This is a genomic window from Corynebacterium sp. HMSC059E07 (assembly GCF_001814395.1).
Taxonomy (GTDB): Bacteria; Actinomycetota; Actinomycetes; order Mycobacteriales; family Mycobacteriaceae; genus Corynebacterium; species Corynebacterium hesseae.
The window spans coordinates 1-51,980 of sequence record NZ_KV816298.1 but is presented as its reverse complement, the minus strand read 5'-3'; the positions used below and the strand labels follow the sequence as shown (position 1 = coordinate 51,980).

The following is a 51,980-nucleotide window of genomic DNA, read 5'->3' as shown; positions in this document are numbered from 1 at the left end:
GCGGACTCGCGGTACCAACTACCCCAAATCGACATCATTTCCGCATCTTCCTTACAACTTCCGTCATCGCCCGAAGGCAGGAATCCCCATGAGAATAACAATTCTTTACTCACAATTGATCCCCCCACCTAAATTTGGAACTTTCGTATACTCTTCTCGGGTTCTATGGCTTGAAGAGTGCATGAAAGGGAAAATAGGTGTATACCATTACTCGGCACTGTGGAACTCAACCACCCGATCAGCAAAGGTTCACTCCCCCCGACCCGTCGGTGGTAACGATGTACGATTCCGCGATTTTGTCGAGCAGTTTCAGGTACTCGTTTGAGCTTTCACGCAGGCACCAATGTCGGGCGATGACGTGCGTTTCGGTGCAGGCTACCAGCAGGAATTTCTTGTGAAAGTAGGTGCCGTCGATAAAGAGCTGGTCATAGACACGATAGGGATCTGCTGCTGTTGGCACGATGATAAACCACAGCAGCTTAAACCACCGGGTCAAAGTCCGCCTTGTTATCCCAAGGCGTTTGGCCAAGTGGTCTGCGGATTCCCCAGAAAGGACCCAGTCAATAAAGATTTTAAAATGCCGAATCTCACTGGTGTGCGCGGGTGTTAATCGATGAAAACGTTGCACTGAGGGCATAGCCGGCCTTGGGGTCCTGCCGCAGTTTTGTTGTTCTTAACCAGAAAGTGGCCGCACATATCGCACGACAGCCGATTCCTATTAGCCATATGAATTGGCATTACCGCACCAGCAGCAGTCCTCCCACCACAGGTCTATGGCTATCCGATGTCGATTTCACCGATCAGGCTGTTGGAACCGATTCAAAATCAAGATCACCGTATTATCCCAGGCTGCCTTGGGAATCCGTATCGGTTTATCCACACGAAAAGTCCCTTAAGCCGTTAATTCTCAGAAGCCGATTTCTGCGAAGCAGCAAACTGGCTTCACCACGTATAGAACTCCAAGATGTTTCCGTCTGGATCCGAAATGTAGGCGGAATAAGAACCCCATGGCATTTTCTTGGGTGAGGCAGAAGTCTCGCGATAGGAATCTGGAAGTTGACTCCAGTACTCGTCGACGTCCTCAACAGAGAATTGGATTACTGCTCCGCCGGGGGTTGCCGGACTAGTGTTAGTGGCTGAAGCAAAAACTGAAGAATCGAATACGCCAATTACGCTGTCATCAAACGACACTTCAAAATATCCTTCTTCAGCAGACAATGGCTTTGCTTCGGAGTTTGGAAGTTGATGGTAGAACTCCCATGAGGCTTCGATATTGCGGGTCAAGATGGTCAAATGATCGAATCGCATGATTGGCATAACCTTTCTCGCTGGGCCAAAGATTAGTCGCGATTATTCCAAATGCCCTTTGCCCGTGTGCGGTATTAGAAATCGAGGCTATTGGATTCTTCATGCGGTGGCTTGGAGCCTTCAAGCAAAGGAACCAAAGCAAAGGCACCATTTGCGGGGCCCAGGATGGAAAACCCCAGGTGATTGCATGCGGAGTTTCGCATAAGGTGCCAGTACTTTGGTTCCTTTGCGGCTGGGGGGCACTCGAGCTGGGCACCTCATCGAACGCCCATGGTCAACCGCCCCTACTCGAACTCGGGGGCCTCGAAACCGTCTTCCTTGAGCCACTCCACGTGCGGCGGGGTGTTCATGCCCCACTCGGTGCGGGCGAGCAGGAAAGCCTCTTTCACCTCGTCCTCGCCATAGCCGCCATCGCGCAGGAACTGGCGGAAGCCGCGGGGGCCAGGTTCTTTGATCCACAACCAGACGTAGTCTTCCAGGGTGTGGTCGCCCAAGATGTCTTCCATGCCTTCTGGCAACAGCTCACGCCCGGCGCGCACGCGCTCCTCCAAGTCAGCGTCGAAGAAGTCGTAGAGGTAATCCAGGCCGTCTTCCAGCTGGGCGTACTCATAGGCGTCCATTGATTCGCTCCTCTCGCCACCATTCTTAGTCACGGATCAGCGCTCCCCTCAACTGTGTTTCTTTGCGCCGAGGGACATCCGGTCGACGTCGGCAAGCACTTCGTCCACAATCATCGGGTTGAATTCCCTATCGCGGCGCAGGCGCAGCAACTCTTGTTGGGCGCCGGCGAGGGCTGTTCGCCGTGCCGCGAGGGCCACCTCACGGGCCTCGATGGCCATGCGCAGACGAGTTGTAGCGTCCTCACCGTCCTCGTCCTCACCGAGGCGGTCCTCAAACCATTGGGCAATATTTGCCGCAATGTCGGGGTCCAGTTCCTCATACTTCGCGCGCATCGCAGCGATACCGGCTTTACGCGCGCGGGAGGTAATAGTCGCGCGCATCTTATCCGTGGCTGCCTGCGAATACGTAGTGAGGTCGAGCTGACGCATAAGCCACGGCAGCAACAGGCCGGGAATCACCATGGTCATGAGCAGCACCACGAGGGCGATAACGGTCAACTCGTTGTAGAAGCTCAAACCACTTGGAACAGACAGAACCAGCGCAAGAGTCACCAAACCGCGCATGCCGGACCACGTCATAAGCAGCACTTCTTGCAGGCGCAGCGGCGCCAGGCGTGGCTTCCCGCGGCGCCTATTAATGAGATAGAAGGCGTACATCCACACCAAGCGCACGAGGAAGGCAACAACGGACAGGATGACGCCGATGATGACCGCGTGCCAGAGGTCCGCACCCGCGGCGTCGATGGCGCTGAACACGGTCAGGCCGATGAGGCCGAAAGCCACGCCCGTGAAAAGCAGCTCGACGGTCTCCCAGAATGACTGGCCGGAGAGGCGGTCCTCCGCTTGAATCGGTGCGCGGGAGTGCAGTTCCACCGCGGCAATCACCACCGCGATGACACCGGAGGCACCGAGTTCCTCCGCGGCGATGTACACGGCAAAAGGAATCACCCACGTCAAGGCATTGCGAGCGACAACCTCGTGAACCGCGCCGACGAACCACGAAGACACGCGCCCCACGACGAGCCCGAGGATGGCGGCTACAGCCGCGGAGTAGAGGAACCGCGTCACCGCCTCCCCGGCGTGCATCTCACCCGAACTCGTCACGGCTTCCAAGGCGAGGTGGAAGGCCACAATAGACGCGGCATCATTGAACAGGCCTTCGGTCTGCAGCACGGAAATGATGCGTCGCGGGATACCGGCAGGTTCTGCCACGGCCTCGACGGCCACCGGATCCGGCGGGGCAATCGCGGCGCCGATAAGGATGGCGGCAGCTAGCCCCAAGCCTGGCATGAATGCGCGAGCGGTGAATCCCACCGCAAGGGTCGTAGCCACCACGAGCAGCACGGACAGAGCCAGGATGGTCATCCACTGCTCACGAATAACACCCCACGATGTTCTCCTTGCCAGCGCCCACAGCAATGGCGGCAAGAAGATCGGAAGAATGAGGTCGGCGGGTACGGCGAACTCGAATGTGCCATTCGAAAAAGTGGCGTATACCGAAACCGCCACCGCCGTGAGGATGGTCAGAAGCGCTGGCCAGGGAAGCCCGATCTTGTCCCCCACCGCCATGACAATGACGGTCAACAGCATCAGGCCAATAAGGACAAATAAAACTTCCATACGCGCTTCTTTCCCCGTTTAAGTTTTTCTGTTCTCAGACTACCGTTGTGCGGCCGGCGAGGGAGAGCAGTTACACAGCGCCATCCCAGACGAAGGCCTCCCGCGATAGCTTCTCCGGCTGAAACTGTTGGCACAGCTCCTGTACGGAAGAGGCCTCATACCCTAAGGAGTGGGCCAAGAGCTTGACGACGTCCCCCGCATCCCTATCGTGCCCCTCGAGCAGCTGACGCAGGGTCACCGCCCCATCGCGCTTGGACAAACGCACACCCTCAGCGTTGAGCACGAGCGGCACGTGAACGAACTCCGGCTCCGGATAGCCCAGCTTGTGCGCCAAGTATGCCTGACGCGGGGCAGAAGACAGCAAGTCATCGCCGCGCACGATCTGATCGACGCCTTGGAAGGCATCGTCGACAACAACCGCCAGGTTATAGGCCCAGTCCATGCCCCGGTTCGGATCCGCCGGGGGCTGGCCGCCGCGGCGCAGGATGAAGTCATCCACTTCCCCGGTGTACTCGCCGGCGAGGGCGTCGTGGATGGTGAAGGAGGAGGCGTCGGCACGCAAGCGTATGGCTGGCACGCGGTTCTGAGCGGCGAGTTCGGCGCGTTTGGCGGCCCGCTGATCGTCGCTAAGCGCACGGCACGTCCCCGGGTACTGCCCAGGGATGGCATGCGGCGCGCGGGAGGCTTCCTGGATATCTTTGCGCGAGCAATAGCACTCGTAGGTAGGAAGCTGCGCCAAGGCCTCCTCATAAGCCGCGTAGCGATCCTGCTGGTAGATGACTTCCCCGTCCCAGTCCAGGCCGAGCGCAGCGAGGTCCTCCAGCTGGCGCTGCGCCGCCTCCCGCGAGGAGCGCTGCGTGTCAATGTCCTCCACGCGCACAAGGAAGCGGCGCCCGCTACTCCGGGCGTAGAGCCAGGCCAGCAACGCCGTACGCAGGTTACCCAGGTGAAGATCGCCGGACGGGCTCGGGGCGTAGCGTCCGACGGGGCTAAGAGAATCCATGGCCACCAGTCTACGAGGAGCCCCGCGCGCGCCGAAGTCCTCTACTAGACTCTCCCCCATGGCTTCTGATGCGACGTATCCCCTGCTTGATTCTGCCGACGCCAAAAAAATGCTCGCCTATGCGCGCGCCCAGGCTCCGGGGCTTTCTCTCCCTACCGATGAGTCCGCCCACATTGATGAGCAGATTAACCGAGTACTCGCAGATGATACTTTCCTAGGCAGCCTGGAAGATGCCGTTCCCGCCGCCCTCTACTTGGAGGCCCGGGAGACCCTCCGCGTGGCCGCCGGCACCATCAAGAACGTCGACGATTCCTTCACCATTGCCGCACTCGGCGCGCTGACCGGACAACCATCGCTGGTGGCCGCAGGCTATACCCGCGTCGCCCGCGCATGGCTGGATCACAACGACACCGAGGAAGCAGAGAAGTTCGCCGCCAAGGCAGCCGCGGCTGGCGATGACACGGCGTTGAATGAGATTGCCGCCGCCCGCATCGCAGCAAGCCACAAGGACTTCTCCGAGTCCGCCCCCGCCAGCGTGGATGCTTCAGCCGACGCCAATAGCCCATCCTCGAGCTTCGGCAACAACGTCTCGCTGGCCGAGCTCCAAGAGCGCCTAGAATCCGCCAAGAGCGGCGAAGCGAAAGCACACGCTGCTGAATTCGTGGCTATCAACGACGCCGTGACCGCGGGAGAATTCGACGGAGCAGGGGCCACGATGGGTGACATCCTCCGCACCATCCTCGAATCCGCCGTGGGCGCGCTGTGGGCATCAGGCTCTGCCGCCGACTGCGAGCGCGTTGCTGCGCATTCCTTCACCATCCTGTCCAACGCGCGCGCGGATGAGGAATACCAGCAGCTTCCGGCACCGATGCTGGCCCGCTTTTACAGCGATGCTGCACAGCACTCCGCTGCGGATATGGAGCAACGCGTGGCCTGCTTCGCCGCTGCTGCCCGCGAGTATCAGCGCTACGGAGACCTCGACGGCGAGCTCCGTTCGATCCTCAAGACCGTGACCCTCGACGTGCAACACCGTGCCCCTGAGGAAGCCTATGACATCCTGGCCTCCCGCTACGTGGATTCACTCAAGCTCCAGAGCCTGCCCGTGTCCGCTAAGTGGACCGTCCTGTACTCCGAGAGCCTGCGCTCGCAGGCGCAGGACATGTATAAATCCACCCAGGTTCTGCTCGACTTCTTAGAGCGCCATCCCGCCGCCGAAGCCACGACGCCCTCTGAGCACAACGCCATGGCGGAAGTTGCTGAGCTTCTGGGTGATCGCTACACCTCCGCCGACGCGGCCGAGCCTGCGCGCAAGATGTACCACTTTGCGTTCAACCTCTTTGAGGCAGCCGGAAATTCCCGCGCGCTCGAGGAGTTACGCAAGAAGGCCTAAGCCCCGCGATGCACGAGGCCTAGCCTCATCGCGCCTGGCCGCCGAACCACTGCCGGTTCGCCGGCAGCCACAGCAGCACAATGACCGCCGCCGAAGCGATCGACGCGGGCATGACCGAACTTGCCGGGATGAGCAGCACCACGATGGCGCTGATAACGGTCAACGCAATCCGCGCGGATTGCTGTGCATGCAGCACATAGGTGGTGAGACCACACACCAAGAGAACCAGCGCGCCGAGCACTACTCCCAGCTCGGTGGAAAGCTGGTCCGTGCGGGTTACCGCCGCCGGACTGTTTTCAAAGGCAATGAGCCGGCAGATGTTGTAGACGGTGTAGCTCGTGATGAAGACCTCCAGCACCGCTGCGATCTTCAACGGCCACGGGGCCCATTGCGCCTTCATATCGGCCGCGCGGCGGGCCTGGCGGACGGTGTCGCTGACCTGCCCATAGCGATAGTCCGGCGCGGGTGCGGCAGGCGAGCCTGGCTGTGGGGTTCCTGGGGACTGCGGGTTGCCGAAGGTCATGACACATCCTCAGCAAAGACACCGCGTTGACTCAGCAACCAGCGAATGGGATCCAGCACGCGATAGGGCGCAATGCCGCTGCGGGCTAGCTGGCGGCCCGTCGGGGCCTCACCCAACGCCGAGGTCACGAAGAAACTACCGCCACTCGGCGCTGCCGAATAGATCTTGTTGATGAGGTCGTTGGCACCCAGGAAGCGCAACAGCGATTCGGCTTCGAGGTGAACCATCCAGCGGTCCGAATCGCGGAAATTCCACCCGGTATCCCGGCGGAAGGCGGAGCCGCGGTTGGCCATGAGCTTCTTCCAGCGCACGTCATCGACTTGTTCCAGCTTCTGCACCGTGTCGAACTTCGAGATGGTCACGGCCAGCGGCGGCGGAGTATCCGTGTCGAGCAACGCCAGTAGGTTATCCAGGACCCGCAAGGAATCCGCACCGAGCTCACCAATATTGGGGATCAGCCCATGGATAAAATCCTGAATCTGTTGCACGCGCAGCGGGTCAAAGAGGAAGATCACCAAATCTGCGTGGGAGAAGAACGCAAGATTCTCGCGGTCGGCTTCGTTCTCCGGCGGGTTCTCCAGGTCCTCGCCCGCAACGTCGCGGAAGACCAAGTAATTCATGCGCTCACGGCCCTGCTCATCGGGCCACTTGCCGAGCTCAAAAATCAGCGGATCGCGCTGGTAAGCGTCGGTAGCCACCGCGCTCGGCGTGGGGTCCATGGCCCGCATCTCCTCAAAGAGCGGCTTTTCATAAACCTCGGCGTAGCGCTCGCGGGTGGATTCATCCGCCGCTTGCACGGAGCGGTTGTGTTTGTGCGCCAGCTGCTTGAGCTGCTTAATCATCACCGCGGTGTACAGCGACTTACCGGAGTTACGCGCGCCCGCCATGGCAACGCAATGCGTCACGGCGTCGGTCCATCCCTGCGGCAGCTCCCGGTTGGTGTAAGGGCTCACCGTCACACCGTCCTCGAGCGGTTTAAAGGTCCATGGGCAACGTGCCTGGCTCATTAGTTCCTCTCCTTCAGCATGGCGGTGACGCGGTCAGTCAATTCCGAAAGCTCAGTGTTGGCGCCGGATTCGAGCTGCTTGACGACGTCCCCGTCGATCACCGCATACGCCACACGAGCCGGAGTCTCGTTGATGCGCGCGAGCTCGAGCTCCTGGCGGCCGATGGCGCTGGTGATGAGCACAACGGTGGGCACCTGGGTCTCCAGCATGGAGGCCACGGGAGAATCGGTGACGTAGATGACCAGCGAGGACGTTGAGGTGAGAGTCGGCAAGCGCCACGGCCGCTGGCCTACGCGCTCCGCTCCACTATCAATCACACCCGCGATGAAACGGGTGAGCTCATCCACCTTATGGGTCTCGATGCTGTCCTGCCCGTCAGTGGCGCGGAAGTGCCGGAAAGCATCGGAGAGCGCATCGATGTACTTAGCGGCCGCTTCAATGATCTTCGGAGTGACGTTGACCTGCATGGAGGCAGAGCCATCGATGACCACGGTGACATCATCGAGGCCAGCGACATCCAGCTCCGCGCGGCGCATCTTGGAACGCACCTCGCGGGCGGAATCTGTGATTCCGGCGCCCTCGGTCGTGCCGAATGCTTCCAAGAGGTAGCTCCCAGATTCCGGGGTGACCTCGGCGAGGCGTTCGGCGGAGTCCTCGGCGGCGTCGATAAGCACGCGCGGGAACGTCACCGAATCACCGGCGTTGCTTACCGTCAGGCGCACCTCGCTGCGCAGGCCGAAAGTCCCATTCCGCTTGGGGCGCACGACGATGGTGGCGCGCTCAGGCAGGGAGTGCACCATGATGGAGAGGTCGTGGACGCGCACGGCATCGACGCCTTCTCCCATAATCGCCAGCTCCATCGAGGCGCCGCCAGTTCCCATCTCGAAGGCTTCAACGCGCAAGATGCCGTCTGAGCCGATGCGGCGGGACTCCCCGTCCCGCAGTGTGTATTTAGCCATGACGTTTCTTCCCTTCTCTTACCTTCCGTGGAATCCCGTGTTTCGACCGTGTTCGCCTAGTCCTCCGTGAACTGCTCCACGGTGCTGCCACGCTGTATGCTGCGCAAAATGCGATGGGGCGGGTTGCTGCTGCGCACGCGCCGAGCGCTCCGCGAGCAACTGTGTCGTGCGGTCCAGCACCATGGCGACGCGCCCCGTGGCATAGCGCTCGCAATGCTCCGGCACGAATGTTCCCGCAAAGTGCATTGCGGTGAGGTGCGCGATGTGCTCGAGCTCGCGGTCCTCCCAGGGCCGCAGCGCATCCTCTGCCAGGAGGTTGAAGTCCCGCGGGAAATAGAACACCCAAGAGGCAACTATTGCGGACATCAGTAACTTGTCCAGCCCCTCACCCAACGAATTTTTGTCGAGGTAAGCCAACTGGATGGAGCGTCCGCGGTTGGTATCAAGGTGCTCGATCCACCAGCGCGGATCGAATTCCTTGAGCCTATGCCATTCCTCGGCGCTGAGCCCAGGAACGTTGGCGTTGCCACCCGATGCCGCTGCCGGCTGCGGATGTGCTTCTTCAGCTGCTGGTGCGGCTTCTGCACTTGGCGAAGGCGCCGTTTCTACTGTCGTGGCGAAAGGGTTCTCCTGCGACGTACTCGGCGCGGGGGTATCGAGGGGATTCGGCGGAATACCCGCAGGGCCATGACCCGGGGCCGCAAAAGGCGAGGCGTCTGGGATAGGCGCTCCAAAATCAGCTGGGTCTTCGCCCCAGGAGTCGTCGAAGCTGAGTGCTGCACTCTTCTTAGGCTTGCTGGCTGTTGCAGCGCTCTCTTCCAATTCCTGTGCTGCACCCGTGCGCTGCTCGGCCTGCTCGTGCTGCGACTCCGGGGCCACGGCCTCAGTTTCTTCCGCAGCACGTGCTTCGTACGCGCTGACATCGGGCAGGGCCTCATCAAGTGCAAACACGACTGGATTGCCGGGGATCGCGGTTTCCTTAAGACGCTGCTTCTCGCTAGGCGGTACCACAAGCATGGTGGACGTACTCAGCGGAAACTCATTGATGGCGGCGGCCTTCTCAAAAGTGGAGAACCCGAAACCATCTTCCCCCACCTCGCGGGCGGTGGCGGCGATCCACAGCGCTGCCTGATTATCAGGCGCCACGAGAATGACCAGGCCATTGCGGGAATTCAAAACCGTCGCCATGGCGGTGACCAGCGCACGATTGAAGCTTGGGTTCGGGTTCGGGGTCACGGCTTTGAACGGTGCGGGCAGCTTCTCTGGATAGCGGAATTCGCCATCCAGAAACTCCTCCAGCAACACATCCGAGTGCAGCGGACCGCGCGCCGAGATCTTGACCGGAATCTGGACTTTGTCCACCTCGTAGATGGAAAACGGCGCTGGGATATCGGGAGAAAACAGGACCGTCGCCGGCGCCGGCGGAGTGCCCGTGCGCGAAATGGACGTGTAAGTGAAGACGTTTCCGCCACGGCCTGTCGCATCGAGGCCTGCGGGGACGGAGACCATAGTGACCCACTTTTCCGCCTCAGGAGTGAGAGCAAAAACCGCGGTGCGACGAACCAGCTCCGCACGCTGCTGGGCGGAAGGGAAATCCGGTATCGTCGTGCCGTTGTTGAGCGAAGTCGGCACGAAGGACACCAGCTCAGCCAGCTCCTCCTGGGTAATATCGCCGGCCTTCTGGCCCACTCCCCAACCACCGGCACGGCCATTGGCGCGGGAAAAAGATGCATAGCTAAAGGCACCGCCCATAACTACTGGCCTCCTTGGAAGTACTGGTCTTGAGAATAATCCTGGCCATAGTTGTGCTGGTCATAAGCGTTGGGCTCATATCCTTGTTGGCCGTACTGCGGGTCATAGCTGGGAGCTTGGTTCTGCACGGGTGGGGGCAGCATCAATTTGTAAGACACATCGCCTTCCACCACCACGGCTTTATCCAATGCACTCAACGTGGAGGAGGCATCGCTGTAGCTCTCCGAGAAACTACTAAAGACGTCCTCACCGCCGAAGCTGTCGAAAGAGGTATCGACCTGGCTATCAAAGCCCTCGACGGCGAACAGACGGATGAAACCCCTACGTTGAATTCGCTCGCCTACTGACACCGTGAAATCTGGGTACTGCCCGCGCATCGGGCCCAGTCCTTGAGCCACGTGTGTGGTGCTCTGCAGGTTGGTCTCCACAATGCCGAGTGCTTCGCCGTCTTCGGGGAAGAGCGGCAGGCGGTCAGCACGGTAGACCACCTGGCAGGAGAACTGGCGCTTGTCGCCGTTGCCCAAGCTCCAGAGGAACACCCCGATCTGGCCCTGAGCGTAATCAACCTCAAAGTCATAGGTCACTGGGCGCAAGCCCTCGTACTGAATCACGCGTTCATCGCCCTCAGTGCGTTTGCCCGCGAAGACTGCATAAGGCTTCAGGCGCACGGTATCGCCGTGCTGATCGAGGTGCAGGCGGATTCCTCCTTGAAGGTCGTAATCCTCCTCGCGGATCTGATCGTGCTCGCGATTAGTGGAGTACTCCACTGCCGTCGCGCCCTTCGGCCAATCAAATGTAATGAGCTGGCTGTCCACGCGCTCGATGAGACGGAACTGGTCATCCTCAATGGACTGCACGCGCTGCAGCACTTTGGATTCGCCCACCCAGGCATCCGCGTCGTTAAAGTTCACCGGGGTGATATAGACCTCGTACCAATCCGGCGGCCACGGCACCGTGGTGGTTTGGAAAGAGCCCGGTTCAGACACTCCACGGGTCTCACTGATGGCGCTCGATAGCGCACTTTCGACGTACGTCTTTGGCACCGCGGACGTGCGAAGGTCCGCCTGCGGGGCGTTGGGTGTCAGATAGATCTTTACCTCGCCGGTCTTGGGCGAGTACCAATCAACTTCGATGCTGTCTTGTCCGTATTCGCTGCGGCGCTCACAGCGTGAGAGCTCCAGCTTCTCCAGCTCGCTGGCAAGTTTCACGGAGCGCTGGACGGCGACTTCGTCCTGGCTCTGCTCGGTAGCGCCGTGGAACTCCGCTTGGCCTAGCAACGAGATGACGACGGTCTGCCCGGCTTCCTGCACCGGAATGGTGGCCTTGCGCCCACTGCTATCCACGTCTTGTTCGAAGCGCGGGGAGAGCTTTTCCTTCTCGCTGTCCCGGCAGGCATAAACCATGGCGCTCGAGTGCCCCGGTAACAGGTCCCAGGACACCTGGATGGCTCCCTTGATGGTGGATACCTGGACGTTCACCGGTGGGAAGACCACGCCCGTGTCTCCCATGAATACCGGTTGGCTATTGATGAGCTCGCGAAGATCCCGGCCCTTGTACGCCCACACCGCGTAGTGGCGCAGACCTGCCTCGCCCGGGGTGTGATCACGGTAGGCAGTTCCTTTTGTGTAAACGAGGGTGTCACCGGCATCCGGGGAGGCCACCATTTCTGAATCATCGGCCACAACCCGGTAGAACACCACCTCATCCGGCGAGTGCTCAAGCTCGGGCCACCACAGGCGCACCGGATGGCGAAGGTCGTTGTCCTCCGGCTCCGGTTCTGGTTCGATGCCATAGCCAAAGTCCTCGTGAGAATCCTGCGCCAGCGCGTCCTCTTGCGGCACCTCAACTTCAAATTCGATGCCGGGAGCTTCCCAGTTCGGGTCTTGGCGGAACTGATACTCCGCCTTAATCCCAAAGCCCGGGATAGTGATGTAGTCCTCTTCGTTGACCTGGGTCTTCTGCTCTTCCTCGGCCTGCAGTGCCTCCCACTCGGCAAAGAAATCATGCGGCTGTGCCGCTGGCTGTGCCGGATCTGGTTGAGGCGCGGGGCCTACCTGCGCCACGCCACGAGCTGCGGTACTAGCTGCAGCGGCACGTTGTGCCTGTTCCCGCTGGCGGGCTTGTTCTTCGGCTCGCGCTGCCTTTTCCTGTGCCGCACGTTCCTGCGCGGCACGTTCTTCCTGGGCCACTGCGGCGTTGCGCGCCTGTGCGCTCAGCTCTGGGTGGGCCACCTCTTCGCCGTTATACGCGGCGGCAATTTGTTCGGCGAACTGCCTAAACGGCGCCGATACGGCCGCGCGCACATCATCGGCGTTCACGCGCTTGAGCTGGTGCAGGGACTTAAGCTCGCTCAGCGGCATATCCGTGATCGAAGGTTTCGGGTTGTGTGTCATCAACGTTCCTTAAGGAGGTCTCGTCAGAAAGTTTCGTCGAGGTCTGAGAGGTCCGGTGCCTCCGGCCGACCAAACGGCGGCTGCGTAGTCGGCCCTTGGTTATCTCCCTGCACCGGCGATTTAAAGCCCATGTGGTCCATGTCATCCAGGTCGTCGAGTGAAAAATCCGCAGGATTCACAAAGGACGGGGCATTCGACGCCGCGTCGGGAATCAGGTACTTGAAGTCAGTGATCTTTCCGTACTGCACCACCGTCACAGAGCGCGAAAGCTGGCTGGTCAGCGCGGTCTGGCTGTCTACCTCGACGATGCGCGTGCGGGAGCCATCGATTTCGGTATACCCTTCAGCGCCACCGGCGCTGGTAAGCGCATTCGGGCTAAAGGCCTGGAGGGCTCCCTTTTCCTGGTTCATGCCGTCGAGGAACTCGGCGGTGCTCTGAACGCGACTGCCGCCTTCCTCGCGGAAGGTCACGCGGCTGAGGTATTGCTGCAAGCTGCGGGTCATGCGCGGATCCGTGATGACCTTCTGCCATTCCTGCTGCTTGTGATCGCGGTCCTGCATGTAGGGGTGGTCAAGGCTGCGGGACAGGTTATCCAACGCAGTGCTGGAGCCGAGGCCAGCCATTCCCCACATCTCATTGAGGGCCACAGCCGAGTGGCCGGTGCGGTTGCGCTCAAAGGTGTCATTCATGTCATCGAGCAGTGACTTAAGCGAACGGTGTGCCCACTCCGTTTGGAAAATATGGGAGCGGATTTCATCCGTCATGCGCACAGCATCGTCACGGTTGAGCACGGCCTGGGCAATGCGGGCATTCTCCGGAAGACCCGACTGCGGCGTCCGCAGGTGATCGCTCGACGTTTCCTTACGCCCAAAGGGCGCGTAAATCGCGCGGCCCAACAGCGCCGACCAGCTCAGGAACTGGTTATAAGCGTTGGAGATGCGCGAGATCTCCGCAGAGGCCGTGGCCAGATTCTGGGCGGCGATCTCTTGGTTGCGGTTCAACAGCTTGCGCCGCTGCACGTAGTCGAAGATCTCACGCTGTGCCTTGGTAAAGACCGCCCAAGAACACACGAGGAAAATAAGGACAGCCACGATGATGCCCACGACGTACCACGGCCAGTCGAACCACTGCAGGTACTCACCCAGCGGCAAGTCCGGGTTATAGCGGCCAGCCACCATGTAGGTCATCAGGGCAAGCACCACGAAGAGGACGATCCACATCGTGCGCAGCTTCCGGGTCAGTGCTTTGTTCTCCGCGTTGAAATCACGCGCCTGGAAACTATTGGCCAGTTCTTGCAGCTCGCGCGCCTTGGCGTGCGCGTCGCGGTACTTCTGCTGGGCGTGCCCCAGCTTATCCCAGAGGCCCTGGCCTACCTTCCACGCGAAGGTGGTGCTGTTCTTCGCTCGCCAGGAGGCAAACTCGTGCTTCTTGCGGCTGACCGCTTCATTGCGGGTCTGCTGGCTGGTGTACTCGATGTCGGCGGCAAAACGCTCAGCGCCTACCGGATCGAAAGGCGCGACGGTTGCTTGGGACTCGTGCGTATAGCCCAACGTGCTGGTCATGAGCGGATGGAAGCCCTCAAAAGAAGCGCTGACATCCTGCACGGACTGGCCACCGTACTGCACGATGTACATGTTGCCCTGGTTATTGCGCAGGCCCTTGGTATCGATGCTGTCGCGCCAGGAACCGTCGACAAGCCCCAGTGCGTAGTCGTGGTAGGCCTCCCACGTGCGCGAGAGCTGCGGTTCCTGGCCCAAGGAAAAGTGCTGCTCCCGGGCAACTCGCATGGTGTGCTCACTGGCTTGACGCAGCTCGTCGACGCTCGTTGCGCCGCTACCCTTGCCGGAGTGCCCGGCCAAGACAACCTCCACGCTGGAGTCTTGGCCATAGAGCATCTTCTGCAGGAAGGTAGCGGCGTTCTTGTTCATCGCACCGCGCTGGCCCTCGACCCAATCCTGCGGCTTGCCCACCACAGTAGACCAGTACAGACGCAGATTATCCTTCAGCGCCGCCCAGCCGCTGACCTTGTGAGATTGCAGCTCCTCATAAGCGGTCGGAGCGCTCACCAACGGGGAAATCTCCTGGTTGATGAACATCTGAGCGCACTGATCCGTCAGCTGTTCCGGATTGGCGTAGTGCACGGCGCGCGAAATGTTATTGACCTGCGGCTGCGGCAAGCGCTGACTGGGATCGAAAACGGCCTTCCTGACCTTGTCCTCGATATCACTGGCATCGATGGTGCGGTGGAAGGCGCGCACCAGACGGAAGCGCTGCCGGTCGCCTGTTTCGATGACGCGATGAGTTTCTGGATCCAACACGGCCGGTTCGGGCATCCCGCGCCATAAACCAAAGATGCTGGCTACGGCCGGGGCTGCGAACTGGGCAAGCTCGAAGCCATCTGCGGTGCGCTTGATCGGGCGAATGCGCGAGGAGGCTGGGGTCCCGCCCTCTTCTGGAGAGAGCACGAGGTTGCTCCAGCCCTGCAGCGGCGCGATGTCCACGCTCTCGCGCGGAAGGGCTGACAACAACAGGCGCACGCGCAGGTTGGAGGCCTGAATCAGGCGCTGGTCGACGGCCCCGACCCACTCCGTGAGCTTGTCGACGTCCTGCGGTTGTTCCGCATCCATCGGGTCAATCGTGGCGAGGAGGACGTCCCCGCTGAAGCTGCGGAGGGCCTCGTCGAGCGTCGACAAGCGCGCCGTGCCCTCCTCCGTAAAGGAGCGCACAACAGCTCCGCTCGTGGGGTGGGCATAGTCGATCCAGAGGAAGTCCTGCAGCAGGCCGACCGCACGCAAGTCACAAAGGCGGGAGCGGATGTCATCCGCGGTGGCGCCGTGTCCGAAAATAATTACGTTCGTCATTAGAAGGTGTCATCCAGGTCGTTGAGGTTGAATTCCGGAGCGAGGTCCTGGCCAAAGCCAGAATCGGAGCTGCGCACCTGCGGGGCAGGCTGGGCGACGGGGTTCTCCGCCACCGTCTTGGCCTGATTCAGGTAGTTGCGGATGACCGGGACCATTTCGATGACGTCCAGTGCTAGGTCACGGTAGTACGGCGTATGCGAGGCGACCTCGCGGGAGCGTACCTCCGCAAAGGGCTTTTCCTTACGTCCCTGTCCCGGCAAGGAGTTGGTGTGGCCCGGCACAAAGTGGTCCGCACCGCGGGCGAACTTATCCAGCTCCTCCACGAAGGATTCATAGCGGTCTTGGATGGAGGTACCCATAACACCGCGGTTCGGGGCTTCGCCGGAAGCCAAGAACTGCGCTAGGCGGTGGACCACCGGGTGGGTGGCTGCACCGGAGTGGGCGAAGTCTAGGCCGTCGTCGAAAAGCCCGCGCAACAGCTGGTACGGGTAGAGCGAGGAAGCGAATCCGTAGCGTCCAGTTTCCTGCACCTTGGCGTAGGCGATGAAGATGGACTCCAGAACCGAAGGCATCCAGTCGGACTTCTTGATCATGCGGCGCGGCGAGATAAGCAGCGGATCCGGGAAATCAACCCAACCATTCACGCCACCATCCGTGTCATCGAAGATGTGGGCCGCCGCATTGGCTGCATCGGCGTTGGAGATGTAAACGCGGCCGGTAATGCGTCCGATGATCCAGCCGGCCACCATGGCCTGGCGCTCCGTCTTCGTCAGCGGCAGGGCTGCTGGCAGCGGGCGGGTGCGGCGCTCCGACCACCAGGAACCGTCGAAACTGTCCTGCTTCTCGATGTCCTTGGCGATGTAGTTAAACATGGACGAGAAGACGATCGGCGAGTAGTTGGGGTAGGAACCGAAGATCTCGATGTGCTGCACATGGTCCGACATGTTCAGCGAGTTGCGCAGAGCCACCGTGGAAGGCCCGTCAATCTCCGGGCGGCTGAGCACCGACTCCAGCTGGGAGGCGATGCCGGTCTCCGCAGAGCCCAGCTCCGCAAACGGGATATCGGAGAAGGAGTAGGTGTACTGCACGGACTTGCCGTGGATGCGCTGAACCATGTCATCGTTAACAGCGGCCAAAGGGCGGGCATAGCTCAGGGCCAGCTGGAAAGCCTCGACGAACCGGCGCTGACGCTGCGCGTGCTCGACCTCGTTGATATCCGGGGTAAGAGTGAGGTAGCGGCGCAGATCCACCGAGTTGAACTTCTGGAACTCATAATCACGGCGATTAATCCACTGGCGCGAGCGCTCCAGCAAATCAGTTGGGCGAATCTTGGCGCGGTAGTGCGCGCGCTGGGATTCGCGGGATTCACCACTTTGCGGATGGCGCGAGAGGTACTTGGACACCCAGCCAGCACGGTTGGAGTAAGCATCATTGGTGCGCTTCTGCGGAGCCAGGGTGTCATTCGGCGCCTGGGCTGCATCAAGCGATTCCCACTCACCGCGGATGACCGCACGCACCGCAAAAGGATAAGCCTGCTCGTAGTTAGTGACATCCGAGGTGGACTGCTGGCCCTGGATGGTACGCAGCATCTGGTCCCGGTAGTCCGAGATGAAGCTGTTGACGTCGGTCAGCATGATTTCGTTCTCGGCACCCTTGAAGCGGGTTTCCACGACCTCATCGAGCTCCGTCGGCCACGAGTTGACCTCGTCAGTGCGGACGTCAGCCAACTTGTTGGTCTCCGGGCGCTTCGACACGGCCTTCTCCAGCACCGCGTGGGCATCTCCCAGCTCGCGCTTGAGGTGGAAGAGGTTCTCATCGGCGTAGTCCTGCAGGACATCCTTGAGCAGGTGAGCAATGGCCATGAGCGCGTAGCTGTAGAACTGGTTGAAATACAGGCCCATCAGAGCGTTAACCGTAGGAGTCGGGTCCGTCATCTGGCCCTTGCCGGTCAACGGGCTGAGGATAGGGTCCGCGCCTTCTGGCTTCGCCAGCACGCGGGTGTTCTGGTAGTAGCCGGAGTATTCGGAGAGGCGCGGCAGGAGGCGGTCGGAGTTGGTGAGCACGTCCGTGATCTTGGAGAGCATCTCGCGCACATAGGGCACGCCCACCGCAGCGAGCTCCGACTCTACGGTGGCGAGGACACCATCGCTGAAGAAGTTGGCGTAGCGGTAAACAATGTCATAGGCGGCATTGTTCAGAACAGATGCGATGGCCTGTTCATTGCGAGGATCGGCCATGTTTCCCTCGAACTCTTCACGCCATTCGTTGACGTTACGGCCCTGGCCCACCGGAATGAAGTTCTGCAGGTGCTTCGTAGCACTATCCGCGGCCTGCTGGGCCTGGCCACCAAAGACGCTGTTGAGCCAATTCCACACGCTGCCGCTATCAATCTGGCCGCCTTGTGCCCAGGAGGGATCAAGCGTCATAGAGCTAAAGGCCTTGGGCAGACGCTCCTCCAGCTTCTTAGCAATCTGCATCTCGCCGGCCTCGGGGTTCTGCGGGTCGAGGTGCCCGTTGAAGAGGCGCTCGAAGGCGCTGCGGGCAAGACGCTGGGAAGAGTATTCGGCAAAGCGGTCGCGGCCCATCGAAACCTGGGCATAACCCAGCGAACCCCAGGGCAGGCGCCCCCACGGCGTCCCGTCTGGGCGATCCCAGCCGAAGAAGCGGCGGCCGCCGTCACCGGCCGGAGTATTGGTCAGCGCGTAGGACACGAGGTTATCGCTGGCCTTGGTGGAAGCCATCAACCCCGCCAACGCGCGGCCCAGGCCGCGATAGATGGACATGGCGGAACCATCGCCGAAGCGAGCGCTGGTGGTGCCCATCTTGGAACCGATGGGGAAAATACGGCCGAAGGTCTGCCCCTCCGGCGGGGTGCCCATGTCGAAGGCCTCGAAGATGGCGCGGTCATGCTCGTAGGCATTACCCATTTGCGCGGCGACGACCTCACCGAACATGGCCAGCGAGTTCGGCCATGCACCGGCCATGTCATCCGCCTTGTTATCGGCGAAGATCTCCGGGGTGTACATGAAGATGAGGGTGCCTTGTGGGTTCACATTCGGGATGGTGGTGAGCACACGGCACACGTCCAGGAACATCGAGGCGCCCGCGCCACCCGCCATGGAGGAGACAACGAGGACAACCGGCTGGGAATCACCGGTATCGGAATCCAGCTTGGTCTGTTTGTAGTTAAGACGGTTGAGCTCCTGGATCGCCTCCTGCGTGAACATCTCATCCACCGCTTCCTTAAGCGACTGGCGGATCTTCTTGAGATTCGGCAGCGTCAGCATGCGGCCAATCGCGCGATACTGGCCGGCACCATCAGCCAGCTTCACGTCGTTGGTGGAGGGGTTGCGCGTGGCCCACGTTGCAATCTCACCGAGCTTGCCGGCACGGCCCAGGGTGCTGGACACGCCTTCGTCGAAGGAGTTGTAGTTCTGGCGGGCACCAATGCCCACGTAGTGACCACCGTTCTGGGTAACATTCGGCAGCTTCTGCGGTCCAGCCTCCTCTTCGAGCGGCACGTCGATGTTGACGAACTGCCATGCCTTGGGCAGCTCGGTCATGTCCGGGTCAATGCTTCGCAGCTCGGCCTTGAGCTGATCCATCATGAACGCCAGTGTCTTGGCGCCGGAGCCACCGCAACCGACGACGAGGAACTTCTTCATCTTTAACTACCTTTCGAAGGGGAGGTTCGCTTCTGTGCTGTTTATGGCTGTTGTGTACTGCTCTACCGGCTTAGCCCTGGGAGCCGAATCCCGGGCTTGGGGGCCAGCCGCCGTTGGTACCAGGGTTACCAGGATTACCCGGGCGCTGCTGGCCTGGTTGCCCAAAGCCAGTGCCACCGCCAAACCCGGTGCCACCGCCAACGTTTGGCGTTCCGCCGAAGCCGGGGCGTCCCGACCCGTTCGCACGCCCTTGCTGGCTGTGAGGTGACGGGCCGGAAGGCTGGGACTGGCCGAATCCACCGGGCTGCTGTGCGTGCTGCTGACCGCCAGGGCGGGGAGCCCTAGGTTGCGGAGCACCCTGCTGCGGTCCACGTTGCGGCGGCGGACCGCTCGGTGGCTGCGAGCCAGGCTGGTTCTGCTGGAACGGCTGCCCCGGTTGGCCGGACTGCGGCGGTGTCTGTACGTTGTCAGCCTTTTCGGGCTTCTCGGCAGGGAATTCGACCTGGTCAAAGAGCTGCAGAGCCTGGCGGCTGATCTCCTTCGACATCTCGTCATACGCGCTGGCCTGGGCCAGCGTATCGATGGTCATGACAATCTCACCGGAATCGCGGTCCTTCTCGTTGCCCACGAAGAACCACGTGTTCTGCACCGCAAGCGGCAGAACTGCCCGGTAGCCGGACTTCTTGCCCTTGCCGGAAATGGTGCCATCGCGCTGGACCTCCACGTGGGCGGCGGTAAACGGGCTCAGCCCCATCTTTACCTTGGCATCGTTGCTGCCCAAGCGAGCAGAGCGTCCGGTGGTCTCTACCGGAACAGCGCCCTGGAACTCTTCCTTGGACACCGCGAACGGGCGACCATTGTCGGTGCGCACGAGGTTAGCACCCTCGCGGCGTACCGGGATGGTCTTCGCAAACATTCGGGGCTTTTCCGGAATACGGCCGCTAACCCACTTCATGAGGTACAAGATAGCCAGCGGAATCAGCAGCGCAAGCAACACCGCGAGGACAAAGGAGAGGCCGAAAGCGGACTTGCTCAATGGCGCGGTCATGGAACCCTGCAGCGTCAGCGGCAGCTCCATTTGCTGGTTATCCTCGGCAGACTGCAGGTTGATCACCGGATCCACGCGCAGCGGGCCATCCGCCATTTCTTCAACGCTCAACGTCACCGGGATGGTCGCCTTTTCGTCCTTGGAAAGCTCCAGCGCGGAATCCTCCGAGTTGTGCTTGGAGCTCACCGCAACGGCAGGAACTCCCGAGGGGAGCATCCCGTCAGCGGAATCCACGGTCTGGTCTGCTACCCACACCTTGCCGGGGCCGGTCACCGGGACGTCGACAGTAACTTCTTTCTCCGTCATGGTGATCGTCTGCGCCGAGCCCACCGTCGGCATATTGACCGGGGTAACCGTCAGCGGCGTTTCCGCGTTGATGGGGTCCAGCTTCGAACCCGGGCGCTCACCTGTGTCCTTAGTGGTAATTTCCACGCGGGTCACGAGCTGACCGGATGCTGCGTTTTCCACCTTCTCCAGCGGAATGTCTACTGGCTGCCCATCGGTGATGGGGGCATTGTCCACGAGGGTAACCGGAGAACCATCCTCCGGTATGAACTCCGCATGAAGGGTTCCCTGGCCCTCCAGCGCACGGGGCTCGCCGTGGCCATCGACCAACTGCCCCTTCAATACCTGGTCAGAGTTGATGCCGCCTTCTACCTTGGCGCCATCTTCCGTCTTGAGGTCCAGGTTAAGGCCCGGCACCATGACAACGGATGCGAGGTACTCGCCTTCGGTCCCCTCAGCCACTTTGTAGCCAAAAGTCCACGCGCCTGCCCAGGAATCGCCGTCCTTTTCCATCGCGATATCAACCATGCCCGGCAGCTTGTTGTTCTCCGTCACGGAGACCTTCGCACCGGCAACCTTCGTGGTATCCGGCTTGAGTTCCACGGTTTCGCCATCGGGGCCCGTCAGAGTTGGGATGAGATCGTCCTCACCCACCGAGTTCTTCGGTACTGCTGACAAACGCACAGGGGATACGGAGTCATCGAGGACGAAATCAAACTGGTCTTTGAAGTTGCCGTCCTTGGTTACACCACCCGAGGTGGGGATGAGGTTACGGAAGGCCGCGAACAGTGCTGCCGGGTCCTCACCCGCGTCGAAGAATGCACCGTTCGGCGCACCCTGGCCGCAGTCTTCCCCCTCCGCCATGCGGGTGAGCTGGCGGACCTGGTCCTGGGCTTCCGCCGCCGGAACGAGTCCCACGTTAAAGAGGCGGATATTGGAGTTACGGAAGGCGGTGACAGAGGAATTGACCTCACACAGCTTGTCCTGTGCACCCTGGAGATCGTTGGCCTCGGCGTCGGTGTAGTACTTGCCATCGGTAAAGAACACGATGCCGCGGCAGCTACTTCCTTGGTGAGACGCCAGTTCCTTTAACGCGCCTTTATAAGCCGCGCCGTAGTTGGTTTCGAGGTCCGCTACGCGGTCCTCCTTGCGGAACTTGTCCAACTCCCCCTGCAGGGCATCACCGTTTCCGGAGACATTGGTCCACCCGCCGTACTCAGCCGGATCGCTGTAATAGTCAGAACCAAAGCCAGCGAGTTTCACGTTGATGTCTGCGCCGTTATCTTCCCCGAGGTGTGCCAGCTGCTTCACGATGTCCCCCGTGGCATCGACGCGGAAGGCATCGGCGTCCGTCGGCTGAGAGCCTTCATAGCCCACCAACGACGCTGATTGGTCAAGAACAAAAAGCAGGTCCGCAGACTTCTCGCTGGCAATACAGGAGCCGAAATCGGACAGGTTCTTTTGCGAAACCTCAGAGAGCGAGGATTCGGAACCGATTCCCTCAGGGCGTTCTTCCGGCTGAGCTTCTGGGGCTTCAGGGGCCGCAGGGGCTTCCGGAGGCGGCGGAGCGTCCTGCGCTACCGCGCCTAAGCTGCCACCGAATCCAGCGATTGTCACCGCCGCGGATAGGGCAAGTGCACGAGTGAGTTTCTTCATTAGGCGCCAACCGCCTTTCCTACGTAGAAGGCGATTTCCACCGCAGCAACAATGACAAGGACAAAGCTTCCACCCATAATGACGCGGTAGAGCAAGGTTTGCGTCGTATCCTCAATATAAAAGGTCTCAGCCTGGCGCTGCGTGTTCTTCAGCGTGTACAAGCCCAAGAGGATGAAGGACACGATTCCAGCCAAGAGCCATCCCCCGATTGCCAGGCCAAAGAAAAGGCCCTCCGTCGGAGCGGCGAGCAGCGGCGCAAGAATCAACAGGATCAGCGCGATGACCGCGGATACGCCAGCGGCAATGAGCAGCGGCCACGGCCCCTTCGTTGGGCTCGTCGGTGTTGCCACCTGACGGCGGTAATCCGGCGCGGGCGAGGAATCACCGAAACCATCCGGCGAGCCCGGCGCGCCAAAGGAGCCGCCCGCGCTCGAACCGGAGTTAAAACCCGGAGAGGGCTTCTGCGCAGGATTCTGGGAAGGATTCGGGGCGCCAAAACCGCCGAAGCCCCCAGCCCCAGTGGGCGAGCCAAACCCGGAGCCAGAACTAGGTGCGGATCCTGCACCTGGCCGGTTAGCACCTTGGGGCGGGCGCCCGCCAAACTGTGGTGAGGAGCCTGGGGAACCAAACGTCATATCGATGACCTTCCCTTGTACGAAGTTGGGCCACCGGCAAACCTGGTGCCTCCCCCATCTAGCGACGCAGAAGGTAGAAGATCAGCCGGAAAGCTCTAAGGACTAGAAACCAAGGTAGTCGCACCCCCTGACACGACATGCCTGTCACGAGCCTCGGACTTCGAACGCCCCGAATCTCTTCGAGCACGCACCGCGGCACAATAGACAGGAAACGTTCAGGGAACACGAAAACACTGCAAGCAAAAGAATGCCATACTACGTGCATTTTTTCTGCCCAGTTTGCAGATTTTGATGGGCGAAGCGCTGGAACCACGGCAAAGAAACAACCCGTTCCGCTGCCTTTTCCCAAGGAACAGCCGGGCAAGGGAGTGCTCCCCACGTGAACCCAATTAAACTCCCTATTTCTAGTTCCCCTAGTTTCGTGGAAAAATGCTGTGCCATGACAACTCAATCGGCAACCGCAACCACCACAAACGGTGGCGAGAGCATCCGATTCATCCCGGTACATTCCACTTTGTACCCGTGGCTGGTCTCGGTGTTCGTCGTTACCTTCCTCATCTCGAACATCAACGCCACGAAGGGCGTCCAACTCGGCCCACTCATCACCGATGGCGCCTTCTTCCTCTTCCCTCTCGCCTACATCGTGGGCGATGTCCTCTCCGAATGCTACGGCTTCAAGTCCACCCGCCGCGCCGTCTACATCGGTTTTGCCATGGCTCTTTTGGCCGCGGTTTCCTTCTACATTGCGATCTGGCTGCCCGCGGCTGACTTCTACGAAGGCCAAGAAGCTTTCGAAGCAACCCTCGGCCTCGTGCCGCAGATTCTCGCCGCCTCCCTAGCCGGATACCTCGTGGGCCAGCTGCTCAATTCCTTCACTTTGGTGAAGATGAAGGCCCGCACCGGCGAAAAGGGCCTCATTGCCCGCCTTGTTACCTCCACCGTCGTCGGCGAATTCGGCGACACCCTGCTGTTCTGCGCCATCGCAGCACCCGTCATCGGCATCGATTCCTTCAGTGGCTTCCTGAACTACGTCATCGTGGGCTTCCTCTGGAAGACCGCCTGCGAGGTCATCATGCTTCCGCTGACCACGCTGGTTATCTCCTGGGTTAAGCGCCGCGAGGATTACGCACCTATCGACGAGGCCGAAACCTCTACGGCAACACAGCCTCAGTAGCAGCGACCCGTCCCGAATCCCCCCTTGGCACGCACTGTGCTGAGGGGGTCTATTTCTCTCTTCCCTTCACCCAACTTGCGTAATACGATGCATTCACAAGAGCAAAGGAGAATAAATGGCTGCATGTGAAGGCCGTCCGAAATCTGCTTCAGCCCGTGCAGCACTTTTGGAACGGGTCGAAGACTACTACGACCTTCAGGAACTGCGCACAGCAATGGCAGAGGATTCTGGCGAGCGGTTTAATCTTGATGAGGTATTAAAGGACATCGACGATGCATAAGCATCTACGAACTCCCCTCCTCCCCGTCCTTGGCCTAGCCACGACCCTAAGTCTTGTGGCGTGTTCGGGTACGGAAGAAGAGTCGTCGCCCGAAACGACGAGCCACGCGGCACCGGAAACGACGACGGTGAGCAGTGAGGCGTCGCCAAGCGCAGCACCCAGCACCACCCCTACCCCGCCACCACTCAATGAGGGCCCAGCACCCGCACTGACCGGCACGTTTGAGATGGAAGGCCCGGCCACCATCACGGGCGCTACCTACGATTCAATGCCCTTCGTTCTGCCCCTCAACCCCGCTGGGCCACAGGAGACCATGGTGCGCTGGGTACAAGACTGGGGTGAGTCACCCGCCACGGCAGAACAGGGCACCACCTACGTCTTGGGCCATGCCTGGGGCCAGCAGAAACTGGTATTCAACCCCTTCTCCGAGGTGGTCACCGCCAACGTCGATCTGAGCAACCCCACCACCGTGGAGGGTCTCGACGGGGCGCAGGTGCAGCGCTTTGCGACGCCCGTCCTCAACGGCTCCCACATCCGCATGACCTCTGAGGGTGGTGCGGGCCGCGAGTGGATTGTCGATAACGCTTTCCTGGTGGGCAAGGAACAGCTAGGAAGCGACGCGGACCTGATGAATACCGAGGTTCCCGGGCGCATCGTACTCATCGCCTGTGCGGTAGACGGCGCAACAGACTTGGAGTACAACGTCATCGTCACCGGTCACTTGGCGTAATAGCGCCCCAGGAATTCATCGCGGTAGGCCTCGTAATAGCCGCCGTCGATCGACGCCCGGATGTTATCCACCAAGCGGATCATGAACTCCAGGTTGTGGATGGTGCACAGCGTGCCCGCCAGGAATTCCTTGGCCTTGAGCAGGTGGTGGATGTAGGCGCGGGAGTAGTTCTCCGAGACGTAACCGCCGAATTCCTCGTCCACGCCAGCAAAGTCCCGCTTGAAGCGCGCATTGGTGAGGTTCAGGCGCCCGTCCAGGGTGTAGACGCCACCGCGGCGCGCCAGGCGGGTCGGCGCCACGCAGTCGAAGGTATCCGCACCCGCCTCCACCGCGGTGAACAAGTCATCCGGTTCGGAAATGCCCAGCAGGTGCCGGGGCTTATCGACGGGCAGCTCATCGCACACCCAGCCCACAATCGTTCCCAGGTTCTCCTTCTCCAACGCGCCACCGATGCCGAAGCCACCGAATCCGCGACGGCCATTCGCCTCGGCGTGATCGGAAAGCTCCACCAGCCCGCGCGCGGCCTGGCGCCGCAGGTCCTCGTATTGCGCGCCCTGCACCACGCCCCACAGGGACTGGCGCGGTTTCTGCGGACCGCGAGCAAGCGTCAAGCGGTCGTGCTCATCCAGGCAGCGCTGCGCCCAGCGGCGCGTGCGCTCCACGGATTCCTCCTGGTACGTGCGGGTATCCACCAGGGTGGTGAGCTCATCGAAGGCAAACATGATGTCCGCGCCCAGGCCATGCTGGATCTGCATGGAGACCTCCGGGGTAAAGCGGTGGGAGGAGCCGTCGATGATGGATTTAAAGTCCACGCCGTCCTCATCCACCTGTGCCATGCGTTCCTTCTTGGCCGCACGAATATCAGAATCCGTCAGCTCCGCCACGTCCATGGCCAACACCTTCTTGAAACCCACGCCGAGGGACATGACCTGGAATCCGCCCGAGTCGGTGTAGGTCGGCCCATGCCAGTTCTCGAAGGTAGCCACGCCACCAGCCTCATCCACGATGTCGTGGCCCGGCTGCAGGTAGAGGTGATAGGCGTTGGACAGGATGGCTTGGGCGCCGGTGGCCCGGATCTGTTCCGGGGTCAGCGTTTTCACAGTGGCCTTGGTGGCCACCGGGATGAAGGCCGGGGTTTGGATATCACCGTGCGGGGTATGGATAACGCCGGTGCGGCCGTGCTTTCCCGGTTGTGCTGGACCGCTCAAGTCCAGCTCCTTCTTCACGTCGAAGGAAAGATCGGTCTCAAGCTGCGGCTTAGGGTGAGTCATAGGGAACTATTCTACGGGCTGCGCTGCCTTATCCTCTGCTTCACGGGATGCTGCCGCGTGTTTGCGCTCCCATTCTTCCTCGAGTGCGGTGCCCTCGATGTCCAGCTGCGGGATCAGCTTGTCCAGCCACTTCGGCATCCACCAGGTGGTGTGCCCCATGAGGAACATCGTGGCGGGGACAAGCGACATGCGGACTAAGAAGGCGTCGAAAAGCACGCCCGCTGCCAGCGCGAAGCCGAAGATCTGGATGAAGGGCAGGGGCTGGCTGATGAACGCCACGAAGACGGAAATCATGATGATGGCCGCAGCTGTAACCACGCGGGCACCGGCGGTAAAGCCGGCGATGGTGGCCTCGTCGTTGGCGTTGTATTTGCTGTACTGCCCGCCGCTGCCCTGCGGGAAGCGGGAGAAGTGCTCGCGCATGCGGGTCACCAGGAAGACCTGATAGTCCATGGCCAGGCCGAAGGTCACGCCGATGAGGAAAATGGGCATGAAGGAAATCAGCGGGCCCGGCGCGGGCACCAGGCCGGTGAGGCCGTCCTGCCACACAAGCACGGTCAGGCCGAAGGCGCCGCCGACGGAAAGCAGGAAGCCCAGGCCCGCGACCAACGGCACCAAGACGGAGCGGAATACCGCCAAGAGCAGGATAATGGCCAGGCCCACAACGATGGCGAGGTACGGCCCCATGGCCCCTTCAAGGCGCTCGGTGATATCGAGCTGCACCGCGGTCAGGCCCGTCATGCCGATCTCGGCGCCGGTGGCATCCTCCAGCTCCGCGCTAGCAGTACGCAAGGCGGAGGCGGTGCCAATCGTGGCCTCGTCGGTCGGCGCCGTGGTGGGGCTGACCATGATCTGCGCGGACTTCATGTCTTTGCTCACGCCGACGAGCTGGGCGTGCTTAACGCCGCCCACCTGGTTGAGGCGCTGCACGGAATAGATGAAGGAAGAAAGAGCAGCCTTCTTCTGCTCATCTTCTTCGCCTTCTTGGCCCTGGATATAGGGCTGCAGTGCCGCGGATTCCGGGTTGGCATTGGCGCCATCCACGATCACCAGGAAGGGGCCGTTGATGCCGGGGCCAAAGCCTTCGGAGAGCAGGTCCGCTGCCTTGCGCTGGGTGGTATCCGGGTTGGAGGTGGTATCCGCCGGCAGGGCCAGCTCCATGTGCAGGACCGGGGCGGTCAAAGCTCCGAGGCCGAGCACCACCAAGGCCATGACGATGCCAGGGGCGCGCTGCACCGTGCGCACCCAACGGTTGCCCATCGTTGCTTTCGTGCGGCGCGGGCGGCGCTTCGTGGGGTTGCCTGCCACGCCGGGGATGCGCCCGGCGAAGGCCTTATCACCGAGCAGGCCCAGCATCGCAGGCACCAAGGTCAGCGCCACGAGCACTGCCATGAAGACTGTACCCGCAGCGGCCAAGCCCATGGCAGTGAGGAAGCTAATGCGCGCCACGAGCAGAGCGAAGAGCGCGATGAAGACCGTCGCGCCGGCAAAGACAACCGAGGAACCCGCTGTGCCAACGGCCATGCCGGCGGCATCCGGCCCATCCATGCGGGAGCGCTCCTGCCGGTAGCGCGACATGATGAACAGCGCATAGTCGATGCCCACGGCCAGGCCAATCATGACGGCCAGCACCGGGGTGAGGTTGTTGAGCTCAATCCAGTGGGTAGCGATCATGACACCCATCGCACCCAGGCCCACGCCCACGACCGCAGAGATAAGTGGCATGCCCGCGGAGGCCAGCGAACCAAAAGTAATAATGAGAACGATAAACGCCACGGCCAGGCCGATGACCTCAGAAATCGAATTGACCTGGATCTCATCACCGAAGCCCGCGCCGCCGGCCTCTACTTCCAGCCCCGCCGCGCGGCCGATATCCATGGCCTCATGGACCACGTCTTTATCCGCGGGGTCCACCGAATAGGGGCTTTCCGCATCAAAGTCGAAGGTGGTGTAGGCAATCGTCTCATCGGCATTGACCATGGCCAGGTTGTCGGCATCCGCCCGCGCGGTCTCCTCCGGCAAACCCATGGAGGTGAACTGCTCGATGACCTGCTGCTGAAGTGCTGGCGATACGTCGAGCGGGTTACCCCAGCGCTGCTGGCTGCCCTCTGGGATATCAAGGCCTTCAGCAATGTGGTGCACCACATCCTCGACAGCTTCTTTGTTCTGCGGATCGCTGAGCTTCTGCCCTTCCGGGGCCTTGAAGACGAGGTTGACCGACGGCGCATTGGCCGGGTTACCGTTCTCGGGGAAGAGCTCCACCGCGCGGCGGGTGGCATCAATAGCGGGCGTGCCGCTGATGGAGTACTCCGTGGTCATCGGCTTCATCAAACTCAAGGTCGCTCCGCCTGCAGCCGCCACGATGAAGATCCAGGCGATGATGACCTTCCATCGGTTGATGTAAGACCAGCGGCCTAGGTGGTAAAGCAGCTTTGCCACGGAAATTCCCCTTCACATGCGCGATTATTGCTCGCGGAAGCTTTGGTGGTGGACATGAATGTGCACCAGTTTAACCAGTTGGGCTGTGAAGCCCTAACGGTATCGCACGCCCAGCTGGGCACCAGGATGAGATGAAAGCGCCGCGAAAAGAATCATTCCAAGCGGGGTACCGGCAGTAAAGACCAGCAGATCCTTCGCAGCGAACTGGTGCACTAGACCATCATCCCCCAAAGTCTTTCCTAGGAAATCCCAAGCAATACTAACTACAGTCCCAAGACCAAGGGCTTTCCGTCCGCTTAGATGAAGACATCGCATGAGCAAACGACAAGCCGCTTAAGCCAGTTCAACGGGAGTAGGTATATCTTGACCTCGTTAGAGGACCACCACCTTCGGTTTGATCCTGTCATCTCCAGAACCCTAAGTTTGACGGGCGATTCATCGAAATTGGAAGTGATGGCTAAGACATTCCTCGCGGTGTCTGCTCCATTCCTCGAAGAGATTCCTCCGGAAATCATTAATCGACTTAGAGAATCCGAGTTCTCCAAAAATCTCGAGAGCGCGGAGCGATGGCTCAAGGCGAGTGATGAGAGAACCCATCAAGCACAAATAGACCAAGAACCAGATGAATTGATTATCCACTATGGCAAGGTATCTGCCCTTGCAGAGGCTGCTTGCTGCATTGACCCATCCAATGTGGACAAACAAAATTTGTTCTACTTCTTGATGAGCCTGAGCTCGGTGGTCGTCGATCCACAAGTAATCATGGCTAGACAATTCAATGAGGCCTAAGCTCGCACATAGCCAATTGCACACCTGCGATGTGTACCTACTTCATTACAAAGGAACAGCACCCTCAGCCATATCTGCAGTACGTGGCGAACGCGCCACGGGCAAGAACGACGCAACGGCTGCGACTACCAACGCAGCTGCCAAGGCAACCGCCGCAACACCAGGATGAGAAGAAAGTGCCGCGAAAAGAATCATTCCAAGCGGGGTACCGGCGGTAAAGACCAGCTGATCCTTTGTAGCGAACTGGTGCACCAGACCATCATCCCCCAAAGACTGCCCGAGAGAATCCCACGCAATGCCTGCCGCAGTCATCAACAAGGACGCAGCAGCACCAACTGCGGCGATGAGCACGAAGACAGAGGAGAATGCCAAAGCCAGGATCTGCCCGGCCAGAAGAATCAGCATCAGGATTTGCAAGGTGCTAAAACGCACCCGATCTAATGCCTTCAGAATTGTTGCGGCTGAGCCAAGCAGCGAACCGACCGCAAGCGCAGTTGCCATAAACCCCCACGACTTTTCGTCGAAAGTATTCATAATCCATGTAGGTCCAGCACTTCCCAGGAAGCCGTTGACAACTGCCGCGACCAGCCAGGTGCCGAGCCCTACCCGCACCCAGCTCGGGAGCGTTGGAGACGTAAGAGGCTCGTTCGGACTCGATGAACCTGCGCTGTCCGGTCCTGGTTCAGCCGCGGCGCTATTAGAGTTTTCGCCTGCTGGTTCTCTGCGTACTGAGAGAAACGGAAGAACAAAGAGCATGGCTACGAGGAAAGTGGCGCCGTCGATAAGCAATACCGTGTTAAATCCCAAGGTGAGCACTGCCGCTGTACCGATGAGGGGGCCGGCGATAAACAGCACATCACCGAGCATCGACAGGGTTCCGTTGACGCGGGTGCGCTGCTCATCGGAAAACAGCTGCGACAAGAGGCTAAACCTTGCTGGCCCAAAGAATGACGAGGCACAACCGTACACGCAGCTTGAGAGCGCGAACGCAGCAATGGAATCGCCACGAGCAACCACCCACGCCACGAGTCCCCACTGCGCCAACATCCGAACGACATCACTACCCAGCATCCAGGTCACTGGCCGGTGTGGTGGCGGCAGCTTTCGGACCACTAAAGAACTGACGAAGCGGCCCGCCCACAGCGCGATAAGCACCACCGTCAAGCCGCGCCCCGACGGATCTACTCGGTGTGCTTGCAGTGCAAAAGCAATCGGGATGAGGCCGTCACCCAACCCGGAAACGACAGCTGCTGCGAAGACAAGCGAGAACGTAGATCTGAAAGAAAGACTATTCATCAACCTCAACATCTTATAGTGTTACACATCATAGTATTCCCGCATAGAGAGTCAGGACACCCCCTGCCCCACCAGAGTTTTATCCGCTGAAGTGCTCTAGGAGACCCCCATGTCTACTTTCGTCATCGTTGCCATCGCGGCCATCCTTCTCATTTCTATCCCAGCAGGCATGATGAGCCGGCGGATTCACAAACGCACGGAAGACCACGACCCCGAGGCACGCCAAGCCGCGCTAGATTTCCAAAGAGATGTTGATAGAGGGCGGGCCGGCTTCTAAAACACAAAAAGACCGGCACCCCAGAGCTAAAAACTGGAGTGCCGGATCTGGCGGTGGCGGCGGGATTTGAACCCGCGGTTGGGGGTTACCCAACAATCGCTTTCGAGGCGATCACCTTCGGCCGCTCGGACACGCCACCGCGTTCCAGATTACGGGAGTCATCCCGAGCGACAAAATCGCTGCCCACACCACGCGGCGCGGACAGCGATTCAGCTAGATGAGGCTAGGAATTAGTCCTTGAGGTTACCGATAACCTCGGTGGCCTTATCCTTGACGCCCTCAACGGCGTCGGAAGCCTTCTGCTTAGCCTCGGAGGTGACCTGGTCGGCCTTGCCCTCGTTCTCCAGCTTCTCGTTATCGGTCAGGCCGCCAGCGGCTTCCTTAGCCTTGCCAACGAACTCGTCCTTCTTGTTCTCGAAATCACCCATGGTTTTCTCCTTACTCTCTACTTCTCTCACGTGGGACTCTCTACTTCTCTCACGTGGGCCACCAAGCCTACACCCGAACTGGAAGGCGGCTCCGGGGCCACTAACCCGCTCAGGGGCTAAGCGCCGCTGCCGCGAAGACCCCCGAAGAAGCCCGTGAGCAGCTCCGCGCACTCCTCCTCCAGCACGCCGCCGCGTACCTCGGGAACGTGGAGGGCACCGGGGGCGCGGAGGACGTCGACAAGCGAACCGCACGCCCCCGTCTTCGGCTCAAAGGCACCAAAGACTACCGAAGACACCCGGGAAGCCTGAATCGCGCCAGCGCACATCGCGCAGGGCTCCAAGGTGACAACCAGCTCGCAGCCTTCCAGCCGCCAGCCATCGCCATACACTCGCACCGCTTGGCGGATGGCTTCCACCTCTGCGTGTACTGTTGGGTCATCCAGCTGTTCGCGGCGATTAACGCCGGTGGCGAGTTCGTTGCCGGAGGCGTCGTAAAGCACGGCACCCACAGGGATATCCCCCGCCGGCGTCGTGCGCGCGACCTCTAAGGCGCGGCGCATGCGGGCCTCCGCGCGCACCAGCCCCTCCGCTGGTTTAAGAATCATCCGAGTCAAGGCCGTCGATGAAATCCTCTAGCTCATCGCCAAAGCCCAGCTCGCCGGCGATGCGCAGGAGCATGTCAGAAGGCCAGTCCTCATCGTTATCGATGATGTAGCCCAACTGGTTCTCATCGAGGCCGAGGTCAGCGAAGATATCGAAATCGCCGTCACCGTAGGGGTCGGCGTCCTCCCACTCGTCCTCGTCCAAATCCGGGATATCGATATCGCGCAAGTCCAGGAAATCCGCGGCGAAGTCGTCTTCGGAGGCGTAGGTGGCGTCGGAAAGCAGCATGCGCACATCCCCCGGAACCGGGCGCACGACGACGAAATAATCATCTTCCACGCACAGCAGCGCGAATGCCGCCCCCTCGGAACGCAGGTTGCGCACCGCTTTGATGGAGGTGTTGACGTCGGTGAAGTCATCCTTGAAAGGGCGAATCACCCAGCCGCCTTCGGCACTGGCAACGGTGATGGCAAAGGACAGATCGTCGTGGCTCATACCTCGTCAGATTAGTCGGGTTGTGCCACAATTGTCACCGTGAGTTCTCAAGATGTTCAACGCCCCGTCTGCATTATCGGCCTCGGTCTCATTGGAGGTTCCCTCCTGCGTGACCTAGCTGCTGCACGCCATTCCGTGTACGGCTACAACCACTCCACCTCTGGTGCCCGAACGGCCATTAAACAGGGCTACGACGTCACCGATGATCTGCCGGCCATCCTGCACCGGGCAGAGGAAGACAACGCTCTTATCGTCGTCGCGGTGCCCATGGATGCGGTTGCCTCGGTCCTCGACTCCATTCAGGAACACGCCCCGAGCTGCGGCTTGACGGACGTGGTCTCGGTCAAGACCGAGGTGCGCCAGCTCATTGTGCAGCGCAACATGGAGTCGCGCTATGTGGGCGGCCACCCCATGGCCGGGACCTCCAAGTCCGGCTGGGAGAACTCCCACACCGGGCTGTTCAACCGCGCTGCCTGGGTTATCACCTATGACTATGCCGCCGAGTGCGAGGCGCGCGGCGAGCGCATCCCCGCCGAGTGGGAGAACATTTTTGCGGACGTGGTCCGCATGACCCAGATGGTTCACGCGGAGGCAGTTCCGGTGCGCGTGGCTAACCACGATGCCGCGGTCGCCCGCATCTCGCACCTGCCGCACGTGTTGGCGGAGACCCTCGCGGTGGTCGGCGATAATGGCGGCATCCTGGCCCAATCCTTGGCGGCTGGCTCCTTCAAGGACGGCACCCGCGTGGCGGGTACTCGCCCGGACCTGGTGCGCCAGATGTGCGAGACCAACTCGACTGCGCTGGTCCAGGCCCTCGACGAAGCCCTTGAGTTGCTGCAGGATGCGCGCGAATCGCTGGCCTCGGATCAGCCTTCCATCGCCGCGCTTGCCGACGCTGGCTTCCGCGCCCGCACCCGCATCGAAGCCCGCTCCGGTGCTCGCAAGGAATCGGTCTCCCCGGTGAAGATCTCCTCCCGCCCGGTCTTGCGCATGCACCCGGGTGCGCCGAACTGGGTGGCACAGCTGCGCCAAACGGAGTCTTTGGGCGGACGCATCGAAATTTTCTAACCCGTTGGCGAGCTTCCAGCCCTGACCTTCTGCTCTAGCAGGCGGTTCTCAACGGGTTCCCCTCACCTGGTTCCAGTCAAAAGGTTTCTTTGCCCCCAAACGAACCTTCTACCTGGTTAAAGATGGTTTACTTGCCCCAGAGGAACCTTTTGACTAGGGACTTCTGAGTGAAGCCTTTTGTGGGGCGCCATTTGGTGACGGGCTGTGAAGCGGCGTGGGGCTACGTGGGACGCTTAGTCGCGGAAGGTGTCGTCACGGCGCTTGCGGGCTTGGGACTCATCGCGCGTGATGCCGAGCAGCGGGTAACCCGCTAGGCCCACCACGAGGCCCACCGGCAACAACCACAGCATGCCGGAGGCCAGCCACAGCACCACACCAAGGATGGCGCCGGCAATCAGACACGGAACGAGTTTCTCCTTCATGGAGAAACAGCCTAGTTGGTCCGCTTCCCAGCACCAGACTTGCGACTAATCACCCGCGAGAAGATGGCTATCGCGATGAGGCCCACTACCGCAGCAATGCCTGCTGGCCACGCGACGGGCGCGCTGACCTGCATCGTTGCCGGCGGTTTCGGGGAACTGTGGGCGGTGAGGACGCCGTCGGTATCGCGGCCGCTGGTGACGTCCTCGATCCAATCGCGGACCTCGACCACCGACGTGATGGCAGCGCTCGGCGAAGGCAGATCCGGATCCGCGTTCGACGTACCAGCCGTGGCCACACCGACGAGGCGACCGTTAACAAAGAATGGTCCGCCCGAGTCGCCGCCCTGCATGCCCTCACCATTGAGGGACTTCACGTCCATGATGGCAGCCGCAATCATCGGGCCCACTCCCCCAAGCTCACCGGCCGGAATGCTTTCCGCGCCGTCGGGTCCAACAGCGATCTCTGGCATGTCGCCGCCCTCCATCACCTGGGGCGCGTTGGACGAACCAGGGGCGGGAGCGACCATTCCACCGGGAGCAGGCACTGCCATGTCACCAGGAGCCATAGCCTCGGTATCCCCCGGCGCCACCGGCGTCATCTTCTGGCCGGATTCGTCTGGGCTTGCCGGCGGGGTGCCGCCGGATAGCAATTCGCCGACTTCCATCTCGGCCATCGGCAGCTGGCCTTTGCGGGCCATGCGGGAGCTACTACTCCAGCCGTAAAAGTGACCTTTCTCGCCGGCGGTGGGGACCGCATCCGCGAGCTTAGCTGGCTTAATGCCCTCGACGGGCTCGGTCAGGTGCATGAGGCCGGCGTCGATAGTCGGCGAAACAGCCCAGGAGTCCACGTCATAGACGCGAGTGTCCTTGCCCTGGCCAAAGCGGGCCTGCGAGCCCTCGTTGTTGACGGACTCCAAGCAGTGGCGGGCGGTCAGCACCCACTGCTCAGCCACCAGCGTGCCCGTGCAATCGCCAAAGTTGCCGATCTTGCCCATGCGCAGCGCAGCCACGGCAGCGCTTTCCTCCGATTGCGGAGCGGGCTGCGCAAACTCCAAGGCCATGGCCGGCGCAGCGCCTAGCCCCACGACCAGAGAGCTGGCCACAACAGCAGTTATCTTTCGTGCCACCATTACGCGGCCACCTCCTTGATTGCCCAAGCCACGGCCCTCTCGGCCGGGCCCTTTCCACAGAACTTCTTCCACAGCGCGCTCAACAGTAGGAACGCGAGCACAAAGCCCAGTGCCGCCATGGTGTTGTGTAGGGAGACGTGTGCCTGCCAGTAGCGTGCGGTGAGAATGTGCAGGATATAGATGGTCAACGACATCGAGCCCAATGCCGCGAAGGGGAAGGTCAAGCGCGGCAGGTGACGGCCAATGATCAGGCACAGGTGCAGCACCACCGCGGTGACCGCCACGGAGAGAAGGATTTCACCAAGCACGCCCGTATGCCCGGTAAAGCGCAGCCAGCCGGCGATATCCGGGTTAAAGCGCTGCCACAGGCCGATGCCAGTAACGACGACGGCCACCGCGGTCGTGACGATCTGGGTGCGGGTGGGGCGGGTGAGGTAGACGTCGTAAAGCAGCATGCCCGCCACCATGTACGCCAGGAATGCCACGAGGGGGTAGACCTGTGGGAGGGTGTAGGGCGCGTAGAGCACCGTGGCGCCCGCGGTGGCCAGCACGAAGAGCAGGACCTTCCAGACGGTGGCCAGCGGCGGCACCCAGGCGGTGAGAGCCATGGCCGCGCCCATCACGACGAGGACGACCTGAATCTCGCCGCCGACGGGCAACAGCGCCACGCCGATGAGCATGACAATCAGGCCGCGGGCGACCAGCTTGAGGAAGACTCGCAGCGAGTAGTCGCGGGCAAGAATCATCATCGTGGTACCTGCAATGATGGCAAAGCCCGCCGCCGGCAGCCCGGAGAGCACCACTTTGGCGCTCCACACCAGGTTGGCCATGTGCAGAATAATCATCCCGATGATGGCCAAGGAACGAGCAATATCGAGGCCCACTATTCGGGCACGCGCTGACACCTATTCATCTCCTTGCAATTGAAAACGTTTAAAGACCGACCAGTGGCTCTGGCCGGTCTTCTTATTTGTGTGTGTTTTCAGCTCTGCATTTCACTCAGCGCTGCGTGATATGCGTCTCAGCGGCTAAGAGCGATGGCTTTCTCATCTTGCACGAGGTAAATGCGCTCAGGGGTTGCGGAGGCATCGGGGTCCACCTTCACCGTTACTGGTCTTTGAAGAAAGTCAATGAGGGCCCCGTCCGATTGCGGGCCAAAGCAGATGTTGTCTGACATCAAATCCCACGTGATATCAATCTCACTAGCCTCGTTGCTCTCAAAGTGGAAGCCGGCGTTATCGCAGGAGAACTCCAAGTACTGATCCCTAAAGTTCACGTAAAAAGAATCCGGCTGCTGTGCAGACTTCCACTCGGAATTCACCACAAACTCCATCTGCTGTGCATTGGCGGTGACCAGGCCTGCGGGCGTGCTGGTAATAATGTTGCGCTGTGAGGATCCAGCTTCCGCTATGCCTGAGCTTCCCGGCAGCTCCGAGGAGCCAGCAAAAGAGAAGAGGGAGGAAATCAAAAGCAGGATAGCGGAGAGAATCGCTTGAATCATGGGCCAAAGTATAGCCCCAGGTGAAGGATCGGTGTTTGCATTCTGTTTGCACCGTGTTTGCACTCACTTCGGTTTACCTGGGATTACTCGGGGCTACTTTTAGGCGACTAAAACGCGAAGAAACCCCCAGGCTACCCGGTGTTTATACCGTTTAACCTGGGGGTTTAGGTGGTGCGCCCGGAGGGATTCGAACCCCCAACCTTCTGATCCGTAGTCAGATGCTCTATCCGTTGAGCTACGGGCGCAGTCCGTTGGTTTGCAGTGCTTGACGCCGGAGCGTTTGTTCTCTGCTGTGCAACGAGGAATAACTATACCCACACTCCAGAAAACTGACAAATCCCGATGTCAATGCATGTTTTCTACCCAAGAAATGGGCATAGCAATTCACCCCGTGTTCACCTTAAGGAGAGGCTAGACGAGGGTGGCCACTTCGGCGTCGGAAAGCACGGCGTCACGGAAAGCCTGCAGAGTGGACTCGTGGTCGAAGTCGACGCCAATGAGCACGAGCTCGGTGCCGGGAGTGACGCCATTGGCCGCCCACATGGAGGCCGGCATGATCTGCAGGTTGGGACCAGCCTGCTGCCAGGCGTGGGCCACGCGCAGATCGGTATCAATCCAGCAATAGCCCTTCGAACGCACGAGGCCGGTGCTAGCACGCAAGGCCTTGAGCAGGCGCTCGCGGTTAAAAGGACGGTCAGCGCGGAAGACCACCGAAGAAATGCCATATTCCTCGGTTTCGGGGGTGTGCGGGTTAGCCAGCTCCTCCGCGTAGCCATGGTAGGTCGCGGCGGTGGCGGCGTCGTAAAGGTGGGCGTCGAGAACCAACGCGGGATCAATGACACCGTTGGTCACCGGCACGACGCGGGCGCGGGGGTTCATGGCACGCACGGTGGCGATGACACGCTCGGTTTCGGCGGCCTCCACCAGGTCGGTCTTGGTGATGAGGATGAGATCGGCGAACTCGACTTGGTCCACGAGCAAATCGGCAATGGTCCGGTCGTCGCCGGGTGTGGCCTCAATATTCTCAGAAACCAAGCTGCAGCCGCGGCGCAATTGGAAAAGGAACGTAGAGGCGTCCACGAGGGAGACCATGGTGTCGATGGGGGCGGCGTCGGCAAGCGTGGTCCCATCTTCAAATTCCCACTCGAAAGTGGCAGCGACAGGCATGGGCTCAGAAATGCCGGTGGACTCGATGACAATCTGGTCGAACCGGCCGGAACGAGCCAGCTTGCCGACGGACTCAATGAGATCCTCGCGCAACGTGCAACAGATGCAGCCGTTGGAGAGCTCAACGAAGCGGTCTTCGCCGCGTTCAAGATGGCCCTCGCCGGCGACGAGGGCGGCATCGATGTTGACCTCGGAGAAGTCATTAACCACAACTGCCAGCTTGCGCCCCTCGCGGTTGGCCAACAGGTGGTTAAGAACAGTGGTCTTTCCGCTGCCTAAAAATCCGGACAGCACGGTAACGGGTGTAGCCATCCCGTAATGATAACGTTTTGCATTAATTGAGGGCTACAGAACCAACCCAAAGACCGGAACAGCAAGCAGATAGACGGTGATGGTGATGAGCACGCAGCCGATCAGGTTGAGGCCGACACCGCCCTTGATCATGTCGCCGATCTTGACGTAGCCAGAGCCGTAGGCAATCGCGTTTGGCGGGGTTGCCACCGGCAGCATGAAGGCACAGGTTGCGGCCAGCGCCACCGGAATGGTGAGCAGTAGAACGTTGATGTCGCCATTTTCGGTCAGTCCGATACCCACGGCCACACCACCCATAATCGGCAGGAAGGTCGCAGCCGTCGCAGTGTTAGAGGTGATCTCCGTCAGGAAGAGCACAAGCAGAGCCACCGAACCGATGAGCAGGATGATGGGCAGGCCACCCAGCCCCTTGGCCATCTCACCAATCCATAGGGACAGACCAGACTTGTTGAACATCGAGGACAGGGACAGACCACCACCGAAGAGCAGGAGCACGTCCCAGGGCATCTCATTCGCGGTCTTCCAGTCCAGCAGGCGCACACCGGTCTTTGCATCAGCCGGGATGGTAAAGAGCAACAGGCCAGCGGCGATACCCACGATAGCGTCGTCGTAGTTCGATTCCTTGCCGGTGAAGAACGGGATAATCACCCAAGCCAGGGCAGCGCACAAGAAGATGATGCCCGTCATCACCTGCGGGCCGGTCCATGGGCCCAGCTTCTCAATCTCAGAATCGATGAGCTCACGGCCGCCAGGAATCTTGTCCATCTCCGGCTTGAACACGGTAATCAGCATGAACCAGGCAATGAACAGGAAGATGAATGCCAGCGGCATGCCCACCAACATCCATTTACCAAAGCCGAGGACGATTCCGTGGGTTTCCTTCATGTAGCCCATCAGCAGGGCGTTCGGTGGGGTACCGATGAGCGTGCCCAGCGAGCCAATCGACGCCGAGTAGGCAATACCCAGCATGAGGGCCGTAGCGAAATTCTTCTGGTTAGCCATGCCACCCACGGCATCAGCAGTAAGGGAAAGAACCGAAATACCAATCGGCAGCATGACCACTGCGGTAGCGGTGTTGGACACCCACATGGACAAGAAGCCGGTAGCCAGCATGAAGCCGAGAATCAACTGCTTGGGCGAGGTACCAACGACCTTCACCACAAACAACGCCATGCGACGGTGCAGGTTCCAGCGCTGCAGAGCCAAAGCGATGAGGAAGCCACCCATGAACAAGAAAATCGTGGACGAGGCATAGGGCGCACCCACATCCTTGATGCTGCCCACACCTGCCAGCGGGAAGATGACCAGCGGCAAAAGCGCGGTGGCGGCCAGCGGGATGGCCTCCGTCATCCACCACACGCCCATGAGAATGGTCACGGCCGCAACGGCGCGCAGCGCACCTTGAGTGTATTCCGTGTCATCCTTAGCACCGGGTGATTGCAGCACGGTATCGACGGCGTTGCTCGGGAAAATAAACCACACGAGAGCAGCCAAAACGAGCCCGAGGATAAGGCCAATAGCCATGCGACGCCATTCGCGCGTATCAACGCCGTGGTCGTCTTCGCCCTCCGTGTGCGATGTTGAGACGTGAGTGTGCGGGGTAGTCATCTGCCCCCTCCTTTTCCTGGTTAACCAGCCCCCCATTCAGCCGAGAGAGAGTTATTAGGATCGCCGAATGGGCCTACAGCTTCAGGTTATCGAGGTCACAGACCGCCAACAAACACTTTCCGATCATTACCCCCGCTAGCGTCATAAAATCACCCCTGTTAGCAAACTCTATTGCAGAACAACTGCAAAGTTTGCTCACCAATCTGTGGGCACTCCCCACCCAATTCCCCCTCCTCCGCAGATCCCCAGACCTCGATCCCGCAACCTGCAGGGCGTCGCCAAGCGCTTGCCGACGCCCCACCGCCCACCAGGGAGTTTCGGGATCGAGGTCTGGGGGTATGCGGTTGTGGAAGTCTAAGCCGAGCTACCACAACGCAAAGAAGGCCACCGCGCCGAGGAGCATCGTCCCCAGCGCAACGGCGGCGAGCGCTGGGGCACCGGGGAGGGCAGGTGATTCGGCCCGAGCCAGGATCTCATCAGCATGGCGAAGCTTGGCGGTGGCCAACCACAGCACAACACCCACTACTACTCCAACAATCAGAGCCGCCCATGGCGCAACGGAACGAACGACTAGCAAACCCGCGATGAGGCCGGCTAGACCCGTGCGCTGCCAGGCTAAGCGGGTGCGCTCGGGTTGGAGGCCGGGATCAAAAAGCTCGCTCACGCTAGCAGCTCGCCCACCAGAATCATCAGGCCGATGATGATCACCACGCCAACAATCAACGCCAACGCCGGACTGGCCGGGAGCGGACGCCCATGGCGCATCGCGCGCTCGGAGGCACCCCAGTGAAACCACGCCACCGCCGGCAGGATGATGGCCACGAGCAGCATGATGACAGAGACGACGCGAGTCAGCGTGGTGTTCAGCGGCAGCTCGAAGGTCTCCAGAGCCACACCACCCGCGATAAAGGCCAACGACGTGCGGATCCACGCCAAAAAGGTGCGCTCATTAGCCATGCTGAAGCGCGGGTCGGGTTCCTCCCCTGTTCCATACACCGAGCCCGGGAAACGTGCCTTCGTCATAGGCGCTACTGTAGCCTCCCACTCCTAACTCCACAGCGCGAGGCACCCCAGACGCCGTGCCTAGGACTGCGAGAAGGCCTCCAGATCCGCGGGGCTACCGGCGACGACGATGAGGTCGCGGTGGGTGAGCTCGGTGCCGTCGACAAGCGGGCGCCATTGGCCGGGCCCCTCACAGCGTGAGATGAGCTGAACGTTGTGCTCTTCCCACACCTGGTGCAGGTTGAGCGGGCCCTTGCTTATCGACGCCGGCGGGGTCATCGCCGTCACGCCATAGTCGGTGGCGATCTCCGCAAAATCCTCGAAGCGCCCGCCCAACAGGTGCGCCACGCGGCGGCCCGTATCGCGCTCCGGGCGGATCACGTGGTGCACTCCCAGTTGGCGCAGGATACGGGCGTGCGCATCCGAATCGGCCTTGGCCCAGATATCGCTCACCCCGAGTTCCACGAGGTTGGAGGCCGTAAGGATGGAATCCTCCAGATCCGAACCGATGGCCACGACCACGCGCTCTACCTCATCGACGCCGAGCTGGCGAAGCGCCTCAGCGTCCGTGGTATCCGCGGTCACCGCTTCAGTGAGGAACGCGGCGTGCTCGCGCACGTGCTTCTCCTCAGCATCGATGCCGAGGACCTCCACGCCATGCTCCATCAGCTCGCGGGCCAGGGAAGAACCAAACCGACCCATGCCAATGACGACGACCGGCGGGATATTAATGGAAGACTTTTCACGCCGCAGGGCGCTGAACATGTTAGCCAATGAACGGCCTTTCTTCTGGGTAGCGGTAGCGCAGGGTAATGGTCCGGGCGGCCAGTGCCGCCACGAAGGTGGTGGGTCCTACGCGGCCAACGTACATGATGAGACACAGCATGAGCTGCGATGGTGCGGACAAACTTGCGGTAATACCCGTGGACAAACCCACGGTGGCGAAGGCAGACATGACTTCGAATGTGACCTGGTCCGCGGTGAACTCGGGGTCCCAGATGCGCAGCGTCGCCACGCCGAGGGCCACGACCACCATTCCGGCGGCCGTGAGCGCGAGGGCTTGGCGGAAGGTGGACAGCGGCAGACGCCGGTGCCCGATGGAGGTGTCCTCCCGGCCCAAGAATTCCGAGATCATCGCCGCGCCTAGAACGCATGCGGTCGTCACCTTGATGCCACCCGCTGTACCGGCGGAGCCGCCGCCGATGAACATCAAGATGTCCGTCACCATCAGCGTCAACGGGTGCGCCTCACCGTAATCGATGGCGTTAAAACCTGCCGTTCGGGGCGAAGCGCTCATGAAGAAGGCGTTGATCAGTTTCTGGCCCAGCGGCATTCCATGCAGCACACCGGAGCCCTCAGAGAGGAAGAAGACCACGGTGCCACTAAGCAACAAAAACGCTGTGGCGCCCAGCGTCATCCGGGCGGTCATGGACATGCGGTGAATGCGCGGCGTGCCGCCGCGCCAGCGCGTTAGCCGTGCGCGGGCCCGTCGCACGAACTCCGCCAGCATGGGATAACCCAAGCCACCCGTAATCAGGGCGAAGGCGAGAGGAATCAGAATCCAGCCATCAGCAGCGAAGGAGATAACGCTGTCTGAATAGGTACTAAACCCTGCGTTATTGAAGGCCGAAATGGCGTGGAATACTCCTTCCCACGCTGCGCGCCCAGGTGCCACACCATGCTCGGTGGCTAGGCGCACGCCGATGAACACAGCGACGATGGCCTCGCAGATCAGGGTCATGACCACGGTAAGCAAGAGCGCGCGGCGAATGCCGCCGGAGGCCACGGCGCGGCCCTCCGCAGCCATGGTCCGGCGGGCTTTGAAGCTGATACGGCCGGTCAACAGCATGCCCGACAGCGACGCCAAACTCATGATGCCCAGCCCTCCCAGCTGGATGAGCGCGATGATGACCGCTTGGCCGAAGGACGTCCAATAGGTCCCGGTGTCCTCCACCACCAGACCCGTCAAAGAGACCGCCGAGGTCGCCGTAAAAAGCGCTGGCAGGAACGGGGTCCACTGCGGAACGTTGGCGGAAATCGGCAGCATCAGCAGCAGCGTTCCCACGAGGATGAGCAGGATAAAGCCCACGGCGGTGAGCCGAGCCGGGCCCAAGAAATGACCGCGTTTCACAGCGCTTCACACTACGCTTCGCGCCCTCTTAAATCACCCCCATTCCCTGTGAATTTGCCGGCAATTTTATAGTTATATCTTTTGTAATAACTGCTCGAAAGGTAGTTTCCCATTAGACAATCGAACGACAGGTATTAGGAACGAATCGGCCCTTTACCCGGATATGAAAGCGAGGCCACCATGGATCATAAAGCGACCACGCACACGGCGGACGGCGCTGAAGCTGCCAAACCAAGAATCGAATGGCCAACCATCAAGGCTATTCTCGCCGCATCCAGCGGCAACCTTGTGGAATGGTTTGATTTTTATATCTACGCCTTCTTCAGCGTCTATTTTGCAGACCAGTTCTTCAGCGGCACTGGTGAAACCGGTGCGCTCATGAAGTCTGCGGGCGTCTTCTTTGTCGGGTTCCTCATGCGCCCTATCGGCGGTTACGTCTTCGGGCGCATCGCCGACCGCTATGGTCGCAAGCGCTCAATGCTGATCGCCATCATCATGATGTGCGCCGGCTCCCTCCTCTTTGCGGCCTTGCCCACCGCGGCGACCGTTGGCGCCTGGGCTCCAGTACTGATGCTCATCGTGCGCTGCATCCAGGGACTCTCCGTGGGTGGTGAGTACGGAGCAACGGCCACCTACATGTCTGAGATTGCTTCCTCAGGACGCCGCGGCTTCTACTCCTCCTTCCAATACGTCACGCTCATCGGCAGGCAATTGCTGGCCAGCCTCCTCGCCGTCATCATGACCTCCACGCTGGGAGAAGAAGCAATCACAAATGGGTGGTGGCGCCTGCCTTTCGTAATCGGTGCACTCGCCGCTGTGGTAAGCCTCTGGCTACGAAACGGTCTTGAAGAAACGACGTCGAGCACCGAGCGCAGTGAGGAGGGAGCCGGAACACTTCGCCAACTCATGCAGCACCCGCGCTCGTTCTGGGTCGTCCTTGGTATTACCGCAATCGGCTCACTGACCTTCTACACCTACACCACATACATGCAGAAGTTCCTCATCAATACGGGTGGTTTTGCCAAAGGCGACGTTGCCCGGACGATGACAGTATGCCTCTTCGTCTTTATGATCCTGCAGCCGCTGACAGGCTTGCTTTCTGACAAGATCGGCCGCAAGAACACCATCCTCATTTTCGGTGTGGCATCCACGGTCGGCACCATCCCCGCCTTCATGCTCCTGGAAGCCCAATCCACTCTGATCGGCGCCGGGGCAGTCATCATTCTCATCTTCGTCTTCGAAAGCGGCTACACCTCGATTTCCGGAATTCTCAAAGCCGAGATGTTCCCCACCTACATCCGCGGCCTCGGCGTGGGATTCACCTACGCCGTAGGCAACTCGCTCTTCGGCGGCTCGGCCGAATACGTCGCTCTGGGTCTAAAGAACGCCGGTCATGCTAACGCCTTCCCCATTTATGTCACTGTCATGGCGGCGCTGGGTGTGGTTGCCATGCTCTTCCTACATGACAGCCGCACTCACTCCACAATCGACAACCCCGAAAGCAGCGCCTACGCCAAGAAATAGGCGCTACATCAGCTTGGTCTTGTCCAAGGTCTCCACCCAGCCGTTGGTGAATTTCTCCAACGGCTTGTGGAAGACCACGCCCAGAACAAGCATCGGTACAGCAAAGAGCAGCAGGCACAGCAACGCCAGCCAGTAATCACCGTGGTAGGTTCCGGCGATAGCCGCGCGGAAAGCACGGATGGTATAGGTCGCCGGCAGCCACGGGCTAATGTTCTGGAACCAGTCCGGGAGCACCTGCAAGGGGTAGGCACCGCCCGACGACGATACTTGGACCACCAGCATGAGCACCGCTAGGGCCTTGCCCGCGTTGGCGAAGGACACCACGAAGGTGTAGCAAATCAGCATAAAGATGAGCGAGCTAACCCAGCCCGCCAACAGCATGAGAATCGGGTGCGCGGGCTCAATGCCCACGAAGAAGATGAGGCCCAGAATCAGCATCGTCGACTGCACGAGGCCAACCGCGGCAAACATTCCGAAGCGGCCGAAGAAGCGCTGCATCGGCGAATATGTATCCTTATCCACCACATCCGTGCGCACGCTCACCGCAGTCAGCAGCGCGCCGACCCACAGCGCCAGCGCCGTGTACATGGGTGTCATGCCGGCACCGAAACTCTTGACTGGGTAGACCGCTTGCCTGTCGACGTCCACCGGAGCCGCAATCGCGTGCGCCAGAGCGTCCGGATCGGAACCGATGAGGTCCGCCAGCTTCTTCAGGTCACCAGATGCCGCAGCGGAGTCGATATCCTTCCGCAGGTCGCCGAACTTGTTGGCCTTATCCTGCAGGCCAGAGGCGAGCTTCTGTACTGCATCCCGAGCATCCGTCAGGGAAGAGGAATCAATGGTGACGGGAGTCTTCGCGGTATCCAGATCCGCGCTTACCTGGCCCAGGGAATCCTGCAGCGCGCGCAAGGATTCACGCAGACCAGAGGTGGAGATTCCCTCCACTGCCTTCTTGGCATTGTCGATGCTGGAGAGATCCGGCTTCGTGGGTTCGGGAGCATTCGCGGCCGCAGTGAGGCGCGCGTGGAGAGTGCGCTGCGCGTCGATGGCCTCCTCGATACGGCTGAGCGCCTTCTCTTTATCCCCGGCAGGAATTGGCAGGGCCTCAATGTGGCCGTGCAGGTTCTGATACTGGGCAATGGTGCCTTCTACCTGGCCGGCCAAGGTGTTGAGCGCGGCGACGCGGTCGGCGCGGGAGGCGGAGGCGTCGGCGTAAAGCGCATCAATGCGTTGGCGCACCACGTCATAACTAGCGCTGGTGGCATCGAGCGATTGCTGCAGCGCATCCGTGGACACGTTCAGTGAGGAAGACTGAATCTCCGGCAGCTTCAGGTCCGCCGAGTCCGCAATGCGCTGGGCGCTTTCCATGAGCGGAACCGCAGTATCCACGAGGCCAGCGAGGGAACGCGCGGTACGCGCCGCCATATCCAGCTGAGTCTGCACGCCATCCGCGCGCGCCTGCATCCGGTCCAATACAGCCTTGGTATCGCCCTTGCTCAAGAAATCGGAGAGTGAGGTGACCAGATCGAAGGACACGTTACCGACCGTCGTCGTGAAAGCCTCGGCAACCTGGGCTGACACCCCCTCTGCGCCTTGACCGGTGATCTTCGGCGCCAGCGCGTTCTTCTTCTCATTCATGTAGAAGGACAAATCCGCGGGCTGGGAACCATCCGTGTAGAAGTTCATCATGTCGGTACTGAAATCTTCGGGGAGCACGATGGCTGCGTAATACTCGCCGGACTTGGTACCTTCAATCGCCTCATCAGAGGTGGTCACAACCCAATCCAGCTGATCGTTCGCGCGCAGCTCATTGAGTACTTGGTCGCCAACGTTGATGGGCACCGGCAAAAGATCGCTCTCATAGCCGGTGTCCTTGCTGGCCACCGCCACCTTGAGCTGGCTGGTGTTATCAAAGGGATCCCAGCTAGCCAACACGTTAAACCACGTGAACAGCATCGGAATGACGACGAGACCCACGAGCATCACCGCGCTCATCACGTTGCGGCATGCGGTGCGGATATCGTTGAGGAAAAGATCGAGTGTTCCACGCATTAGTTATCCCCCTCCGTGGACTCTGCGCCGATGCGGGACGGATGAATAAGGTCATCTTCATCCAGCGTCACGAGCTCCGCGGACTGCTTCAGACTGATGCGCAGGTATTCCAGGGTGACCGCGGCGACAATGATGAGGAAGCACCACGCCGTCCAAATACCCAAGAGCAACGGCTTCTGGTCGGGCAAGAGGCCCGAGACGATGATGAGGATGACCACGCCGATAACGCCCGCGATGGCCACCATCTTGAGCCAATAGCCCCAGTTATGAGCGCGGCGGTCCAAATCCCTCTTGAGGCCACTGCGGCTATCCAGCGCCTGGATGACGTCCGCGATGCGGTAGCCGGAGCCCACAACCTGCACGTTTTCATAGTCGAAGAGTTCGGTGTCCCGCAGCTCGCGATTGAAGATGACGTTGAAGTGCGCCAACGCCTTGCGCAGTAGAAGACCGAAGACGAAGAAGAGAATGAACATGAAGGCGAGCACGCCCATCTTCTTGAAGTAATGGTTGCCGTAGAACCCGCCGATGGTTTCGCGCATGGCGTCAATGCCGTACGTGAACGGAAGCAGCGGGTAGATGCTGTGGAAGAAGCTGGGCAGCAGCTCAATCGGGTACAGGCCCGACGCACCTGGAATCTGAATGATGGCAAAGACCACGCAGAGGCCGCGGCCGAGGTGACCCAGAGACGTCGACAACCCATAGATAATGCTCAAGTAGGCCAGCCCCACGAGCACGCCCGTCAGAATGAAGGCAGGCGCGTTCACGGTCTGCACGCCGATGAGCAGATCACCCACGGTCACCGTGACGGCCTGGATGATGACCATCAGGGCCATGAGGAGGAAGCGGCCCAAGTAGGCCTGGCCCACCGTGATGCGGTCGAAGCCCTCCTTATCGACCTCAACCCGGAAGATCACCATGAGGACGAAGGCACCAATCCACAGAGAGAGGTTAGTAAACAGCGCCGCCATGGCGGAGCCGTAGCTGTCCACCGGGTACACGGTTTCGGTCTTCAGCTCGATGGGCTCCGCAAAGAATTTACCGATTTCTTCCGCGTCCAGCCCGGTGACATTTTGAACGACTTTGGAGTTCATCGCGGCACGCAGCGAACCCACATCGCCCTGCATAGCGCGCAGGCTGTCCTGCAGGGCCAGGAGGTTGGTATCGAAATCGGACAAGGTGTCCTTCGTGGCGCGCAGCTGCTGGGCCACGCCGTCCAGGAGACCATTGGCCTCCTGCATGGTTCCCTTCTGAGCTTCCAGGGTGGAGCTCAAAGCACTCGCCATGGAGCTCAGATTGCTCATGGCACGGTTGATTTCGGGCACAGCGGTGGTCACGGTATCGCGCAGCGTTTGCGAGGTGGCCTTGGTATCTGCCGCCGCCTGGTTGATGGCCTCCGCACTTGCCTGCACGTTGTCCGCTGCGGCCTGGGTATCCTTGCTCAGCGCATTCAGGTTCCCCACCAGCTGGCGGTTGGATTCATTGCCCTCATCGAGGCGCTGGATGGCGTCATCGATCTCCTTGGCCACCTGCGGTGAAAGCGTTGCGGAATCGCGCAACGCCTTAAGCTGCGCAATCGATTCCGCACTCGCGTCAATAGCAGTGTTCGCCCGTTGCGTGGCGTAATCGAAACGGTCACCGGCCTGGTTCAGGCCAGCTGTGACATCCGCAATGGATTCCTGCGCCTGTGCGGTGCCGTCTGCCACCGCACTTGCGCCACTGACGAAGGCACCGGTGGTCTGGTCGGTGAAGTCACCGATGCCCCCTTGGGCCTGCTCGACTAGGGAGGAGACCTCGGCGAGGGCTGTTTGGGCGTCGCCCAGCGCAGCACTCACATCAGCCACCGTGGACTTGGCGCCCAACGTGGAATCAGCAGCGGCGTCAAGCTTTCCCTGGATCCGCGCGAGGTTCTCACGGTTACCGTCAATCTCCTGCGCGGTCTCCCCGAACGCGGAGCTGGTGTTGTTCATCGCCCGCGTGACTTTTCGCTCGAAGTCAGTACCGGTGTCCTTGACGTTCTCCGCCGCGACGGTGGCCACCTGCTCCTTGAAGGCCGCCGTGATCTGCTTGTCCAGACCTTTGGCACCGGTATCCGTAATCTTCACGGCGATGGCGTTGTTCTTCTCGTTGACGCGGTAAACCAGTTGCGGCTGCGTGAACTTCCCGTCGAGCATGCTCACGAGGTTCTCGCTGAAGTCCTCAGGAATCGTCACCGAGGCATACACGTCTCCCTCTAAAAGGGCTTTCTCGGCTTCGTCGCGCTCGAGGAATTGCCAGCCTAGCTGGTCATTCTTTTTGAGTTTCTCAATGACCTCGCTGCCGACATCTATCTTCCCCGTCAGCTCGTTGTTAGCACCCTTATCCTCGTTGACCACGGCCACCTTGATGTTGTTGGTATGGCCGTAGGGGTCACGAAAAGCCGCGATGTTCACCCATGAATACAACGCGGGGGTGATGATAAGCCCGATGAGGATGATCCACGCCCTGGGGACGCGGCCAAGCCTGGCTACATCTCTAATAAAAATCTTCCAACTTTGGCGCACTGAAGGCAGTGTACCCGTTGAAGCTTCGAGTCTCTAACCTGCCGAAATACATAAAGTAATTTAAATAATTAACAAATAAGCTTTAACATGGTTTGCCGGATCAAACCCCTGGCTTGAACATATGGCGATGAAAACTAGACTTCAAGTAGTTGAACTTTTGGTATGGAGATGCCTATGCGTAAGACCTTAATCAGCCTCACCGGCCCCGCCTTCGTTGCTGCAGTGGCTTACGTCGACCCCGGCAACGTAGCCGCCAACATCAGCGCCGGCTCCCACTACGGCTACCTCCTGGTGTGGGTACTCGTCGTGGCCAACCTCATGGCCATGTTCATCCAGTACCACTCCGCCAAACTGGGCCTAGTCACCCACCGCTCCCTGCCGGAAATCATGGGCGAGCGTCTCTCCCGCCGCGCGCGCCTAGGCATGTGGGCCCAGGCCGAGCTCATCGCCGCGGCCACCGACCTCGCCGAAGTCATCGGCGGCGCCATTGCCCTGCAACTCCTCTTCAACCTCCCCCTGTTCGCGGGCGCGCTCATCATCGGCGCGGTCTCCATCATTCTCCTCATCTTCCAGAAGAAGAACCAGTGGTTCGAGGGGCTTGTCATCGGCCTGCTCCTGGTCATCTGCATCGGCTTCCTTGCCGGCCTCGCCATCGCCCCGCCCGACCCCGCCGACGTGGCCGGCGGCCTCATCCCCCGCCTAGAGGGCAAGGACAGCATCCTGCTGGCCGCCTCCATGTTGGGCGCCACCGTCATGCCGCACGCCATTTACCTACACTCCTCCCTGACCAAGCAGCGCTACCCCGACCTGGAAATCCCCCACGTGCTGGCCGGCACCCGCGCGGACATCGCCGTGGCGCTGTCCATCGCCGGGCTCGTCAACGTGGGCCTGCTGGTCCTGGCGGGCTCGGCCCTCTACGGCGTGGACGGCACAGAGACCATCTCCGGGGCCCACACGGCGATTGCCAGCCACCTCGGCCCGCTGGCCGGCGTTCTCTTCGCCATCGGCCTGCTGGCCAGCGGCCTCGCCTCGACGTCAGTGGGCGCCTACGCCGGCTCCGAAATCATGGACGGCCTGCTTCACATCAAGGTCCCCCTACTAGTCCGCCGCCTGGTCACGCTCATCCCGGCGCTGGTCATCATCGGCTGCGGGGTCGACCCCACTATGGCACTGGTGGTCAGCCAGGCACTTCTTTCCCTGGGCATCCCCTTCGCCATCATCCCGCTTTTCCGCTATGCCGGCTCCCGGGACGTCATGGGTGAGTTCGCCGCGAAACCCTGGTCTATGGCCGTGGGCTGGACGCTTGCCGCGCTGGTCATCGCACTCAATCTCGCCCTCGTGCTCCTGCCGCTGCTCTAGGCCGCCTACAATCAGCAGCCATGATTGAAGTAGCAGCCGTCGTCATCCGCAACCCACAAGGCCACGTGCTTACCGTGCGCAAGAAGTCCTCCACCAAGTACCAACTGCCCGGCGGCAAGCCTGAGGTGGGCGAGGCGCTTGTCGACGCCGCCCTGCGCGAAGTCTCCGAAGAAGTTGGCCTCACCCTCGACGCCGAGAGCCTCAACGAACTCGGCACCTTCGACGCCCCCGCAGCCAACGAACCGGGCGAGGTCGTCGTCGGCACCATCTTCACCTACACCCGCACCGTCACCACCGACGAACCCAACGCCGCCGCCGAAATCGGGGACACCGCCTGGGTCAACCCAGCTGCACCCGACCGCGAGCTTGCGCACCTGTTGCGTGACCGCGTCTTCCCCGCGCTGGCTGGGTAGGTACGTTTTCGTAAATTGCATCTCGAAGCCACAGGCCGCATCGCCTGTTTCTACGCATCTGTAGCAGCGCACCTCCGCGCCCATTTTCTCGGCTCATCAACATAAGACAGAGGCAGGTCCGCTGAAATACCCACCCCTACTCAGGCATTTACTTCTTCCCGCTGGGAAGAAACACAAGGACAATGACCAAAACTGCTAGAGCAATCGTGACAGCATACGGCCATTGAACATAAACGGAAAGCGTCATCAGAATAACGCCAATAGTGGCCAAGATTTTTTTCCACATAAATTATTCTCCCTAACCGGTAGATTCTCTTTGACTGCTCTCCAGACAGTTCAGCAACGTCCATATGGCGAAATTCCAAGCACGCTACCCTAAAACCTTCGCCATTTAGTGCAACGATAGTTTTCAAAAACCAACCCGCTGAGGAAGTGCTTTAACTGGAGCGAGAACTGATACTGCCGCAATCAGCACTACCAGAGGCGCACATTTCTTGGGGGCAATACATGCCCTTATCCCTTTCGCGAGAAGATGGCCGAGAACTCGGACACCCCCTAGAGTTACATGTGGTAGACAAATTTGGAAGCAAAAAATGGAAACCGTAGACGAACGTATACACTTCCCCAAAAATCCTTGCGAGAGCCCGCAAGAGGGCGTATCTTGCCGCAATTCGCCCTGCTGACATTTAGCCTCCTTTAGGCTTCGGCCTACCTGCTGCTTCTGTCATTGTCGGCACCATCTTCACCTGCACACGCACCGTCACCACCGACGAGCCCCACGCCGCCGCCGAAATCGGCGACACCGCCTGGGTCAACCCAGCTGCACCCGACCGCGAACTTGCGCATCTGTTGCGCGACCGCGTCTTCCCCGCGCTGGCCTAGCGCCAACTGTCAACACTTCGGCGTCATTGACCCCGAAGCCATCAAGAGCTACCCTTTTGAACATGTTCACTGAACACGTTCACCCATCGCGTTCGGCCGCCAAAGCTGGCACCGACAGCAAGGTCCTGGCCACCGCCTACGAACTCTTCCTCACTCAGGGCTACGCCACCACCAGCATCCGGACTATCGCATCCGAAGCTGGCGTTAGCGTGGGAACCGTCATGGGAGTCGGCGACAAACAAACGCTGCTCATCCGCACCATTGGCCAACACATTTCAGAACTCCACGATGACATCCGGGGACAATCCGATAGCCTTCTCGATGTCCTGATGAGGTTACCCTCGTTTAGTGGACACCCTATT

General features: G+C 60.5%; 42 protein-coding genes, 2 tRNA genes and 1 pseudogene. 11 read left to right on the top strand and 34 right to left on the bottom strand.

The features are described 5' to 3' along the window. Positions 1-253: 253 nt before the first annotated feature. The 5 genes and pseudogenes from HMPREF2967_RS05850 to gluQRS all read right to left on the bottom strand — a co-directional run. Positions 254-726: pseudogene (locus tag HMPREF2967_RS05850) on the bottom strand (IS256 family transposase); the annotation flags it as partial. 216 nt (positions 727-942) lie between these two features. Further along, positions 943-1,308 (bottom strand): VOC family protein, encoded by a 366-nt coding sequence (locus HMPREF2967_RS05845; protein ID WP_070533813.1) that lies wholly within the window; start codon positions 1,306-1,308, stop codon positions 943-945. 284 nt (positions 1,309-1,592) lie between these two features. Then, positions 1,593-1,928, bottom strand: a complete 336-nt coding sequence (locus HMPREF2967_RS05840) for a hypothetical protein (RefSeq protein WP_070685444.1) — start codon at positions 1,926-1,928, stop codon at positions 1,593-1,595. A gap of 48 nt (positions 1,929-1,976) precedes the next feature. Further along, on the bottom strand, positions 1,977-3,548 hold the full coding sequence (locus HMPREF2967_RS05835) for a cation:proton antiporter (RefSeq protein WP_070524542.1): 1,572 nt from the start codon (positions 3,546-3,548) through the stop codon (positions 1,977-1,979). A 70-nt stretch (positions 3,549-3,618) separates the two neighbouring features. Then, positions 3,619-4,551, bottom strand: coding sequence for a tRNA glutamyl-Q(34) synthetase GluQRS (gluQRS, locus tag HMPREF2967_RS05830; protein WP_070685450.1), 933 nt, complete (start codon positions 4,549-4,551; stop codon positions 3,619-3,621). Positions 4,552-4,609: 58 nt separating this feature from the next. Between gluQRS and HMPREF2967_RS05825 the strand changes: the two genes are divergently transcribed. After that, positions 4,610-5,941 (top strand): hypothetical protein, encoded by a 1,332-nt coding sequence (locus tag HMPREF2967_RS05825; RefSeq protein ID WP_070685441.1) that lies wholly within the window; start codon positions 4,610-4,612, stop codon positions 5,939-5,941. 25 nt (positions 5,942-5,966) lie between these two features. Here HMPREF2967_RS05825 and HMPREF2967_RS05820 read toward each other — a convergent pair whose 3' ends face one another. From HMPREF2967_RS05820 to HMPREF2967_RS13420, 9 genes are all read right to left on the bottom strand, one after another. Continuing rightward, the gene (locus tag HMPREF2967_RS05820) at positions 5,967-6,464 is read right to left on the bottom strand and encodes a hypothetical protein (RefSeq protein WP_070533821.1); all 498 of its coding nucleotides are present in this window, start codon (positions 6,462-6,464) and stop codon (positions 5,967-5,969) included. Continuing rightward, positions 6,461-7,471, bottom strand: coding sequence for a TRAFAC clade GTPase domain-containing protein (locus HMPREF2967_RS05815; protein WP_070562451.1), 1,011 nt, complete (start codon positions 7,469-7,471; stop codon positions 6,461-6,463). Before HMPREF2967_RS05815 ends, HMPREF2967_RS05820 begins: the two co-directional genes overlap by 4 nt. Then, positions 7,471-8,430 carry a hypothetical protein gene (locus tag HMPREF2967_RS05810; RefSeq protein WP_070685439.1) on the bottom strand — a complete coding sequence of 320 codons (960 nt, stop codon included), beginning with the start codon at positions 8,428-8,430 and terminating at the stop codon, positions 7,471-7,473. Before HMPREF2967_RS05810 ends, HMPREF2967_RS05815 begins: the two co-directional genes overlap by 1 nt. An 18-nt stretch (positions 8,431-8,448) precedes the next feature. Continuing rightward, complete coding sequence (locus HMPREF2967_RS05805; RefSeq protein ID WP_070685436.1) at positions 8,449-10,182, bottom strand: GAP1-N2 domain-containing protein; 1,734 nt, start codon at positions 10,180-10,182, stop codon at positions 8,449-8,451. A 2-nt stretch (positions 10,183-10,184) separates the two neighbouring features. Next, complete coding sequence (locus HMPREF2967_RS05800; RefSeq protein WP_070564248.1) at positions 10,185-12,575, bottom strand: SaeA-related protein; 2,391 nt, start codon at positions 12,573-12,575, stop codon at positions 10,185-10,187. A gap of 23 nt (positions 12,576-12,598) precedes the next feature. After that, the gene (locus HMPREF2967_RS05795; protein WP_070564245.1) at positions 12,599-15,436 is read right to left on the bottom strand and encodes a hypothetical protein; all 2,838 of its coding nucleotides are present in this window, start codon (positions 15,434-15,436) and stop codon (positions 12,599-12,601) included. Next, on the bottom strand, positions 15,436-19,101 hold the full coding sequence (locus HMPREF2967_RS05790) for a tubulin-like doman-containing protein (RefSeq protein ID WP_070685433.1): 3,666 nt from the start codon (positions 19,099-19,101) through the stop codon (positions 15,436-15,438). Before HMPREF2967_RS05790 ends, HMPREF2967_RS05795 begins: the two co-directional genes overlap by 1 nt. Before the next feature lie 70 nt (positions 19,102-19,171). After that, positions 19,172-22,090 carry a VWA domain-containing protein gene (locus tag HMPREF2967_RS05785; protein WP_070685430.1) on the bottom strand — a complete coding sequence of 973 codons (2,919 nt, stop codon included), beginning with the start codon at positions 22,088-22,090 and terminating at the stop codon, positions 19,172-19,174. Further along, positions 22,090-22,725, bottom strand: coding sequence for a hypothetical protein (locus tag HMPREF2967_RS13420; RefSeq protein ID WP_232770683.1), 636 nt, complete (start codon positions 22,723-22,725; stop codon positions 22,090-22,092). The genes HMPREF2967_RS05785 and HMPREF2967_RS13420 overlap by 1 nt, the downstream gene beginning before the upstream one ends. A 439-nt stretch (positions 22,726-23,164) precedes the next feature. Between HMPREF2967_RS13420 and HMPREF2967_RS05775 the strand changes: the two genes are divergently transcribed. From HMPREF2967_RS05775 to HMPREF2967_RS05770, 3 genes are all read left to right on the top strand, one after another. After that, positions 23,165-23,899 carry a queuosine precursor transporter gene (locus HMPREF2967_RS05775; protein WP_070685428.1) on the top strand — a complete coding sequence of 245 codons (735 nt, stop codon included), beginning with the start codon at positions 23,165-23,167 and terminating at the stop codon, positions 23,897-23,899. Positions 23,900-24,014: 115 nt separating this feature from the next. Beyond that, on the top strand, positions 24,015-24,179 hold the full coding sequence (locus HMPREF2967_RS13090) for a DUF6290 family protein (RefSeq protein ID WP_154762325.1): 165 nt from the start codon (positions 24,015-24,017) through the stop codon (positions 24,177-24,179). Then, complete coding sequence (locus HMPREF2967_RS05770; protein ID WP_070685426.1) at positions 24,172-24,909, top strand: sortase family protein; 738 nt, start codon at positions 24,172-24,174, stop codon at positions 24,907-24,909. Before HMPREF2967_RS13090 ends, HMPREF2967_RS05770 begins: the two co-directional genes overlap by 8 nt. Here the strand turns inward: HMPREF2967_RS05770 and tgt are convergent. Both tgt and HMPREF2967_RS05760 read right to left on the bottom strand, forming a co-directional pair. Continuing rightward, positions 24,897-26,180, bottom strand: a complete 1,284-nt coding sequence (gene tgt, locus HMPREF2967_RS05765) for a tRNA guanosine(34) transglycosylase Tgt (protein WP_070685423.1) — start codon at positions 26,178-26,180, stop codon at positions 24,897-24,899. The two genes, HMPREF2967_RS05770 and tgt, sit on opposite strands and share 13 nt — an antisense overlap. A gap of 6 nt (positions 26,181-26,186) precedes the next feature. Then, complete coding sequence (locus tag HMPREF2967_RS05760) at positions 26,187-28,619, bottom strand: MMPL family transporter (RefSeq protein WP_070685420.1); 2,433 nt, start codon at positions 28,617-28,619, stop codon at positions 26,187-26,189. A gap of 453 nt (positions 28,620-29,072) precedes the next feature. On the opposite strand from HMPREF2967_RS05760, the gene HMPREF2967_RS05755 reads away from it, so the two are divergent. After that, positions 29,073-29,408, top strand: coding sequence for a hypothetical protein (locus HMPREF2967_RS05755; protein WP_070564224.1), 336 nt, complete (start codon positions 29,073-29,075; stop codon positions 29,406-29,408). A 45-nt stretch (positions 29,409-29,453) separates the two neighbouring features. Here the strand turns inward: HMPREF2967_RS05755 and HMPREF2967_RS05750 are convergent, their stop codons facing one another. After that, positions 29,454-30,704 (bottom strand): MFS transporter, encoded by a 1,251-nt coding sequence (locus tag HMPREF2967_RS05750; protein ID WP_070685416.1) that lies wholly within the window; start codon positions 30,702-30,704, stop codon positions 29,454-29,456. A 109-nt stretch (positions 30,705-30,813) separates the two neighbouring features. Between HMPREF2967_RS05750 and HMPREF2967_RS13240 the strand changes: the two genes are divergently transcribed. Then, positions 30,814-30,981, top strand: coding sequence for a hypothetical protein (locus tag HMPREF2967_RS13240; protein ID WP_167595823.1), 168 nt, complete (start codon positions 30,814-30,816; stop codon positions 30,979-30,981). Between the two features lie 48 nt (positions 30,982-31,029). Here the strand turns inward: HMPREF2967_RS13240 and HMPREF2967_RS05745 are convergent. The 4 genes from HMPREF2967_RS05745 to HMPREF2967_RS05730 all read right to left on the bottom strand — a co-directional run bounded on the left by HMPREF2967_RS05745 (position 31,030) and on the right by HMPREF2967_RS05730 (position 32,507). Continuing rightward, positions 31,030-31,120: transfer RNA gene (locus HMPREF2967_RS05745), tRNA-Ser, on the bottom strand. A gap of 91 nt (positions 31,121-31,211) precedes the next feature. Continuing rightward, complete coding sequence (locus HMPREF2967_RS05740) at positions 31,212-31,409, bottom strand: CsbD family protein (protein WP_070533853.1); 198 nt, start codon at positions 31,407-31,409, stop codon at positions 31,212-31,214. A 116-nt stretch (positions 31,410-31,525) separates the two neighbouring features. Beyond that, on the bottom strand, positions 31,526-31,969 hold the full coding sequence (locus HMPREF2967_RS05735; protein WP_070524629.1) for a nucleoside deaminase: 444 nt from the start codon (positions 31,967-31,969) through the stop codon (positions 31,526-31,528). A 34-nt stretch (positions 31,970-32,003) separates the two neighbouring features. Then, on the bottom strand, positions 32,004-32,507 hold the full coding sequence (locus HMPREF2967_RS05730; RefSeq protein ID WP_070524567.1) for a tRNA adenosine deaminase-associated protein: 504 nt from the start codon (positions 32,505-32,507) through the stop codon (positions 32,004-32,006). 39 nt (positions 32,508-32,546) lie between these two features. Between HMPREF2967_RS05730 and HMPREF2967_RS05725 the strand changes: the two genes are divergently transcribed. Continuing rightward, the gene (locus HMPREF2967_RS05725; protein ID WP_070562488.1) at positions 32,547-33,575 is read left to right on the top strand and encodes a prephenate dehydrogenase; all 1,029 of its coding nucleotides are present in this window, start codon (positions 32,547-32,549) and stop codon (positions 33,573-33,575) included. A gap of 233 nt (positions 33,576-33,808) precedes the next feature. On the opposite strand, the gene HMPREF2967_RS05720 is transcribed toward HMPREF2967_RS05725, so the two are convergent. From HMPREF2967_RS05720 to HMPREF2967_RS05670, 11 genes are all read right to left on the bottom strand, one after another. After that, a complete protein-coding gene (locus HMPREF2967_RS05720; protein WP_070533857.1) occupies positions 33,809-33,997 on the bottom strand; it encodes a hypothetical protein in 189 nt (62 codons plus the stop codon). Between the two features lie 11 nt (positions 33,998-34,008). Further along, positions 34,009-35,127, bottom strand: a complete 1,119-nt coding sequence (locus HMPREF2967_RS05715) for a trypsin-like serine protease (RefSeq protein ID WP_070685414.1) — start codon at positions 35,125-35,127, stop codon at positions 34,009-34,011. Continuing rightward, on the bottom strand, positions 35,127-36,032 hold the full coding sequence (locus HMPREF2967_RS05710; protein ID WP_070685412.1) for a DUF418 domain-containing protein: 906 nt from the start codon (positions 36,030-36,032) through the stop codon (positions 35,127-35,129). The genes HMPREF2967_RS05715 and HMPREF2967_RS05710 overlap by 1 nt, the downstream gene beginning before the upstream one ends. Before the next feature lie 116 nt (positions 36,033-36,148). After that, the gene (locus HMPREF2967_RS05705; RefSeq protein ID WP_232770680.1) at positions 36,149-36,628 is read right to left on the bottom strand and encodes a hypothetical protein; all 480 of its coding nucleotides are present in this window, start codon (positions 36,626-36,628) and stop codon (positions 36,149-36,151) included. Positions 36,629-36,797: 169 nt separating this feature from the next. Beyond that, a tRNA-Arg gene (locus HMPREF2967_RS05700) sits at positions 36,798-36,873 on the bottom strand. 166 nt (positions 36,874-37,039) lie between these two features. Next, positions 37,040-38,107 (bottom strand): GTP-binding protein, encoded by a 1,068-nt coding sequence (locus HMPREF2967_RS05695; RefSeq protein WP_070685408.1) that lies wholly within the window; start codon positions 38,105-38,107, stop codon positions 37,040-37,042. A 33-nt stretch (positions 38,108-38,140) separates the two neighbouring features. Further along, complete coding sequence (locus HMPREF2967_RS05690; protein WP_070685406.1) at positions 38,141-39,715, bottom strand: SLC13 family permease; 1,575 nt, start codon at positions 39,713-39,715, stop codon at positions 38,141-38,143. Between the two features lie 364 nt (positions 39,716-40,079). After that, complete coding sequence (locus tag HMPREF2967_RS05685; RefSeq protein ID WP_070685405.1) at positions 40,080-40,379, bottom strand: DUF202 domain-containing protein; 300 nt, start codon at positions 40,377-40,379, stop codon at positions 40,080-40,082. Then, positions 40,376-40,738 (bottom strand): YidH family protein, encoded by a 363-nt coding sequence (locus tag HMPREF2967_RS05680; protein WP_070670822.1) that lies wholly within the window; start codon positions 40,736-40,738, stop codon positions 40,376-40,378. Before HMPREF2967_RS05680 ends, HMPREF2967_RS05685 begins: the two co-directional genes overlap by 4 nt. 60 nt (positions 40,739-40,798) lie before the next feature. Further along, complete coding sequence (locus tag HMPREF2967_RS05675) at positions 40,799-41,482, bottom strand: potassium channel family protein (protein WP_070685403.1); 684 nt, start codon at positions 41,480-41,482, stop codon at positions 40,799-40,801. 1 nt (position 41,483) lies between these two features. Then, a complete protein-coding gene (locus HMPREF2967_RS05670) occupies positions 41,484-42,848 on the bottom strand; it encodes a TrkH family potassium uptake protein (RefSeq protein ID WP_070685401.1) in 1,365 nt (454 codons plus the stop codon). A gap of 180 nt (positions 42,849-43,028) precedes the next feature. On the opposite strand from HMPREF2967_RS05670, the gene HMPREF2967_RS05665 reads away from it, so the two are divergent. Beyond that, positions 43,029-44,372 carry an MFS transporter gene (locus HMPREF2967_RS05665; protein WP_070685399.1) on the top strand — a complete coding sequence of 448 codons (1,344 nt, stop codon included), beginning with the start codon at positions 43,029-43,031 and terminating at the stop codon, positions 44,370-44,372. A gap of 3 nt (positions 44,373-44,375) precedes the next feature. Here the strand turns inward: HMPREF2967_RS05665 and HMPREF2967_RS05660 are convergent, their stop codons facing one another. Together HMPREF2967_RS05660 and HMPREF2967_RS05655 are read right to left on the bottom strand one after the other, a co-directional pair. Then, positions 44,376-46,424, bottom strand: a complete 2,049-nt coding sequence (locus HMPREF2967_RS05660; protein WP_070524600.1) for a YhgE/Pip domain-containing protein — start codon at positions 46,422-46,424, stop codon at positions 44,376-44,378. Then, on the bottom strand, positions 46,424-48,964 hold the full coding sequence (locus tag HMPREF2967_RS05655; protein WP_070685397.1) for a YhgE/Pip domain-containing protein: 2,541 nt from the start codon (positions 48,962-48,964) through the stop codon (positions 46,424-46,426). Before HMPREF2967_RS05655 ends, HMPREF2967_RS05660 begins: the two co-directional genes overlap by 1 nt. Positions 48,965-49,138: 174 nt before the next feature. On the opposite strand from HMPREF2967_RS05655, the gene HMPREF2967_RS05650 reads away from it, so the two are divergent. The 3 genes from HMPREF2967_RS05650 to HMPREF2967_RS05640 all read left to right on the top strand — a co-directional run. Beyond that, a complete protein-coding gene (locus tag HMPREF2967_RS05650) occupies positions 49,139-50,323 on the top strand; it encodes an Nramp family divalent metal transporter (protein WP_011272788.1) in 1,185 nt (394 codons plus the stop codon). A 20-nt stretch (positions 50,324-50,343) separates the two neighbouring features. Continuing rightward, the gene (locus HMPREF2967_RS05645) at positions 50,344-50,736 is read left to right on the top strand and encodes an NUDIX hydrolase (RefSeq protein WP_070685395.1); all 393 of its coding nucleotides are present in this window, start codon (positions 50,344-50,346) and stop codon (positions 50,734-50,736) included. A 944-nt stretch (positions 50,737-51,680) separates the two neighbouring features. After that, positions 51,681-51,980, top strand: a 300-nt coding sequence (locus HMPREF2967_RS05640; protein ID WP_158014674.1) for a TetR/AcrR family transcriptional regulator, incomplete at its 3' end; no start/stop codon positions are given.

Excerpts from the sequence above, each read along its gene's own strand:
- HMPREF2967_RS05845 (WP_070533813.1), bottom strand. The coding sequence starts at position 1,308 with ATGCGATTCGATCATTTGACCATCTTGACCCGCAATATCGAAGCCTCA.
- HMPREF2967_RS05840 (WP_070685444.1), bottom strand. The coding sequence starts at position 1,928 with ATGGACGCCTATGAGTACGCCCAGCTGGAAGACGGCCTGGATTACCTC.
- HMPREF2967_RS05835 (WP_070524542.1), bottom strand. The coding sequence starts at position 3,548 with ATGGAAGTTTTATTTGTCCTTATTGGCCTGATGCTGTTGACCGTCATT.
- gluQRS (WP_070685450.1), bottom strand. The coding sequence starts at position 4,551 with ATGGATTCTCTTAGCCCCGTCGGACGCTACGCCCCGAGCCCGTCCGGC.
- HMPREF2967_RS05825 (WP_070685441.1), top strand. The coding sequence starts at position 4,610 with ATGGCTTCTGATGCGACGTATCCCCTGCTTGATTCTGCCGACGCCAAA.
- HMPREF2967_RS05820 (WP_070533821.1), bottom strand. The coding sequence starts at position 6,464 with ATGACCTTCGGCAACCCGCAGTCCCCAGGAACCCCACAGCCAGGCTCG.
- HMPREF2967_RS05815 (WP_070562451.1), bottom strand. The coding sequence starts at position 7,471 with ATGAGCCAGGCACGTTGCCCATGGACCTTTAAACCGCTCGAGGACGGT.
- HMPREF2967_RS05810 (WP_070685439.1), bottom strand. The coding sequence starts at position 8,430 with ATGGCTAAATACACACTGCGGGACGGGGAGTCCCGCCGCATCGGCTCA.
- HMPREF2967_RS05805 (WP_070685436.1), bottom strand. The coding sequence starts at position 10,182 with ATGGGCGGTGCCTTTAGCTATGCATCTTTTTCCCGCGCCAATGGCCGT.
- HMPREF2967_RS05800 (WP_070564248.1), bottom strand. The coding sequence starts at position 12,575 with ATGACACACAACCCGAAACCTTCGATCACGGATATGCCGCTGAGCGAG.
- HMPREF2967_RS05795 (WP_070564245.1), bottom strand. The coding sequence starts at position 15,436 with ATGACGAACGTAATTATTTTCGGACACGGCGCCACCGCGGATGACATC.
- HMPREF2967_RS05790 (WP_070685433.1), bottom strand. The coding sequence starts at position 19,101 with ATGAAGAAGTTCCTCGTCGTCGGTTGCGGTGGCTCCGGCGCCAAGACA.
- HMPREF2967_RS05785 (WP_070685430.1), bottom strand. The coding sequence starts at position 22,090 with ATGAAGAAACTCACTCGTGCACTTGCCCTATCCGCGGCGGTGACAATC.
- HMPREF2967_RS13420 (WP_232770683.1), bottom strand. The coding sequence starts at position 22,725 with ATGACGTTTGGTTCCCCAGGCTCCTCACCACAGTTTGGCGGGCGCCCG.
- HMPREF2967_RS05775 (WP_070685428.1), top strand. The coding sequence starts at position 23,165 with ATGACAACTCAATCGGCAACCGCAACCACCACAAACGGTGGCGAGAGC.
- HMPREF2967_RS13090 (WP_154762325.1), top strand. The coding sequence starts at position 24,015 with ATGGCTGCATGTGAAGGCCGTCCGAAATCTGCTTCAGCCCGTGCAGCA.
- HMPREF2967_RS05770 (WP_070685426.1), top strand. The coding sequence starts at position 24,172 with ATGCATAAGCATCTACGAACTCCCCTCCTCCCCGTCCTTGGCCTAGCC.
- tgt (WP_070685423.1), bottom strand. The coding sequence starts at position 26,180 with ATGACTCACCCTAAGCCGCAGCTTGAGACCGATCTTTCCTTCGACGTG.
- HMPREF2967_RS05755 (WP_070564224.1), top strand. The coding sequence starts at position 29,073 with ATGGCTAAGACATTCCTCGCGGTGTCTGCTCCATTCCTCGAAGAGATT.
- HMPREF2967_RS05750 (WP_070685416.1), bottom strand. The coding sequence starts at position 30,704 with ATGAATAGTCTTTCTTTCAGATCTACGTTCTCGCTTGTCTTCGCAGCA.
- HMPREF2967_RS13240 (WP_167595823.1), top strand. The coding sequence starts at position 30,814 with ATGTCTACTTTCGTCATCGTTGCCATCGCGGCCATCCTTCTCATTTCT.
- HMPREF2967_RS05740 (WP_070533853.1), bottom strand. The coding sequence starts at position 31,409 with ATGGGTGATTTCGAGAACAAGAAGGACGAGTTCGTTGGCAAGGCTAAG.
- HMPREF2967_RS05735 (WP_070524629.1), bottom strand. The coding sequence starts at position 31,969 with ATGCGCCGCGCCTTAGAGGTCGCGCGCACGACGCCGGCGGGGGATATC.
- HMPREF2967_RS05730 (WP_070524567.1), bottom strand. The coding sequence starts at position 32,507 with ATGAGCCACGACGATCTGTCCTTTGCCATCACCGTTGCCAGTGCCGAA.
- HMPREF2967_RS05720 (WP_070533857.1), bottom strand. The coding sequence starts at position 33,997 with ATGAAGGAGAAACTCGTTCCGTGTCTGATTGCCGGCGCCATCCTTGGT.
- HMPREF2967_RS05715 (WP_070685414.1), bottom strand. The coding sequence starts at position 35,127 with ATGGTGGCACGAAAGATAACTGCTGTTGTGGCCAGCTCTCTGGTCGTG.
- HMPREF2967_RS05705 (WP_232770680.1), bottom strand. The coding sequence starts at position 36,628 with ATGATTCAAGCGATTCTCTCCGCTATCCTGCTTTTGATTTCCTCCCTC.
- HMPREF2967_RS05695 (WP_070685408.1), bottom strand. The coding sequence starts at position 38,107 with ATGGCTACACCCGTTACCGTGCTGTCCGGATTTTTAGGCAGCGGAAAG.
- HMPREF2967_RS05690 (WP_070685406.1), bottom strand. The coding sequence starts at position 39,715 with ATGACTACCCCGCACACTCACGTCTCAACATCGCACACGGAGGGCGAA.
- HMPREF2967_RS05680 (WP_070670822.1), bottom strand. The coding sequence starts at position 40,738 with ATGACGAAGGCACGTTTCCCGGGCTCGGTGTATGGAACAGGGGAGGAA.
- HMPREF2967_RS05675 (WP_070685403.1), bottom strand. The coding sequence starts at position 41,482 with ATGTTCAGCGCCCTGCGGCGTGAAAAGTCTTCCATTAATATCCCGCCG.
- HMPREF2967_RS05665 (WP_070685399.1), top strand. The coding sequence starts at position 43,029 with ATGGATCATAAAGCGACCACGCACACGGCGGACGGCGCTGAAGCTGCC.
- HMPREF2967_RS05660 (WP_070524600.1), bottom strand. The coding sequence starts at position 46,424 with ATGCGTGGAACACTCGATCTTTTCCTCAACGATATCCGCACCGCATGC.
- HMPREF2967_RS05650 (WP_011272788.1), top strand. The coding sequence starts at position 49,139 with ATGCGTAAGACCTTAATCAGCCTCACCGGCCCCGCCTTCGTTGCTGCA.
- HMPREF2967_RS05645 (WP_070685395.1), top strand. The coding sequence starts at position 50,344 with ATGATTGAAGTAGCAGCCGTCGTCATCCGCAACCCACAAGGCCACGTG.